General features: G+C 58.8%; 40 protein-coding genes and 8 pseudogenes. 24 read left to right on the top strand and 24 right to left on the bottom strand.

All coding sequences use genetic code 11. The annotated features are described in order from the left end of the window. From E2I15_RS38550 to E2I15_RS38535, 4 genes are all read left to right on the top strand, one after another. A partial coding sequence (locus E2I15_RS38550) for a LysR substrate-binding domain-containing protein (RefSeq protein WP_246729493.1) occupies positions 1-504 on the top strand: 504 nt, incomplete at its 5' end. A 167-nt stretch (positions 505-671) separates the two neighbouring features. Beyond that, the gene (locus E2I15_RS38545; RefSeq protein WP_137483025.1) at positions 672-1,019 is read left to right on the top strand and encodes a hypothetical protein; all 348 of its coding nucleotides are present in this window, start codon (positions 672-674) and stop codon (positions 1,017-1,019) included. 246 nt (positions 1,020-1,265) lie between these two features. Further along, positions 1,266-1,547 carry a helix-turn-helix domain-containing protein gene (locus E2I15_RS38540; RefSeq protein ID WP_137483026.1) on the top strand — a complete coding sequence of 94 codons (282 nt, stop codon included), beginning with the start codon at positions 1,266-1,268 and terminating at the stop codon, positions 1,545-1,547. Positions 1,548-2,343: 796 nt separating this feature from the next. After that, complete coding sequence (locus tag E2I15_RS38535) at positions 2,344-3,108, top strand: amidohydrolase family protein (protein WP_137483027.1); 765 nt, start codon at positions 2,344-2,346, stop codon at positions 3,106-3,108. Between the two features lie 276 nt (positions 3,109-3,384). Here E2I15_RS38535 and ltrA read toward each other — a convergent pair whose 3' ends face one another. Both ltrA and E2I15_RS38525 read right to left on the bottom strand, forming a co-directional pair. Next, entirely contained in the window at positions 3,385-4,794 is a 1,410-nt protein-coding gene (gene ltrA, locus E2I15_RS38530; protein ID WP_137483028.1) for a group II intron reverse transcriptase/maturase, read from the bottom strand. A 458-nt stretch (positions 4,795-5,252) separates the two neighbouring features. Then, entirely contained in the window at positions 5,253-6,452 is a 1,200-nt protein-coding gene (locus tag E2I15_RS38525) for an IS256 family transposase (protein WP_137483029.1), read from the bottom strand. A 744-nt stretch (positions 6,453-7,196) separates the two neighbouring features. Here E2I15_RS38525 and E2I15_RS38520 point away from each other — a divergent pair. The 3 genes from E2I15_RS38520 (at position 7,197) to E2I15_RS38510 (ending at position 10,075) form a co-directional block, all read left to right on the top strand. Beyond that, complete coding sequence (locus E2I15_RS38520) at positions 7,197-8,393, top strand: Gfo/Idh/MocA family protein (RefSeq protein ID WP_349629440.1); 1,197 nt, start codon at positions 7,197-7,199, stop codon at positions 8,391-8,393. 3 nt (positions 8,394-8,396) lie between these two features. Continuing rightward, on the top strand, positions 8,397-9,143 hold the full coding sequence (locus E2I15_RS38515) for an SDR family NAD(P)-dependent oxidoreductase (RefSeq protein ID WP_137483031.1): 747 nt from the start codon (positions 8,397-8,399) through the stop codon (positions 9,141-9,143). A 152-nt stretch (positions 9,144-9,295) separates the two neighbouring features. Continuing rightward, positions 9,296-10,075, top strand: coding sequence for an SDR family NAD(P)-dependent oxidoreductase (locus E2I15_RS38510; protein WP_137483032.1), 780 nt, complete (start codon positions 9,296-9,298; stop codon positions 10,073-10,075). On the opposite strand, the gene E2I15_RS38505 is transcribed toward E2I15_RS38510, so the two are convergent. Beyond that, on the bottom strand, positions 10,072-11,295 hold the full coding sequence (locus tag E2I15_RS38505; protein WP_137483033.1) for a transketolase C-terminal domain-containing protein: 1,224 nt from the start codon (positions 11,293-11,295) through the stop codon (positions 10,072-10,074). The genes E2I15_RS38510 and E2I15_RS38505 overlap by 4 nt on opposite strands. A gap of 312 nt (positions 11,296-11,607) precedes the next feature. Further along, positions 11,608-12,486 carry a transketolase gene (locus E2I15_RS38500; protein WP_170991765.1) on the bottom strand — a complete coding sequence of 293 codons (879 nt, stop codon included), beginning with the start codon at positions 12,484-12,486 and terminating at the stop codon, positions 11,608-11,610. Between the two features lie 804 nt (positions 12,487-13,290). On the opposite strand from E2I15_RS38500, the gene E2I15_RS38495 reads away from it, so the two are divergent. From E2I15_RS38495 to E2I15_RS38470, 6 genes are all read left to right on the top strand, one after another. Continuing rightward, the gene (locus E2I15_RS38495; RefSeq protein WP_155262804.1) at positions 13,291-13,443 is read left to right on the top strand and encodes a hypothetical protein; all 153 of its coding nucleotides are present in this window, start codon (positions 13,291-13,293) and stop codon (positions 13,441-13,443) included. 292 nt (positions 13,444-13,735) lie between these two features. After that, positions 13,736-13,903 carry a hypothetical protein gene (locus E2I15_RS38490; RefSeq protein WP_155262803.1) on the top strand — a complete coding sequence of 56 codons (168 nt, stop codon included), beginning with the start codon at positions 13,736-13,738 and terminating at the stop codon, positions 13,901-13,903. 39 nt (positions 13,904-13,942) lie between these two features. Beyond that, positions 13,943-14,779 carry a shikimate dehydrogenase family protein gene (locus E2I15_RS38485; protein WP_137483035.1) on the top strand — a complete coding sequence of 279 codons (837 nt, stop codon included), beginning with the start codon at positions 13,943-13,945 and terminating at the stop codon, positions 14,777-14,779. A gap of 591 nt (positions 14,780-15,370) precedes the next feature. Continuing rightward, positions 15,371-16,513 carry a metallophosphoesterase family protein gene (locus E2I15_RS38480; protein ID WP_210241910.1) on the top strand — a complete coding sequence of 381 codons (1,143 nt, stop codon included), beginning with the start codon at positions 15,371-15,373 and terminating at the stop codon, positions 16,511-16,513. After that, complete coding sequence (locus tag E2I15_RS38475; protein WP_137483036.1) at positions 16,510-19,218, top strand: AAA family ATPase; 2,709 nt, start codon at positions 16,510-16,512, stop codon at positions 19,216-19,218. The genes E2I15_RS38480 and E2I15_RS38475 overlap by 4 nt, the downstream gene beginning before the upstream one ends. Positions 19,219-19,242: 24 nt before the next feature. Beyond that, positions 19,243-21,195, top strand: coding sequence for an ATP-dependent nuclease (locus tag E2I15_RS38470; protein WP_137483037.1), 1,953 nt, complete (start codon positions 19,243-19,245; stop codon positions 21,193-21,195). 664 nt (positions 21,196-21,859) lie between these two features. On the opposite strand, the gene E2I15_RS39960 is transcribed toward E2I15_RS38470, so the two are convergent. The 5 genes from E2I15_RS39960 to rfbF form a co-directional block, all read right to left on the bottom strand. Further along, complete coding sequence (locus E2I15_RS39960; RefSeq protein WP_502707227.1) at positions 21,860-22,141, bottom strand: hypothetical protein; 282 nt, start codon at positions 22,139-22,141, stop codon at positions 21,860-21,862. Beyond that, a complete protein-coding gene (locus E2I15_RS39955) occupies positions 22,141-22,461 on the bottom strand; it encodes a glycosyltransferase (RefSeq protein WP_422109887.1) in 321 nt (106 codons plus the stop codon). Before E2I15_RS39955 ends, E2I15_RS39960 begins: the two co-directional genes overlap by 1 nt. A gap of 111 nt (positions 22,462-22,572) precedes the next feature. Next, positions 22,573-22,860 (bottom strand): CDP-glucose 4,6-dehydratase, encoded by a 288-nt coding sequence (locus E2I15_RS39480; RefSeq protein ID WP_246668378.1) that lies wholly within the window; start codon positions 22,858-22,860, stop codon positions 22,573-22,575. Next, on the bottom strand, positions 22,836-23,669 hold the full coding sequence (gene rfbG, locus E2I15_RS38460) for a CDP-glucose 4,6-dehydratase (RefSeq protein WP_246668379.1): 834 nt from the start codon (positions 23,667-23,669) through the stop codon (positions 22,836-22,838). Before rfbG ends, E2I15_RS39480 begins: the two co-directional genes overlap by 25 nt. Continuing rightward, positions 23,666-24,445, bottom strand: a complete 780-nt coding sequence (rfbF, locus tag E2I15_RS38455; protein WP_137483038.1) for a glucose-1-phosphate cytidylyltransferase — start codon at positions 24,443-24,445, stop codon at positions 23,666-23,668. Before rfbF ends, rfbG begins: the two co-directional genes overlap by 4 nt. A 610-nt stretch (positions 24,446-25,055) precedes the next feature. Here rfbF and E2I15_RS38450 point away from each other — a divergent pair. From E2I15_RS38450 to E2I15_RS38435, 4 genes and pseudogenes are all read left to right on the top strand, one after another. Beyond that, positions 25,056-25,430, top strand: a complete 375-nt coding sequence (locus tag E2I15_RS38450) for a hypothetical protein (RefSeq protein WP_155262802.1) — start codon at positions 25,056-25,058, stop codon at positions 25,428-25,430. Between the two features lie 922 nt (positions 25,431-26,352). Further along, entirely contained in the window at positions 26,353-27,498 is a 1,146-nt protein-coding gene (locus tag E2I15_RS38445; protein WP_137483039.1) for a pyridoxal phosphate-dependent aminotransferase, read from the top strand. An 11-nt stretch (positions 27,499-27,509) separates the two neighbouring features. Continuing rightward, a complete protein-coding gene (locus E2I15_RS38440) occupies positions 27,510-28,382 on the top strand; it encodes an isocitrate lyase/phosphoenolpyruvate mutase family protein (protein ID WP_246668380.1) in 873 nt (290 codons plus the stop codon). A gap of 389 nt (positions 28,383-28,771) precedes the next feature. Continuing rightward, a pseudogene (locus tag E2I15_RS38435) lies at positions 28,772-29,671 on the top strand (LysR family transcriptional regulator). A gap of 270 nt (positions 29,672-29,941) precedes the next feature. Here E2I15_RS38435 and E2I15_RS38430 read toward each other — a convergent pair. The 3 genes from E2I15_RS38430 to E2I15_RS38425 all read right to left on the bottom strand — a co-directional run bounded on the left by E2I15_RS38430 (position 29,942) and on the right by E2I15_RS38425 (position 31,180). Continuing rightward, a complete protein-coding gene (locus E2I15_RS38430; RefSeq protein ID WP_246668381.1) occupies positions 29,942-30,424 on the bottom strand; it encodes a DUF2285 domain-containing protein in 483 nt (160 codons plus the stop codon). 109 nt (positions 30,425-30,533) lie between these two features. Beyond that, the gene (locus E2I15_RS39950; protein ID WP_422109888.1) at positions 30,534-30,728 is read right to left on the bottom strand and encodes a transcriptional regulator domain-containing protein; all 195 of its coding nucleotides are present in this window, start codon (positions 30,726-30,728) and stop codon (positions 30,534-30,536) included. A gap of 173 nt (positions 30,729-30,901) precedes the next feature. Further along, positions 30,902-31,180 (bottom strand): DNA -binding domain-containing protein, encoded by a 279-nt coding sequence (locus E2I15_RS38425; RefSeq protein ID WP_137483041.1) that lies wholly within the window; start codon positions 31,178-31,180, stop codon positions 30,902-30,904. Positions 31,181-31,721: 541 nt separating this feature from the next. On the opposite strand from E2I15_RS38425, the gene E2I15_RS38420 reads away from it, so the two are divergent. Together E2I15_RS38420 and E2I15_RS38415 are read left to right on the top strand one after the other, a co-directional pair. Then, positions 31,722-32,003, top strand: coding sequence for a helix-turn-helix domain-containing protein (locus E2I15_RS38420; RefSeq protein ID WP_137483042.1), 282 nt, complete (start codon positions 31,722-31,724; stop codon positions 32,001-32,003). 928 nt (positions 32,004-32,931) lie between these two features. Beyond that, the gene (locus tag E2I15_RS38415; RefSeq protein ID WP_137483043.1) at positions 32,932-33,213 is read left to right on the top strand and encodes a helix-turn-helix domain-containing protein; all 282 of its coding nucleotides are present in this window, start codon (positions 32,932-32,934) and stop codon (positions 33,211-33,213) included. A 6-nt stretch (positions 33,214-33,219) separates the two neighbouring features. Here E2I15_RS38415 and tnpA (E2I15_RS38410) read toward each other — a convergent pair whose 3' ends face one another. Then, on the bottom strand, positions 33,220-33,933 hold the full coding sequence (gene tnpA / locus E2I15_RS38410; protein ID WP_246668382.1) for an IS66-like element accessory protein TnpA: 714 nt from the start codon (positions 33,931-33,933) through the stop codon (positions 33,220-33,222). Between the two features lie 943 nt (positions 33,934-34,876). On the opposite strand from tnpA (E2I15_RS38410), the pseudogene E2I15_RS38405 reads away from it, so the two are divergent. Beyond that, positions 34,877-36,560, top strand: a pseudogene (locus E2I15_RS38405) (MFS transporter). Between the two features lie 82 nt (positions 36,561-36,642). On the opposite strand, the gene E2I15_RS38400 reads toward E2I15_RS38405, so the two are convergent. Next, entirely contained in the window at positions 36,643-37,779 is a 1,137-nt protein-coding gene (locus E2I15_RS38400) for a M24 family metallopeptidase (RefSeq protein ID WP_137483044.1), read from the bottom strand. Between the two features lie 1,001 nt (positions 37,780-38,780). Here E2I15_RS38400 and E2I15_RS39945 point away from each other — a divergent pair. Beyond that, positions 38,781-39,092, top strand: a pseudogene (locus E2I15_RS39945) (ISNCY family transposase); the annotation flags it as partial. A 761-nt stretch (positions 39,093-39,853) separates the two neighbouring features. Here the strand turns inward: E2I15_RS39945 and tnpC are convergent. From tnpC to tnpA (E2I15_RS38385), 3 genes are read right to left on the bottom strand one after another with little or no spacing between them, the layout of a single operon-like run. Further along, a complete protein-coding gene (gene tnpC, locus E2I15_RS38395; protein WP_137483045.1) occupies positions 39,854-41,425 on the bottom strand; it encodes an IS66 family transposase in 1,572 nt (523 codons plus the stop codon). 52 nt (positions 41,426-41,477) lie between these two features. Continuing rightward, positions 41,478-41,831 (bottom strand): IS66 family insertion sequence element accessory protein TnpB, encoded by a 354-nt coding sequence (tnpB, locus tag E2I15_RS38390; protein ID WP_137483046.1) that lies wholly within the window; start codon positions 41,829-41,831, stop codon positions 41,478-41,480. Beyond that, on the bottom strand, positions 41,812-42,285 hold the full coding sequence (gene tnpA, locus E2I15_RS38385; protein WP_170991767.1) for an IS66-like element accessory protein TnpA: 474 nt from the start codon (positions 42,283-42,285) through the stop codon (positions 41,812-41,814). Before tnpA (E2I15_RS38385) ends, tnpB (E2I15_RS38390) begins: the two co-directional genes overlap by 20 nt. An 886-nt stretch (positions 42,286-43,171) precedes the next feature. Here tnpA (E2I15_RS38385) and E2I15_RS38380 point away from each other — a divergent pair. After that, the gene (locus E2I15_RS38380) at positions 43,172-44,014 is read left to right on the top strand and encodes a 2OG-Fe(II)-dependent halogenase WelO5 family protein (RefSeq protein ID WP_137483047.1); all 843 of its coding nucleotides are present in this window, start codon (positions 43,172-43,174) and stop codon (positions 44,012-44,014) included. Positions 44,015-44,134: 120 nt separating this feature from the next. On the opposite strand, the pseudogene E2I15_RS38375 reads toward E2I15_RS38380, so the two are convergent. The 6 genes and pseudogenes from E2I15_RS38375 to E2I15_RS38350 all read right to left on the bottom strand — a co-directional run. Further along, positions 44,135-44,516 (bottom strand): annotated as a pseudogene (locus tag E2I15_RS38375) (transposase domain-containing protein); the annotation flags it as partial. A 196-nt stretch (positions 44,517-44,712) separates the two neighbouring features. Further along, positions 44,713-44,871: pseudogene (tnpB, locus tag E2I15_RS39940) on the bottom strand (IS66 family insertion sequence element accessory protein TnpB); the annotation flags it as partial. Positions 44,872-45,226: 355 nt separating this feature from the next. Further along, a pseudogene (locus E2I15_RS38365) lies at positions 45,227-45,540 on the bottom strand (transposase); the annotation flags it as partial. Positions 45,541-45,835: 295 nt separating this feature from the next. Beyond that, positions 45,836-46,651: an IclR family transcriptional regulator gene (locus E2I15_RS38360; protein ID WP_137483050.1), complete on the bottom strand. Its 816-nt coding sequence runs from the start codon at positions 46,649-46,651 to the stop codon at positions 45,836-45,838. Positions 46,652-47,394: 743 nt separating this feature from the next. After that, complete coding sequence (locus E2I15_RS39640) at positions 47,395-47,529, bottom strand: hypothetical protein (protein WP_276487333.1); 135 nt, start codon at positions 47,527-47,529, stop codon at positions 47,395-47,397. Positions 47,530-48,350: 821 nt separating this feature from the next. Further along, positions 48,351-49,403 (bottom strand): KamA family radical SAM protein, encoded by a 1,053-nt coding sequence (locus E2I15_RS38350; RefSeq protein ID WP_137483067.1) that lies wholly within the window; start codon positions 49,401-49,403, stop codon positions 48,351-48,353. A gap of 606 nt (positions 49,404-50,009) precedes the next feature. Here E2I15_RS38350 and E2I15_RS39935 point away from each other — a divergent pair. Then, positions 50,010-50,403, top strand: a pseudogene (locus E2I15_RS39935) (transposase); the annotation flags it as partial. Positions 50,404-50,479: 76 nt separating this feature from the next. Here the strand turns inward: E2I15_RS39935 and E2I15_RS38345 are convergent. Then, positions 50,480-50,746 (bottom strand): annotated as a pseudogene (locus E2I15_RS38345) (transposase domain-containing protein); the annotation flags it as partial. A gap of 251 nt (positions 50,747-50,997) precedes the next feature. Between E2I15_RS38345 and E2I15_RS38340 the strand changes: the two are divergent. Continuing rightward, positions 50,998-52,172, top strand: a 1,175-nt coding sequence (locus E2I15_RS38340) for an IS110 family RNA-guided transposase (protein WP_155262806.1), incomplete at its 3' end; no start/stop codon positions are given.

The following is a 52,172-nucleotide window of genomic DNA, read 5'->3' as shown; positions in this document are numbered from 1 at the left end:
TTGTCTCCGCCGACGTCATCCGACAAATTCGACATTTTGATTACGCGTGATCTTACCGTCATTGAACCGGCCGACGATTGGGAGATCTACAACGAAACCCTTGTGTGTGTGGGTTCTCCGAACCACGTCGCAGGAAAGACGCTCTCAATTGTTCGTTCAATGCCAATTTTGAACATTACCTCCCGGCCCGACATATTGCCGACATGGCTGAGAGCAATGAACCTGACCGCAAACGATATGACATCGGGGGCCCGATACGACCACAATTACCTAGCCCTGCCGGCTGTCATGACAGGAAAATGCCTGCTGGTCGTGCCTGAAATCATTGTCAGCGATCTCGTGCGCGGGGGCGCACTGCACGTGATACCAGGATCGCGTACTCACAGCGGCATGCAATATCGGGCCTATGCGGTCGATCGCAGTGACAATCCCGAAATCGCTCGCGCCTTTTGCCGATGGGTCGCCAGGCTCTGTAAAAAGGCCGCGATTACGGAAGCCACCTGACAGCACGTTCGACAATATCGTAACGTCGATCAACGGCTAGGACGCCGTGGCTCAAGGTGGCAATCCCGCAAAATTGCCAAACCTAATTTAGGTGAAAGTAGCGTAGCCAGAGCCCCTTATAAGGAACCGATCCTCGCGGTCGACGAAAATTATTCTTCCTGCCGGACATGAAGTCGGCAGCGGGAAACCCGAACGAGGCACTTCCCTCCGTCGTCGCCATTCGCGAACGCCGGCTTTCGTCGGAGAACATTTATCCCCATCAATATCGCTTTGGGTGCATCCGGATTTCCAAACTGGTGCTCGTCGGCTTCGCTCCTTGCTTGCCAAAAGACACACCGCGTGTGATTGGGCCTGTAAATACGTGCCTGCTTGCTGGTCGATGTTCGGGCTGCGATGCGGAGAACCTTGTTCTCAATGACGAGATCCAGGTGATCGAATTGCTGTTTGGCGGTGTCGCCGTGAGCAAGGATAGCCGCGGCCGGCCATCTGTTTTGTGTGGGCCAAATCACCGTTGAGGCTTCGCGATCGCGCTTGGCTGTCCGCATCGACGGCAAGACCAAGCGGCTGCTTTTTCCGACGCCGTCGGTTTGCAATAGGAACTCGTCAGGATCGGTTCGTTTGCCGCGGCCTCAGGACCCATTGCCGGCTGTTTCGCTAAAGCTTGCGCGCAGAGACAGCCCATCTGCATTCCGGACAAACTTGCCCTGATAGGAGGGTTATAGCCAGTGGTTTGATAGGCGTTCAAATGGCTGCTTGAGCGCATGAAAGCTCGTGCGCTTGTGGCCTGGAATGTGGTCCGGATCCGCGTAGACCGCGGCATTCCGCAAGACCAACTGGCCTATGACGCCGGCGTCGATCGCTCCTATATGAACGGCATTGAGCTGCAAAAGAAGAACCCGACAATTGATGTCCTTGAACGTATTGCCCAAACGCTAGGTGTGCATTTGTCTGAATTCTTTGTTGAGCCTGCGGAAGGTGCGACGCCTCCCAAGACCTTGCCTAAAGGTCGAAAGCCGACGCGTTCAAATCGCAAGAACAAATAATACGCTTCGCATGAGAGCCACATTATGGCAGGCGGCCCGGAATGGTACTGGGCGACAGTTCTGCTTGAAATTGAACGTTACGAAGGTCGCAGAGCCATGAGCTTGCGGAGCTCGTTCGCGGGGGCGAGCACTCTCCAGCCCTCCGCGTGAGCTCAACAAGGTCATCACGATTTGGATCTGCGCATCCCACTGTGATGACAAGGTGGATCTGATCTGCTCGGACGGCAAGCTCGCTGGGTGTCACGTGGTTATTGTCCGATTACGACTGCCCATCAGCAGAACGGGTGCTACTCGAACATCTTGGCGTCAGAAACGGCATGTGTTGATCGCCGGTTTGCGAACCCGAGAGAAATTTTTTTCCGTATGCTTGGCGGGCTCTCGAGCTCCCGAATTCCGAGCCTTACGATCGTCTGTATCTGATCCACAGAACGCTCTCGTCACCTTCGTCCGAAACGTACAAACGATTTTACTCCTTTCGCCAGGCAGCATTGTCCCCATTTCCAGTTCGCGCTAAGGGGAAACAAGCTCGGGATGGAAATCCTGAGCGAATAGTGAAATGAGCATCTATAGTGAGCCGTCCTGCAATAGCGCGTGAGCATTCTATCCTAGGGGGCGGCCCTGTCGGCGAAACCTTGGCGGGGCGCCACGACCTTGACGCGCCGCTGCACGTTGCCCGCCGCACGCTTGAATTGAAGAGTGTCTACGGCCGCCGGCCGACCGTCGACGACCTGCGATTTCCAGTGAAAAATGGCCTGGCGCGCGCTGTGGCGGTTACGGGTTGGGGCGAGGACGCGCGATGAGGATCGACTGCGAAGTCCATGCCTTCCGCCAAGAGGCCCGCCTGACAGCACCGGTCATCGACGGCTCCCTGGAGAGATTGGAGAGCGCGGCGCATGGCTGTGCGATCACCGGGCTGGTCCTCGTCCAACCTGCTTTCCTGTGCGGCGACCCCACGGAACTCTTTGCCCAGGCGAGCCAGGCGCGAGTGCCGGTGAAGCTTGTTCCACCTCTTGTGGAGCCGCTCGCGCTCGAGGTCTTGCAGGGGTGGGCCCGATCAGACGCGGCGGGTTTGGCGCTGACACTCGACGCTCCTGATGCGCTGACCGAGGCCCTCGAGGCTGCCCTTCAACTTGGCTTCCACCTTGAGGTGTCCGGCGGGGTCGAAGGACGAGAGCGCCTCGCAGAACTGCTCCTGGCCGACGGTCATCGTCTGGTGTTCCGAGACTTCGGGCTCGCGGACAACGCCCGCGACCCGGCTTGGGACTCGCGCTTGGAGCGGCTACTGTCACTCGCTACAGGTGCTGAGGTGTGGGTAAAGCTGTCGGGAATCGGACGCGTCCCAGATAGTTGGGCCAAGGCAGCAGCGGATCGGCTACTGGAGAAGCTCGGGCCGGAACAGCTGCTCTGGGGATCGGAATGGCCGCATGTCACGGCCGCTCACGCCTATGCGCCATCCTATGCACAGACGTTGGACTGGCTTGAGAAGCTCATCCCAGACGAGGGCGCGAGAGGACGAATCCTCAGCGAGACTCCTGCTGCACTCTACGGCTTCCGCAACTAAGTCCCGCATATTATTTCACGCGTTGCGGTCCGGAATTCACGGCTCGCGCCCGCACGACATTCAACATAGATATCCTAAAGCGAGATCAAATTCGCCTGGATCGATTTAGGATTGATCGGACTCGGCCCTGCACGAGCAGACTTTGAGGCACCGCCCAATTCTCGTTCTAACGGCCCATTAAGATCGTGGTCGAGTAGCTCAGCCATTCGGCTTTCGCCCTCACAGATCCGGGCATGCGGCTTTCCCGCACCCGGCTCTTCCCGAGAGTAACCCGCGTCATATCCGCGCCTGCGCCCAAGTGCGAGTGATGCGTGGAACGGGCAGACGGAAGCGAGCCGTCAGGGTTTCGAACTCCGACCAACCCATGCGCCGACTTTTCTGACTGCGCCGTCTCAGACAGCGCAGCCAGGTCCGACGCACTTCCCGGTAGAAGCCGTTGAGCGCTGGGTAGTTGTGCGGTCTGCCATAATAGCCGTAGTGTCCACGCAGAACGGCGGTGAGCCATTCGTGTTGCATGGCCAGTGGCGCGTGCATGAACCGCCAGACCTCCTGGCGCAACGCCGTCAGCTTACGCGTCAGGCGCTTCCCTTCCGTCTTGTGCTTCACGATGAACCGGCCATCCCGAGTCCGCCCACAGTAGTGGGTGAAGCCGAGGAAGGCGAAGGTCTCGGGCCGCCGCTCGCCGCGCCGCTGACACGAGAGGGCCGCGAACCGGCCAAACTCGATCAGCCGCGTCTTGTCCTCATGAAGCGTCAGGCCGAAGCCGGCCAGTCGCGCTTTGAGGGCCAAGAGCATCTCGTCTGCGTCCGCCTTCTTCTCAAAGCCCATGACGAAGTCATCGGCGTAGCGCACGATCACAATGCGACCGCGTGCATGGCGACGACGCCATCGGTGGACCCAGAGATCGAGGATGTAGTGCAGGAAGATGTTGGCGAGGAGCGGGCTGATGCCCGCCCCTTGCGGAGCGCCTCTGTCCGTCTCTTGCAACTCGCCGCTCTCAAGAACGCCGGCTCGCATCCACAGCCCGATGAGCCGCAGAATGCGAGGATCGGCGATCCTGTGCGCCAGCATCCGCAACAGCCACTCGTGGTCGACCGAGTCGAAGAAGCTGCGTATGTCGGCATCGAGCACCCAGTTCACGCGCTGACTCATGATCGCTGTATGCAAAGCATCAAGCGCCATGTGCGGATTACGCCCCGGCCGGAAGCCGTAGGAGAACCCGAGGAAGTCGGCCTCGTAGACGGCGCTCAACACCTCGGCCACCGCGCTTTGGACGATCTTGTCCTCTAGCGCCGGCACACCGAGAGGTCGCTTACCGCCATCGGCTTTGGGAATGTAGACCCGCCGCACCGGCTGTGGCCGGTAGCGACCAGTGTGGACCCGTGCGCAGAGGTCGCGGAGGTTATCCGTCAGCTCCTCTTCGTACTTCGCCACTGTCACCCCATCGACCCCTGCGCTGGCCTGCCGCCTTTGTCGTCGGAACGCCCGAAGAAGAGCGTCTTCGTCGACATGGTGCAGCAGGGCCGTGAACCGGGTTTGGGCGGCCTGGCTGGCCGCCGCGTTCACCCGCTTGAGGTTCGGCGGCAAGGCGACCCGGCTCTGTGTCCGGACCCTGGCCTTCTCGCGCAGGCTCCCCCCGGGCTGGTCCCTTCCCTCCATGCGTCTCGTTACCTTCGACGACTTCACAGGTAGTATGGACCAGTCCGACTCCCGACCTCAGCTCGGACCGCGGCTCTGGCAGTGCCTTGCCGCTGTCCCCCACTGGAGACCAATCCAGCGGACCCGGTCGGGCCTCTCATGTTCCGATGATTGCCTTCCATGCGTGATCCGGCCATCGACCCCGACGGAGCGGCATCGTCTCGCATAACGACGATGCTCGTGTTGCCTTCGTGACTAGGGAACACACTCGGCCTCCGCGAACATCCACCTTTCGAGGCTCATTCCCGCACCCCGCATGGCTCCTGTCTACACTTCAGACCTCGCGTTGCCGCGACGCCCGCAAGACTCGATCCCGGCTCGCCTGCTACGGCTTTGGCCGGATGGGACTTGCACCCACAAGCACTCATCAGCTTGGCATGACGTACTCCCCGGGCGTGGTGTAGCTGGCGGCGGGTCACCGCGTTCACCGGCAAAAGCCGGGCAGGTCAGCTGGCGATCGCCGGAAGGCTGACGGTTGGATCATCGCTCAACGGCGCGATGGTTTCCAGCGTCATGTAGCGGGCGCGCTGGACGGCCCACTCGTCGTTCTGCTCGAGCAGGATCGCGCCGATGAGGCGAACGATGGCGTCCTCGTTGGGGAAGATGCCGACCACCTCGGTCCGCCGCTTGATCTCGCCGTTGAGGCGCTCGATCGGGTTGGTGGAATGCAGCTTGGTTCGATGCTGGGGCGGGAAGGTCATGTAGGCGAGCACATCGGTCTCGGCCTCGTCGAGGAAGCCAGCAAGTTTGGGCAACTTGGGGCGGAGCTGGTCGGCAACCTTTCGCCACTGCGCTCGTGCGGCCTCGGCGTCGTCCTGGGCAAACGCGGTGGCAATGAAGGCGGAGACGACGCGCCGCCCGCTCTTGCCGGCATGCGCCAGCGTGTTGCCCATGAAGTGGACGCGGCAACGCTGCCAAGTGGCGTTGAGCACCTTGGCCACCGTGGCCTTGATGCCCTCGTGGGCGTCGGAGACGACGAGCTTGACACCGCGGAGGCCGCGGCGAGCGAGCTTGCGCAGGAATGCCGTCCAGAAGGTCTCGGCTTCGGAGGGACCAATATCCATGCCGAGCACCTCGCGCCGGCCGTCACTGTTGACGCCGACCGCGACAATCACCGCCACCGACACGATGCGACCCTGCTGGCGCACCTTCACGTAGGTGGCGTCGATCCACAGATACGGCCAGTCGCCCTCGATCGGACGGGCGAGGAACGCCTTCACCTTGTCGTCGATCTCGCCGCACAGCCGACTCACCTGGCTTTTGGAGATGCCGCTCATGCCCATCGCCTGCACCAAATCGTCCACCGAGCGGGTCGAGACGCCCTGCACGTAGGCTTCCTGCACCACGGCGGTGAGCGCCTTCTCGGCCATCCGGCGCGGCTCCAGGAAGCCCGGGAAGTAGGAGCCCTTGCGCAGCTTGGGGATGCGCAGTTCGACCGCGCCGGCGCGGGTCTCCCAGATCCGGTCGCGGCAGCCGTTGCGCTGGGCCAGACGCTCGGGGTTCTTCTCGCCGTAGGCCGCCCCGGTCTGGCCTTCGACCTCAAGCTCCATCAGCCGCTGGGCGGCAAAGCCGATCATCTCGCGCAACAGATCGGCATCAGGGGTCTTCTCCACGAGCGTGCGCAGGTTCATCATATCGTCGGTCATCCGTGGTTCCTCGGTTGCGTTGGCGTGTCGCAACCCGATCCTACCGGCGAATCGCCGGTGACCACCGCAAAGCCGCCCGCTACGGCGCTATTTGAGGGGCGCGCGTGCGGGCGGCTTTGCTCTACCGAGCTACACCATCACTGGGGACACGACCGCCATTAAGCCGCAAGTCTCCGCTTGGGGCGCCTGCAACTTAGCTGCGATCCAGCGCTTCTCTGGCCCGCGTCTTGCGTGAGCTCAATGTCCATTGGGACAATGTTGGTAGCCGTGATCTGCTGCCTTCACTTGTCCTGTGCGGGCAACTCGTTGCTCAAGATCTCACCGAGAGGTTTTCAATTGCGCCATGCACCATGTGGAGCGCCGTCTCCCTACCACCGACGGATTCAAAATAACGTATTCGGCGTAGGGCGTTTTCCGGCAACTCTGCGCTGATGTTCCTCGCACCGAGCAGGCGGACAGATCAAATGACTGGAACAAACGCCGGACTGAACGGAATTTTGGCACGATCACCGACGGATGGTTCGGCCCCGGCCGATACCGTGACGTCGGAAATGCGACGTGCTGTGCGAGATCAAACGACATTGTCGGCGAGACTTCAAACAGCAAAGACTGCTCGCAAAGCCATCAGGAAAACTCGTGAACTTGGATAGCTCGTTGTGCCTCGGTAATCCAGATCAACGTTGCCCACGAGCGAGATCAAGCAGGAACTACATCGGATGCGCAAACGATGAAAAGCATGGTGCGATGTCGGTAAGCGCGGCACTCGGAGACGAGCGAAGAACGCTGGCTAAGCCCAAATGCAACGGGATGCTGCGGATTGGGATTGTCGGTCTGGGTCATGGATTGACCATGGCGCAACAAGTCCTGGCGACCGGAAACGCATCGCTGGCAGGGTTCTGCGTTAAGGATCCATCCAAGAACGCTCAAAAAGCCCAATCCTTTGGGGCGCCAGTTTACGATTGTATCGATGCTCTCCTTGATGAGGCGCGCCCGGATGGAGTCATCGTGGCGACTTCGACTGACTATCTGGCTCAAACAGCAGAAAGATGCATTGACCAGGGCATCCCCGTTCTTCTCGAGAAGCCGGCGGCTCGCGACGTGACTGAGATCAGACGCTTACAATCGGTCGCCAAATTGCGTGGAACACCGGTGCTTGTCGGATACCACCGCAGGTTCTCCAGCCAAATTGGATGGTTGAAGAGTGCCATTGACAGGAAGGTCGTCGGATCAATCGGCCGCGCCATTGCGCTATGGCTGGTTCAGAAACCAGACGACTATTTTGTCTCCTGGCGCGTTCAACCCTCCGCAGGCGGCGGCATGATGATGATCAACATTGTGCACGAGATAGACACGTTTCAGCATCTTCTTGGTCCGATCCGCGAGGTTAGCGCTGTCGGACAGGAACCCAGGCTTGCGGAAAATGAAGTAGGTCATTCGTGTACGATAACGGCCAAAATCGAGAATAGGACGGGGGGCGCCTGTTACGTCACCTTTGTCCACTCCGACCTCACTCCCTCACCGTTCAGCTATGAGAACAACGCTGGGGAGAACAGCATCTTTCACCGATACCCCAAGGACTGCTATCTTCTGTTTGGCGAAGACGGAACGATTTGCTTTCCATCAGGAGAGATCTGGTCGACCAGCGGATCTCGAAAGGGATGGACAGAGCGGCTTGAAAGCTCGATTTGCGCGGACGTGGCCGGCAATGTTGTCCACAATCCTCTTTTACGAGAAGTGGAGCACTTTCTTTCCGTGATTGAAGGAAAGTGCGACCCGCTCGTTACTTTGGACGACGCAGCGTCGACGCTGTCTATCGTGCAGGCAATCAGAGATTCGATCTCGGCCGATCGACCGGTGGTGCCGATGGCGAACCTCGGGTTGGCCAGGAAGCACGCGCACGGAGGCGGTACGGCCGGGAGTGGCACCGGCAAGGGAGGTTAAGACATGCAATCCACGCTTGAGGGCAAGACCGCGGTTGTGACCGGAGGGACCCAGGGCATAGGGGGTGCCATCACATCGCTTTTTCTGGAACATGGCGCCAATGTCTGCGCCTTCTATCATCGTGACGAAATGGCGGCCAAGCAGCTGCACGACAGTGTTGGAGCGAGCCGGGATCGGCTACAGACGCTTCGCGTGGATGTTTCTGACTACCACGCCGTAAGCTCCGCGTTCGACACGCTGCGGGCACGTTGGGGAGCCGCGAATATTCTGGTCAACAATGCGGCGGTTCATTGCCCCATAACTGCTTTCGAACGCCAAGACAATCGGACGTGGAGCGAGGTCTTCTCCATCAATGTACTTGGGGTTGTGTTTGCGACCAAGCTCGCCATTCCGCCCATGAAAGAAGCCCGGTGGGGACGGATCATCAATATTTCCTCGATGGCCGCGACTGATGGCTTGCCCAACGGTAGTCCCTATGCAGCGAGCAAGGCCAGCCTGCTCGGACTTACCCGCAGCCTGGCAAAGGAAGTCGCGCCATACGCAATAACGGTGAATGCGCTGTTGCCGGGCATGACCGAAACGCGAATGGCAAATGTATTGCCGCGCGACGCCTACGACCGGCTCCTGTCAACGATTCCCATCGGCCGAATTGCCGATTCGAAGGAAGTCGCCTCGCTGGTCGCTTTTCTCGCTGGCGGGTCTGCAAGCTACATCTCCGGCTCACTCATCCCTGTGTCGGGCGGGCGGTAGTCCCTATCCGTTGCCAGCGACGATTCAGGCTGCAGTGCTGGGCACACTCTCAGGCATGTCGCTGTGGAGATATTCAGCCAAGAGGATGCAACGGCATGTCCGGGCCGCAATCGGTTCGATCGTCATGCAACCAATCACGGAGACTCTAGAAGATGCTCGCCAACCGAAAGGTCGCCATTGTCACGGGTGGCTCCGGCAACATTGGACATAATATTGCGACCGCCTTGTTGAACGAAGGCTATCGTACCGCAATTTTTGATCAACTTCCCCCGTCGGAACAATGGGGCCGTTTGTCCGAGGAGGTGATCTTCTTGCCGGGAGACGTCTGCAGAGAAGACCAAGTGGAACGGGCATTCGCGGAATTGTTTGAGAACGAGGGCCGACTGGATCTGTTGGTCAATGCCGCAGGAATCTCGCCGAAGCGCGATGGTTCAACGAAAGTGCGCATTTGTGAGATGAGTTTCGATGAGTGGACGAATGTGATCAGCGTCAATCTGAACGGTGTCTTCTTGACCAGCAAGACCGCAGCTAGGTATTTCCTTCAGCAGCGCTCCGGCAGTATCGTAAATATTGGTTCAGTGATGGGTTTCATTGGCGCAACGAGTGAGAGCTCGGATAGGTTTCCGTACAGCAATTCTGGCGCCCACTATTGCGCGTCCAAAGCGGCAGTCCACAACCTCACCAAATCACTGGCGCGCGAGCTTGCGGCATTCAACATCCGGGTCAATTGCATAGCGCCCGGCGGAGTAGAAGGAGGGATGCTTCTCTTGCATGAGGACCAGAAACAGTCGCTCCTGCGCCAGGTGCCGTTAGGCAGCTTCTGTCAGGCTGGGGATATCGCGGAGGCTGTACTTTTCCTTGCCTCCGACACGACCAGTCGCATGATTACAGGGCAGACAATATCCGTGGATGGCGGCTGGCACATGCGCTAGTCGGCCCGCGCGCCAGGTCCAGCGATCAACCGCGCAACGGCACTCGATATTTTGTCCCCGGTCAATCCAAAGCGATCAAGGGCGTCCTGGTACGTAAGATTGCTCGGATATTTCGAGGATCCCGTGAATGGCAGATGTCTGACGTTATCGATGCCATGGTGAACAAGTATCTCCGAAACGATACTGGCTAGTCCACCTATCCTTCCGTGCTCTTCCACCGTGACGAGTATATCCGTTGTCTTGAGCGCAGCAAGAAGGGTCACCTCATCAAACGGCCACAGACGAATTGCATTTAGAACGCCGCAGCTGATTCCTTTGTCATTGAGCAAATCGGCGGCTTCGATAGCGACGAAAAGACTACGGCCAGTGCTCACGATCGTTACGCGGCGCCCTCTCCTTGCCACCTGCAGCCGGCCGAGGTCGGAGCTCTCTCCGCCATGCGCTCTCCAGCTTGCCGACAAGAACGGGTTCTCCACACGCACGTAAGAAAATCCGCGCTCTGCAAATAGACGATCGACGATATTGTGCATGTCCAGGTAGCTGCTCGGGCAGTAAATGGACACATTGTCCAACGTACGCATGATCGAAATATCTTCGTGAGGAACATGGGTGTGTCCCTGGAACGTGTAGTAGAGACCAGACCACAAGCCTACGACTTTGACGTCGTAGTTCCCGTGTGACAGGACCGTGCGGATCTGCTCATAGGCTCTCATCGTGACGAAGGATGCTATGCCCACAACAAAGACTTTGTGCCCGCAACTGGCAAGTCCGGCGGCTACGCCAGCCGCACACTGCTCCATCACCCCGAGGTTTAGAAAATAGGCCGGATAATCCGTTTCTATTTGCTCCACGTGCGATGACGTCTTCGAATCGACGGAAATCAGGGTGAAGGCATCCCCGGCCTTCGCTTTTGTCATGAGCGCGGCTGTGAACGCGGAACGGAGATCAAGAGATTGGCTCGACACGGTATGCGCTGCTCCTGACTGAACCCGAAACGACCTCACCACCGGCCACCACACATTGTGGTCGATGCTGCAGGCGGCGATGTGATCGGCTCTCCGCAAATCAGAACCGTGGCAAGCCCTGCCACGCTCTCTGGCAAGCTGACCTAAGGCTGCGTGCTGCTCCGCCAAACGACGAATCAGGTTGCTTTCTATGCGGCGGCCGAACAACCGCACCAAAACTAGTTTGGCCGAACTGGTTGCTACGATCGAATGCACCTCAATTCGCCGCGATGCATCTGACGCTTGCCGGGATACTTGCCGCCCAATCGGATGTTACCGCGACATCGGCGTCCCCTTTATCGGATCCTGCACGAAACGACTGCTGTGCAGGCAGCGGCGAGTTGCGGCAGGCGCCAATCCAATACAGCGTTCCCATTGCCTAGCCGAACAGGCCGGCCATGCGATTTCGTTCCCAGGCCCAGCTTGCATGTCTGACCATTTCGCAGGGACGCTGCGATCACGCCTGTCACTCCTGGCATTCAACCCCCTCTCACTTCGGCTCACCTGGCCTGCCGTGTGTCGACCTTGTTATAGGCCCTCAGCGAACCGGACCGCCTCCAGCTCTTTGAGAGCTACGCGGTATTCCGCCTCCGTGGGCACGCGGTAGTGCCAGTCCAGCGAATTCTCCATAAAGGAGATGCCGCGTCCCTTGATCGTATGCGCGATCAGAAGTTGCGGAGATGCGGACGTTTCAACGTTCGATCTGGCGACGTTGAGCGCGTGTACGATCTTAGATATCGAATGCCCGTCTGCTTCCTGCACATTCCAACCAAACGACTTCCACTTTTCAGCCACAGGCTCAAGCGCCATGACTGATTCAGTTGGGCCGTCGATCTGGAGCCTATTTCGGTTAACGATGACAAGTAGATTGCTCAACTTGAGATGACTGCCGGCCAAGGCTGCTTCCCAGACGGATCCTTCATTCATTTCTCCGTCGCCAATGAGCGCGACGGTCAAATAGGATTGACCAGACCGTTTCGCGGACAGTGCTGTTCCGATTCCGAACGGGATACCGTGTCCAAGCGATCCGCCGGTTATCTCAACGCCGGATATGCTGGTTGTCGGAAACATTGTGAGTTCAGAACCACGCCCGAGAAATCGTTCCAGCGAAAATGGCGGCAAGAACCCGCGGTGCTCCATGACTGCAAAGAGCGCCACGGCACCCTGGCAAGAACTTAAGATGAAGCGGTCTCTATCAGGGTTGTCTGGCTTCAGCGGATCGACACGTAGAAACCGAAAAAACAAGCAATAGAGGATTTCGATTAGCGAAAGGCAGGAACCAATGTGTCCACCCGCAGCGTTTCGAATTGCGCTTAGGGTGCGAACACGAAGCGAGTTGCAGAGCAATTCGTCCTCACTGTGCATGTTCGTGGCTGAGGAGCGTTTCGCTACGTTTTTGGCGGGCACACTCTGCTCCATACGCTCAGCGCCTCACAGGGGTGATACAGGGCAACTATACGCGTCTCACATGCACGGACTGGTACGGTGACGTTGTCCGAGCTTAGCGAGCAAAACAGCACTTTTCCGGCCATTCTTTGCTCAATGCACGCCCGTGCTGTATCAGTGACTGCCACGATGATGGTGTATAAAGATCTCATTCACAGCAAGAAGGACGGCAGCCGCATGACGTCGCCGCCAGGCCCTTACGGTTCGGGCATCGGACTGCAATGAGTTCACTGACGATCCCCATCCAGCGCCGGTGGCGAGGCCGACTTGTTCAGTCCTCCGCGAAGCAGACGCCCTTCCGGATGTGAGAGGTCTTGCCACTACCCTCAACAACCAACGTCTCTGCTGTACAAACAACGGCCCCACTCGGGTTCGACCCGGCAATGCTGCGATCGACACGGCCCTCAACAGGGCGATGTCTGCGGCAATGATTTGTATCGCTCGAACAAGTTCCATCAGTAAGCCTCGGGCCGATCACTGCGACAAGCATTATGGTCGCAACGGTTTACGTCAGTATGTTCCCAGCAATCGGCGTGCCGCAAACAAGGTAGCAGCAGCCTGCGTGAGGCGGGCGGCAGCACGCGCTTTGCGCCAGAACTGTTGGCTCTTTTGTCGGATTGCGGACATGACGTCTTCAAGCGGACGCCGTTGAACAAGACAATACGCATCGCCAGACGACGAAGGTCGCCCTTCGCGCCGAACCCAAGCGTTCGCGATGACAATCTCCCATTGTTGCTCTCACAACAGAGCGCTCGATATCGCAGCATGACCTTGCGTCATTCGATTTCCGGAGCGGGACAGATTCCAAAGATGTTAGATTTCCATGCGTTCCAAATTGTCTCCGCAGTGCCATCAAATGCGGCAACCTGGATCGCGGATTTCTGGTCGGAAGGTTTGGCGCTCGACACCGAATTCTGATCATGCGAGACTGGTTGAAAACGTTCGCCCAGCACCGCCCACACCTGCCAAGCGAAGGGTTTACCTCGCGTGTTCATCGAGACGTCGCCTATCGCACCGTTCGTAGCCTCGACCGTTCGCTATACCAAAATCTGTCAACGGATCGGCGAATACAGCGATCTCGTCATCCTCGGTTCCATCGAAACCAACAAATCCCCGGCCCCCTCGCGCTCGGCAGCCAAGCCTGCAGCGAGAGCATTTCGAGCGCATCTGCTGCGCACAGTTTGGCGTCGCCGCTTCCGATAAGACCCACATGAAAACACCCGCAAGCGAGTTGAGCGCCAGCACTTGCGAAGAGCTGGACGCTGTCGTGGTGGCGAGGCCGGACCGGCCTGAGCTTACGGCGGCCTTTTCTGCCAATCTCGTTTTGCCCAAGGACGACGCGGTGAAGGCTGTAGCTCAGCTTTTCAGCGAGCTGTGACCTCACTACTCGCCGGCTCAGTGCCGAGGAGATCGCCTGATGCACAAGATCGTTGATGGCTCGACGCAGATTCTTGGCATTGTTGGGGATCCGATCCAGCAGGTTCGCGCACCAGAAGTCTGGAGTGCCCTGTTTCGTGCAAATGGCTTTAACGCCGTTTGCGTCCCTCTGCATGTCAGGCCCGCTGAATTAGAGGTCTTCCTGACGGGCTTGCGAACAATCCAAAACCTGGCGGGCCTGATCGTCACCATCCCGCACAAGCTCGCGGCGGTGCATTTTGCGGACATTCTTACGGAACGGGCACGTCGCGTGCAGTCCGTGAACGTCATGCGGCGTGACAATGATGGCCGCTGGTGTGGCGACATTCTCGACGGCATCGGTTTCGTCAATGGATTGCTGGGCGGAGGTCAACGCGTTGAAGGACGTCGCGCGCTCGTCGTTGGTTCGGGAGGAGCCGGCACGGCGATCGCGTTCGCCATCGCTGAGGCAAAGGCCGCCTGTGTCCATGTCTCTGACATCGCGGCAGATCGCGCGAGCGCTCTCGCGAGCCGATTAAGGGGGGCGGGAATATCCTCCGGAATCTCGGCTGCTTCGGCGCGTGGATACGACCTCGTTGTGAATGCAAGTCCGATTGGGATGAAACCCGATGATCCGATATCGATCGATTGCACCGATCTGGCACATCACGCATTGGTCGCAGACGTCGTCGTTCATCCCCCGATGACCCCACTATTGGCGACGGCACGCGCGCGCGGCTGCCATGTGCAACCGGGCACGGTGATGATGGACAACCAGTTGACCGCGATGCGTGAATTCCTTGGTTTTCCTGAGGGTGACTACAGTCCGGCAGCCGTCGCACGCGTGTCGATCGACTGAAATCACCGTCTCGTTAGCTCATTCTGCTTCAATGCGGCTCCATCCGAATCGGCCGCGTTCGTAGAGGCCGTTCGCACTGCGACCGGACCGGCTTGGCGACAGTCGCCCGCAAAGTGCGCGGTCCTCAGCTAAACACTGGTTTGCAGCAGCCGTCGGGAAAATCGATAGCAAGCCCGAAGTCATGTCGGGCCCAACGAGCGCTGTCGATGCAATCTCGAGGAGACATTCGGCCACAAGCAGTCGTCGAGCAACTTGACACGTCGGTTGGCGCGCTCTTGCCTATTCCCAGGCTCATCAGCGCGCTCACCGACTACACGAATTGAAAGCGTAATCAGAGCTCGAGAAAGGAGACAGATGCGTACGTATCGTACAGCGCGCGTCTTTAGATCACTTGTGGCTGCGATGCTTCACTCATCGTCCGGAACGTACCGAGATTAATCGGCTTGTTCGGCGGCATTGTCCAAATTGTTTGGTATGGGCGATTATATACTTGACAGAAACGTCAATATCTAAGATTGCACACGTCTTTCATTTCTACTCTTGGGAATCGCATGGCTCGACTGCAAGTCGGCGTGCGATGAGGGGCTGGTAGTGAGTATCAAGCTGATCCACACCTCGGACTGGCAAATCGGAATGGTTTTCCGATTTCTGGACAGCACCAATATGGGGCTGCTCCAGGAGGCCCGACTGCGGGCGATCAGTCGTCTCGGCGAATTGGCCGATATTCATGGGGCGCGGCATGTGCTGGTGGCTGGCGACGTCTATGACATGGAAGCGCTATCGCCGCGCTCGATCTACCAGCCTATCGAGCGCATGCGCGCCTTTCATCATGTTCACTGGCATCTTTTGCCGGGAAACCACGATCCGCATCGTCCGAACGGTCTCTGGGATCGGCTCCTTCACAGGGGCCTACCTGACAATGTCCATATTCACGCCGTGTCAAAACCTGCTGTGCTGCAGGGAGATGCAGCGATCCTCCTTCCAGCACCACTGCAGCACCGGCGGGCCGTCGGCGATCCCACGAGCTATATGGACGGCGCTAGCGCCGCGGATGGGCTGATTCGAGTTGGGCTCGCCCATGGCACCGTTGCCCGGTTCGGCTCGGATATCCGTGAGGTACCCAATTACATTGCACCGGACCGCCCGGAAAAAGCCGGGCTCTCATATCTCGCGCTTGGCGACTGGCACGGCCAGAAGAAGATCAATGACCGGTGCTGGTACAGCGGAACGCCAGAGCCCGACGCCTTCGGCGTGATCGATGGCGGACGTGCGTTGCTTGTCGAAATCGAGGGACCGAGGGCTCCGCCCACGGTCACACCGATCGCCACAAGCCACTATACCTGGCTCAAGATGTCCCAGCATCTTAACGTCCGAGAGGATATTGACCTGCTTGCCAGCAAGCTGCGGGCCGTTTCCGACGATCTGAACAGGGTGCTAGTGCATCTTGCCGTTGAAGGCGCCTTGTCGCTGCAAGATCGACGCTACTTCGAAGAGCGAATCATCGAAGGCGTTTCGGCTGCGCTGTGTTTCCTCAGAATCGATGACCTGCGCCTTTTTCCGCGTCCGACTGCCGAGGACCTCGATCAGATCGACCGCGGCGGGTTCGTGCGGAGAGCAGCAGAAGAGTTGAAGCGGCAATCGGAAGAGCTGGACGACGAAACGCGCAGCATCGCAGCGCAAGCGCTACAGCGGCTCTACGTCGAGCACATGAAACTTCAGGCAGATCAGAAATGAAGCTCCGATCGGTCGCCGTCAATCAATTCAAGAAGTTTACCAGCCCCATTCGGCTCGACGGCATCGGCGATGGTCTGAATGTGGTTGTTGGCCCAAATGAGATGGGCAAATCAACATTACTCGATGCACTCCGCGCGGCGCTCTTCGAGAAATACAGCTCCCGAGCGCAGCCTATCACCGCCTTGCAGAACGACCGCAACCAAGCCGCGCCCGTGGTCGAACTCGCTTTCGAGCTTGCTGATGGTCCGTATAGCATCACCAAGCGCTTCATTAAGAAACCTTACGCGCGCCTGTCCTGCCCGGACGGACGAACCCTGGAAGGCGATGCAGCAGAGGACACACTGCGCAGCCTGCTAGGTTTTGATGAACCCGGCAAGACGGGTGCCAAGGCGGAAACGCTGGGCATGTGGAACGTTCTCTGGGTGCAGCAGGGACAATCCTTCGGCGCGCTTGATATTCCGAGCACCGCCCGGTCGAATCTCCACACCGCCCTGGAATCGGAAGTTGGTAAGGTTCTGGGCGGCCGGCGCGGCAGGGCCTTGCCACAGAATGTCGAGGCGCAACTTGGCATATTGGTGACAAGCAGCGGCAAGCCGCGCGGCAGCTACAAGGAACTGATCGACCGCGTCGATGCTCTCCGGGACGACTGGGACGACCTGAAAAGACGATGCCAGGAACTAGCGCAGACCTTCGAAGACCTCGAAGCCGCGGAAGAGAGCCTCACCCGGCTGACTGCCGCTGAGCGCGACGAGGCGGACCAAAGTGAACTTGCTGAGGCGCGGCAGCGTCATAGTCGCCTCGCAGAGCTTGAGGCCCGTATAAGTGCAGCTGGCGCAGAATTGGAGCTGACAAGACGAAACCTTGCGCAGGCCGAGAAGGCGGTCGCGGACCGGCAACATCTCAAGCAGGAGATCAAGGCCGAACAGGCTGCGCTTGAAGAGTCCGGTCGGCGGTCTTGTGTCGCGCGGGACCAGGAGAAGGAGGCCCGATCGCAGCTTGACGCGCGGCGGGCGGACGTGCGGGCGTTTGAAGCAGCGGTTGCGACAGCCGACGAGGCTGTTTCCCGCGCGCAACGCGTGGCCGGCGCGGTGGAGCGGGAAGCTCGCATTCGCGAGCTAGAGGGCCGACTGACAAAGGCCGAGGCTGCTGAAGATCGCCAGCGAGAGGTTCAGCAGAAGGCTGCTGCCATTTTGGTGACAGACAAATCGCTTGCGGCGATCCGCAAGGCCGAAAAGGATTTGGAAGCGATTGGCAGCCGGCTTACCGCTGCCGCCACGATTGTCTCGTTCGACATTGCGGCGGGGCAAAGGGCTGACATAGAAGTCGACGGGCAGCCTCTCGAGACTGGGCAATCAACCGTTCAGGCGGTTGAACCGATCACCATTGTCATACCTGATCGCGGGCGGATCACAGTCGAGCCCGCGATCAAAGACAGGGACACATTGGTCCGCCAACAGAGGGATGCAGCGGCCAAATATCGGGACGTCCTTGCGGCGGTAGGCGTCGCCGCGGCGAGCGAGGCCGAAGAGCAATACAATACACGGCAGCGTTTTTTGCGGGAGGCCGAGCTCGCCCGGCAGGAAGTGGAACTGCACGCTCCGGCAACAGAAGATCATCACCAAGGCGCTCAGGCCCTCGCCGACTGTATCGGGGGCATGCGCAAAATCCTGGAATGGGAGAAGACAGAACTTCAGCTCGAGCGGCTGCCAGCACGATCCGAAGCCGAGACAGCGTTAAGGATGGCCCAGGATCAGGCAGCGGAGGCGCGCGACTCGCTGCGAAGAGCCCGCGCTGCCCTCACGGGTCCGGAAGAAGCGTTTGCCCGCCTTCAAGCCGAACTTGCGACCGCGAATGCGGGGCACGAGGAGGCCAAAAAGCGCGCCGGAAAACTCCGGTGTCAGCTCACGAAAGCTGAGGCTGCGCATGCTGACGATCAGCTCATAGCGGGTATTGCCGCAGCCGCGAGCGCTCTGTCCCAACAGGAGCGGATCATTGCAGGTCTCGAAGGCCAGCGGAGCGATGAAACGCTGCCACAGTTGGAAGCCCGGATCCACCGCCTCGAAACAGTGCTCCAGGATCGCCGCGACAAGCGTGCCACCCTTAAGGAGTCGATTGCGGCCTTGCGATCGCGTGTCGAGGCAGCGGAAGCGGCGGGCCTTGATGAGGCGATCGCACAAAAGGGCCGCGAACTGGCGCTGCACGAGGAAGAGCGCCAGCGCGTTGAGCGGGAGGTCAGGGTTCTCGACCTTTTGCTGACGACCCTGCGAAACGCCGAGCATGAGGCCAAGGAGCGATACTTGTCACCGGTGCTCCGGCGCGTCCGTCCCTATTTGCAGCTTCTGTTTCCCGGCGCCGATATCCGGATCGACGAGAACCTTCAGATTACGGGCATTGTCCGCGAGGCCGGTTACGAGGAAGCCTTCAATCACCTCAGCATGGGAACGCAAGAGCAGATTGCGGTTCTGATCCGGCTCGCTTTCGCAGAAATGCTGGTCGAGCAAGGCCATCCGGCGACGGTCATTCTCGATGATGCGCTTGTGTTCTCCGACGACCGCCGCATGCAACGCATGTTCGACATTCTCAATATGGCGGCGCGCAACGTGCAGGTGCTTGTCCTCACCTGCCGCGAGCAGCTCTTCGAAGAGCTTGGGGGACGGCTCTTGTCGCTGACGACCGGAAGCAGCGAAGAACTTTTGTCGGCTTGATACGACCAGGAAAGGTAATCGACGGTGAGGATAGCGTCTGTCAGGGTTGAGAATTTCAGGTCGTTTGCGGACGCCACGATTCCTTTCAATGATTATGTCTGCCTGGTCGGTCCAAATGGCGCGGGAAAATCCACCGTGCTTACCGCCCTTAACGTGTTCTTCCGCGATTCCGAAAACCTGCCGACTGACCTCGGCCAACTCGCCGAAGAGGATTTTCACTGCAAGAAAACCGGCACGCCGATCCGGATCACCCTCACCTTTTGCAATCTCAGTGAGGAAGCGAAAGAGGATTTCGCCGACTATGTGCGCCACGACCAACTTGTCGTCTCGGCCGTTGCCACATTCGATCCCAGCGCAGGGATGGCCCAGGTCAAGCAGTACGGGCAGCGGTTTGCCATGCGCGCGTTCGCACGCTTCTTTGAAGCCTCCGACGCCGGCAAGAAGGTCGCAGAACTGAAAGAGATTTATTCCAATCTGCGCCAGACCTATGCTGAATTGCCGGCGCCCGGCACCAAGGATGCCATGGCCCAAGCCCTGCGCGATTACGAAGCGGCTCGGCCGGATCAAGGCGAGCTCATTCCGAGCGAAGATCAATTCTATGGCTTCTCCAAAGGCGCGAACCGGCTCGCAAAACACATTCAGTGGGTGTACGTGCCGGCAGTGAAGGACGCGACCTCCGAGCAGGTCGAAGCGAGGAACTCGGCGCTTGGCAAGCTTCTCGCCCGCACTGTCCGCTCGAAGACAAGCTTCGATGAAAGGGTGAAAACACTTCGCTCCGATATGCAGCAGCAATATCAGGCGCTTCTCGATGAAAACCAGAACGCTCTGGATGATATATCGACGGCCCTTCAGACCCGGCTTTCCGAATGGGCGCATCCGGATGCGCGTCTGCGCTTGCAATGGAAGCAGGACCCGGACAAGTCCGTCCGCGTCGAAGAGCCGTGGGCGCACATTCTCGCAGGCGAAGGCACGTTCGAAGGCGAGCTGGCACGCTTTGGCCACGGCCTTCAGCGCTCATATCTCCTTGCACTGTTGCAAGAACTGGCCGGCACCGATGCCGAAGACGACCCTACCCTGATCCTCGCCTGTGAAGAGCCCGAGCTGTACCAGCATCCACCGCAAGCGCGTCATTTGGCTTCCGTCCTTCACAAGCTTAGCCGCCGCAACTCGCAGGTCATCGTATGCACCCATAATCCGCAATTCGTGTCGGGCGAGGGTTTCGAGGACGTCCGGATGGTGAGGAAAGAAGAGGGCAACCCGTGTTCCAGCATCTCGTCCATGACTTACGCGGAGATCGCCACCGCAGTTGCCGGCGTCACGGGTGAGCCGCCGACCAAGCCGGCCGGGGCTCTTGCCAAGATACACCAGGCTCTGCAACCGGGTCTGAACGAAATGTTCTTCGCCCGTCGGCTGGTTCTGGTCGAGGGGTTGGAGGATGTGGCCTACATATTGGCTTATCTCAATCTTCTCGAGCGGTCGGACGATTATCGGCGCCTCGGCTGCCATATCGTGCCGGCCAACGGGAAGAGCGAGCTGCTGCAGCCTCTCGTCATCGCCAGGCAAATGCGTATTCCGACATACCTTGTTTTTGATTCGGATGCCGACAAACCCGACCGGAACGGTAGCAAGGCGAAGCACGAGAGGGACAACAGAGCCCTTTTGAGACTCGCCAGTGATCCAGACGGAGATCCTAATCCGGCTGCGACGGTGCGGCGAACGGGCTTTACGATGTGGCACTCCGATATCGGAGCGGTCGTTGAGTCTGAAATCGGAGCGACCAGTTGGGCCGCATATCGCGCCGAAGCCGACAAGCGTTACGGTCATGCCGGAGGACTGCGGAAGAATTCGCTGCACATCGGGGCAAGTCTTGCGTTTGCTTGGGATGCGGGACAGCGCTCAGTGAGCCTCGAGCAATTATGTGCCGACCTTGTTGACGCCGCTAACTCCCTGCCATTTGTGGGAGCAGGCTGGCCCTGAATTCGATCCGGCAGATCACGCGATAACCGCTCGAACTTCAGGTATGAGGGAGCGGATCCAAGCCGGGAAGATCCGAGTGGGTCGATCGCGATCGGTCCAGCAGGTCTTGGCTGCCATTTGATTTTTGCTTTGCCGCAAAATTGACGGCCGCCGGCGTGCAGCTGCGAGCTTTGTAGATTGCCGGACGCCGAGAACCATGTCGCCGGCTGCCACGCGCAGAGAACACGCAATGGAAGCCCAGGACGACTTACCGAATGTTCCGCGATCGTCGCAGAAGAAGCCGGATTTGTTGCCCCATGGGCTTCCGGCTTTGAACTGCCGGCACGATACTCCGAGCGATCATCGGACGCACGACACTGCCATCGTCGGCCCACAGGCGAATGGTCCGACTGCGCAGTTCGTTGCGTTTTCCAGTCTCGATCGGGAATGCGAAGCGCGCCAAACAGACCTTGCGCGAGTTTGCAATAACTTTCGTCCCCACTTGGCGACGCGCTCAACGCCCTGCTTTACTTCGCCGCGGAGCAACCAACAATTATCCGGGCTGCGCCGGCGGCGTCGTCTGCCTTGCCTCGTGGACATGCCGCCAGTCCCATCTCTCCAACGCGCGGTCAATTCTGCCGCTGATAAACGTATAAATATCGAGTGAATTAGAGCCACCCGTCAATCAGGTGAACAAGCTGGGACCCTGCTCTGTAGAGGGCCTCGCGGGCGGCACCAAAGCGTCGCTCTTCGAGTGGCTCGGACGGAAGCGGCAAATCCTTTTCCTTAACCTGGCCGAGGACATAAGACGCCAACACTTGGCCAAAAACGGTGCCGGGCGCAATACCGCGGCGCCTTCCGCTCGCCGACTGCGAATGCCGTATACGACCCTGTGGCCCGATCGCCACAAGTCAAAGAACTCGGCAAGGAGCTCGGGCGGATCCTGGAGGTCGGCATCGATCTGCATCACGGCGTCGCCGCGCGCGTGCATATAGTTGGCGAGGATCGAGCGTTATACCCGACGTTCTTTCTGAACCGAATGGCCCTTACGCGAGAATCCTTGCTCGCCAGTTGCGAGAGCTTTGTCAAAGTCAGATCACTTGAATGATTATCGCTGAACACAAATTCAAGTGTGCAGCGCTCCGCCATCGTTTCGCTCCTGCAAAGTCGCTCGTATAAAGCATCGAGATTGCCGGCCTCATTGAGGACAGGGATGGTAATCGTGATCAACGGGAGGGACGCTTGTCGATTATAGCGAGGGGTGGATTGAAGTCCCTGGACAAGCATCGGGTACCTTTCTAGCTCGTCGGACAGATTGATCGATCCGAAGTCATGCCCAGTCCGGGCGACCTAGAGCGAAGTAGGTGCCGACGGTGAGCGCCAACGGCACGAAATGCTTCAGCCAGGGAGGCGCAAGGCAGTTGCTATCTGCGTGCCAGTGAAATCGACAATGTCTGCAAGCGTGTGCGCTGCCATATCGTCGCCAGCCAGCCAAGCCTTGTGCCAGGATACGGTACGCGTCAGCGCGGTAAATAAATCCCAGCGCGCATACCAACCCAGCTTCTGGGCTGCTTTTGCGCAATCGAGCCGCAGATAGTGGGCCTCGGGCGGTTGTGGCGCATCGGCGACCGTCCAGTGGGCCTCTGGCGACCACATGCCGGTCAGACGATCGGCAATCCAAGCCACCGAGCGGGCGTCGGCTCGGCTGGCCCGAAATTCCAGGCATCAGAAAAGGCCGAACCATCAGTGAAAAGGCGCTCAGCTAGCGCAAGATATCCCGAAAGGGGCTCAAGCACATGTTGCCACGGACGAATCGCGGTCGGCGAGCGGATTTCCATTGCCTTTCCCGCTGGAATGGCGCGCAGGATATCGGGGATCAAGCGATCCTGGGCCCAATCACCACCGCCGATCACATTGCCGGCACGGGCCGTGGCCAGCGCTACCACGTCGCCCGCATGGCTACCCCGCTGAAAAAAAGAGTCACGGAAGGCCGAGCACACAAGTTCGGCACAGGCTTTGCTGCTGCCATAGGGATCATGTCCACCGAGCCGATCATCTTCACGATAGCCCCAGACCCATTCACGATTCTCGTAGCACTTGTCGGAGGTGATGTTGAGCACCGTGCGGACCGAGTTCACCTGGCGAACGGCCTGCATCAAGTGCACCGTTCTCATGACATTGACGCGATAGGTCTCTTCTGGATGAGCATATGAATAGCGCGCCAATGGCTGTGCGGCCATGTGGATAACTATATCGGGCGAAGCGCTACGAAGTGTTCTAACCAAGTGATCGTAGTTGGTCACGTCACCAAGAATCGACTCCATGCCAGCCCCAACACGGGCGATCTCAAAGAGGCTGGGCGTCGCGGGCGGCGCCGAGAGCGCGTAGCCGGTCACCCGTGCGCCGAGATGTTGCAGCCAAAGCGCGAGCCACGAGCCCTTGAAGCCCGTGTGCCCGGTGAGAAAGACGCGCTTGCCCGCCCAGAACGCGCTCATTCCTCCCACACCTTCCATGGAGCCTTGCCGTCGATCCAGAGCGCTTCGAGGAACGTCCTGTCGCGCAGAGTATCCATGGGTTGCCAGAAGCCGTGGTGCTGGTAGGCCGAGAGCTGCTGCTGCTCAGCCAAAGTCGCGAGCGGCTCGCGCTCCCAAACAGTGGAGTCATCCACCAGCAGGTCAATTACTTTTGGCGAAAGCACAAAGAAGCCACCATTGATCATCCCCCCATCGCCCCAGGGTTTCTCCTTGAAAATGGCGACACGGTCACCAGCGCGAATTTCGAGGGCGCCGAAACGGCCGGGCAGATAGGTGGCGGTTAGAGTGGCGAGTGTACCCTGGCGACGATGGAAGGCGATCAATGCGGTTATGTCTATGTCTCCCACACCATCGCCATAGGTCAAACAGAAGGCGTCGTCATCGGTCAGGTAATTGGCAACTCGCTTGAGCCGACCACCAGTCATGGTCGTCTCGCCGGTATCGACCAGCGTCACCTTCCAAGGTTCGGCATGGTGCTGGTGAACCTCCATGCGGTTCCTTGTCATGTCGAAGGTGACATCCGACACGTGCAGGAAGTAATTGGCGACATATTCCTTGATCAGATAGCCCTTATAGCCACAGCAGATCACGAAATCGTTGATGCCATGGTGCGAGTAGATTTTGAGGATGTGCCACAGAATCGGCTTGCCGCCGATCTCGATCATGGGCTTGGGCCGCCGGTCGGTTTCCTCGGAGATACCGGTTCCAAGGCCACCCGCCAGAATCACAGCTTTCACTGCTGCACTTCCGGCTAGCCGGCCGTTGTTCCATGGATTCACGGAGTGATTGCTCAAGCGCAGCGCTGTGTACGGGCTTGAACAAAAACTGCCTGGTATTCGGAAGCGCCCTGTCATTGACGGACGCTTCGAACGCAGCGGCGGCGACGTCGCCTGCCGAGGAGGCCATGACACTGGCTTGGTCACGATGCCGCTCGTCGTCCGGCTCGATGAGGGCCCGCGTCTTGGCCAGATCGGCGCAGTTCTTGAGTCCGGGCGTTTCCACCGCGACCGCGTCACTGCCGCGGTAGCTTTCGTTCAGCGATGGTTGAGCAAACCCCCGTCTCCCGCGCACATACAATGGGCCCGGCGGGCGGCCAGGGAGGTCGACCACGGGGGTAGCGACGTCAAGACCGGCCGCACGAGCTTGAGCTCGGGCTACGGCCAGATAGTCGTAAGAGGATTGCGAGCGCGCCAGTTTCGTGCCACCAGGCAGGGGAGTCGCAGCGGTATAGCTGCGCAGATCTTTGATCTGAAGTAGCCGCTCGAGGACAGCCATCGACGACAGATGCAGTGAGCAACTGTGCCGCCACACTATCAGTGGCAGTCGTGCGGCGACGCGGCGCCCTCGTTGCAGAAGATGGCTGAGGAAGGCAACGACTGCGACCATCCGGACCAGCGCCAAGATAAGCGCCATCGTGAGCGCGACGTTCGGCATGCGCAGCACTGCGATACTGCCAGCCGCCCGCTGACATGGGCAATGATAGACGAATCCCAAAAAGGTCGACGCAACAGTGAGTGCATAGCCGAAGGATTCTTCCCCTATGGGGCCGACGTAGCGACCTTCGTCATCGAGATCGAGATCGCAACAGCTGTAGCATGGCCGCCAAACAAAAGGGATGGTTGTGGTTACAGCGGACAGAGCCAGCAAAGTCCCGTCCAGCAAGATTTGATAACGTCCTTCCGTTGGCAACGTGGTTACCTCTGGCATACGCCCCCCTCCTGACCGTAGGGAAGCCCATTCCAATGGATTCAGCCTCGAGTAGCCTTTAACTGACCTGAGCCCCGCGATCTCCTCCCAAACCTGGTAGGACCTGTCACGTCAAGCCGTTGGGACATGAGGGCGAGCCGGCTTTCGGAAGTGCCGATCAGCGCGTCATTTCAGGAGCAGAAACCCGCCGACGTGCGCTGCAAACGGGAGATCACAGCGCGACTTTGAAGGCCAACTGGCCAGCTCAGGGAAGCGTTCGACGGTGTCGCGGAGCTTCTGCTCTGGCTGGCCTCCACGCGTTAGGTGGCACGCGAGATCGATCCGCTTGGGATATGGATGGACCTGCGCCTTTCATTGACAAAGCCGAGAACCGCCTTCCCTTCGAAGCAGCCAATGACAGGGGTGAACCGTAAAAGAGCGCCATGATCGAGAACTCCCGGAGACTTGAAGGTTGACGAGGGTCTCGCAGGTGCGCCCTCGTAACTTACTCTGTGAGATAGGATCGCTGAGGCTTTCGCTCAGCCCTGCCGTCGACAAAATGCGAACCGAAACCCAGCTGCCTCCGATGTCCGAGGCCGGATATCTTACTGCTTTGAACTCCGTCCAAAACGCTGTCTCGGGACGAACCTCGATTCGGGATTGAGTGGCCATCGATCACAATTGGTCGCGAATCCTGGATTCTCAATAAGACACAGGATCGAGATCTGGACGCGGGACTGCCGGGGCGATGGCCCGCCGCAGCTCGGCGGATGCTCTATGAAGCCAAATCATCGCAATCTTAGATCATTGCATCCAATAAATACGATAGCTGGATTGGTTAGCTCGCCTAAGAGCGAGTAGGCATTCCCCAAAAATTCATTTCCAACGTCGCAGGTACTTTATCTTGTCTCTTGTCGCTGATCGGCTCAACGTCGTCCGCCCCTCTGAAACCAAAGCCATGACAACTCGTGCCGCCGAGCTCCGCGATCAAGGCGTCGACGTGATCACGCTCAGTCAGGGTGAACCGGATTTCAAAACGCCGTCCGCGATCTGCGATGCCGGCATCCGGGCGATCCTCTATGGACGGACGAAGTACACGGCTGTCGCCGGGATCAAGCCGCTGCGCGAAGCGATCCGCAAAGTCTTTAGCCGCGACCACGGGCTCGATTACGGTGTCGATCAGATCACGATGGGCTGTGGCGCCAAGCAGGTCGTCTTCAACGCGCTCTTCGCCAGTCTCGATCCGGGCGACGAAGTGGTGATTCCGACGCCGTGCTGGGTCTCCTACCTCGACATGGTGGCGCTCGCCGGCGGCAGGCCGGTTCTGGTCCCTTGCGAGGAGTTCCATGGTTTCAAGCTGCGTCCCGAGGCGTTGCAAGCAGCGATCACGCAGCGCACCAAATGGCTGATGCTGAACTCGCCGTGCAATCCGACCGGTGCGGTCTACAGCCATGGCGACTTGCGTGCGCTCGCCACGGTGCTTCGCCGCCATCCCCATGTCCATGTGCTGTCCGACGACATCTATGAGAAGCTCACCTATGACGCGGCCTTCGCGACCATGGCCGCGGTCGCGCCGGACCTCTACGCGCGCACGCTGACGGTCAACGGCGTGTCCAAGGCCGACGCGATGACCGGCTGGCGCGTCGGCTATGGCGCGGGGCCTCTAGCCCTGATCAAGGCCATGAACCTCGTCCAGGGCCAGACGTCGTCACATACCAGCTCGATTTCGCAATATGCCGCCATCGAGGCACTGTCGGGCGGGCGGACCCATATCGAGGAATTCGCCAATGCCTTTCTCGAGCGCCGCGACCTTGTCGTCGGTAAGCTGAACCAGGCCGATGGACTTTCGTGCCGGGTGCCGGAGGGGGCTTTCTACGTGTTCCCCTCCTGCGCCGGCGTCATCGGCAAGCGCACGCAGGATGGCAAGGTGATCGAAACCGACACCGATTTCGCCATGTATCTGCTCGATGCTTTCGCCGTGGCCGTCGTTCCCGGCAGCGGCTTCATGGCATCGCCTTATGTCCGTATTTCCTATTCCTCGTCGCTTGACGACCTCACCCGCGCCTGCGACCGCATCATCGCCGCCTGTGCGGCCCTGTCCTGAAAGACCTTGCGATGTCCCCTGCCAAACGTCTCCGCGCCTGCATGGCCGAGGCTGGTCTCGTTCACATCATGGCCGCCCATAGCCCACTTTCTGCGATCCTCGCAGAAGAAGCCGGATTTGATGGCCTATGGGCCTCCGGCTTCGAACTGTCAGCGCTGTACGGCCTGCCGGACATGAGCCTGATCTCGATGACCCAGCATCTCGACATGCTGCGGGCGGTCGCCGGACGCACGAGGCTGCCGATCGTCGCCGACATCGATACGGGCTATGGCAATGCGATCAATGTCGTCCATGCCATTGGCGAATACGAGCGGGCCGGCGCCAGCGCCGTTGTCATTGAAGACAAGACCTTTCCGAAGGTAACGAGCCTTGTAGCCGATGGGCGTCAGGAGCTGCTGCGCATTGAGGAGTTCCAGGGGAAGATCGAGGCTGCCATCACGACAAAACGGAATCCGGATTTTCTCGTCATCGCCCGCACCGAATCCTTGATCTCAGGTCCTCGGCGAAGCGGAAGCCCTGCGTCGGGCGAAAGCCTATGTGGAGTCCGGCGCGGATATGATCCTGATCCACTCGAAAAGAAGGACCCTTGCGAGATCGAAAGCTTTTCGCGCGCCTGGACCGGATCGGTGCCGCTGGTGATCGTGCCGAACGCCTACCCGGCCCTCGATGCCGAGCGAGTCAAGGCGCTCGGCAACATCCGGATGATGATCTATGGCAATTACGGCATTCGCGCTGCCGCCACCGCCATGCACGAGACCTTCCGCCGGATCATCGCTGACGGCGGCGTCCAGAACGTCCACAAGGACATTCTGCCGGTGGAGGAGATTTTCAGGCTTCAGAGGATGCACGAGGTTAAGGCGGCTGAAGCTCGCTTCCTTCGCTGAGTGCTGCGTTTAGTACCCTCGGAAGCTTTCGAATATCTTGAGACGATATTCAGCCCCGAGCTCCGCTCGGGCACCATCCTGACGCTGTCGGGAAAACTTGGGTAAGCGGCTTTGTCTCCAGAAGTCGCAAGCTGTCGGATACGCGAACGGTGATCGCGCTGACCGCGCCACGGAGCGCTTAAAGATGTGCCTCTGAAGAGAGCCGCCGACAATCAATTGAAGTCGAGCCCGATCGTACGAAGCGTACCAATGAAGCCGATTTATGCGCGAGATATCCCTGATAAGCAGTAATCCAGCTATACATATCGAATAATGTGATCAAGCATTTATACTTGCCAATGGCCTGGCCGTGGCAACTCGCGGACATTCCAGAACTACCGGAACAGAAGATGGCTGCCGAACACGATGAAGTGCCCCTCAATGCAATCCGGGTGTTTGTGACCATTGCGCGAGAAGGAAGCGTAACGCGTGCAGCTAGCACATTGGGAACGACACAGAGCTCGGTGAGCCGCTACCTGGCGGTGTTACAGGACTACTTCGGTACAGACCTCGTGGAACGGCGAGGTCGGGGGAGCGAATTGACGGAATTCGGAAGGCTTTTCGCGAACACCGTTGCCGAATCACTTGATACAGTGTGCTTCACCGCCAAGAGAATGCGAAGGCGGAACCGAGCGGACACCAATCGGATTGTGGTCCGGACGTCACTCTCAACCTTCGCTTACTGTTTTCTGATTCCGAATCTCCAGGCGTTCTCTGCTGAGATGGGTGGGCGTTATCGTGGACGTGATCAGTTCATTGTCTCCGCCGACCTCCTCCGACAATTTCGACATCCTTATCACTCGCGATCTTTCCGTCGTTGAACCGGCCGACGATTGGGAAATCTACAACGAGACGCTCGTATGCGTCGGCTCGCCAAATCACGTAGCGGGAAAAACGCTCTCAATTGCTCGTTCAATGCCATCACATCGCGGCCCGACATACTGCCCACATGGCTGAGGGCGATCAACCTGACCGTAAATGGCATCAAGTCGGGGGCGCGATACGATCACAATTACCTGGCTTTGCCGGCCGCGATAACGGGAAAATGCCTGCTTGTGGCACCAGAAATCATTGTCAGCGATCTCGTGCGGGAGGGCGCGCTGCATGTGATACCAGGATCGCGTACTGCAAGCGGCATGCAGTATCGAGCCTATGCGGTGGACCGCAGTGACAATCCCGAAATCGCTCGTGCCTTTTGCCGATGGGTCGCTCGGCTCTGTAAAAAGGCCGCAATTCCGGAAGCCGCCTAACGCGTATCCTGCGATATCAAGAATCCGATCGATGGATTGGATCAGATCCAATAACTCAACGTGGCAGGACGCTCGTCCGCCCGAGTGGCGAGACGAATGCTGCAGGCCAGTCTGTACCTTTCACATTTGATGAAACGCTTCCTCGCCGTCGCGAAGACCGGGCCGAAGTATGCCCAGAGGATGCCGCGCACAATCATGCCATCGCTCGCTAAGTCGCGAAGCGTCGTTTGCGGAAGGACCAGTGTGCAGCTAGCCGATCGGCCAAAGAGCTCAAGACGTGTCGTCCTTGCCTTTGTATTTGCGACGGAGCAAGTCACGATATCGGCCTCGCATGAGGCGCAACCCCATCTGGACCAGGCGAATGGTCCGGCTGCGCAGATCGTGAGTTTTCCAGCCTCGATCGGGAATGCGATGCGCGCCAAACAGACCTTGCGCAATTTTGCGATAGCTGTTTCCTTCCAGCCACCCATCCACTGCTCGCATAGCGAGAATGAGCCGATGCTGGGTCGGGATCGATAGAGCAAGAGGGGCCGGTCCGGGGGGACGCTGTTCGAGCGCTAACCAAAATCGATGTGCCGCGCTCAAACGAACGTCGAAATTGCGGTCGAGCGGCAGGTCGACGGCAATCAATGAGCCGCTCGGCAGAAGCTCTCTTAGCCACAGGCGATGCTTCACTCCTCCGAGCGGCACGATGGCATGCCATCCATCTGGCGCATGACGAAGCTCACTGCTAGCGAGTTTGGAAAAATCCAAGTCGCACCGTTTAGACGCCGCCGAGGAGATAGCCGCGCGGACGGGGAGCACGGTGGACAGCGCCTCAGGCGCCCAGAAGATGGTTTGCTCGTCGAACGTCTTTTGAGGGTCAGCTGCGAAACGAAAGCCCCCACTCCCGACGGAACTGCTCCGCCTTAGCGCTGGACCGTTCGCCGCTGACCAGAGCCTTATAGTCTCTTTGGTACCCGTGATCCCTGCGGAGCCACTCCCAGGCTATGTCGACAGTTTCTGCTTTCTTGACGTCAGGATATGCTTCCTGTGATCTCCAATCGGCAACCAACATCGTACTGCTTCCCCGTATGTTCTTGACGCACACGCAAGGGAATTGCAGCCCGCTAAATGTGACGATTTCTGGTTGCGCTAATGCAGTTATTCGCCGTTGACGCACTTACTCGATGGAACGGTCTCCTTTTTCGATTGGACGTCAACAAGAAGCTTCGTCCGTTCCAAAGGCATTCATTGCTCACTGTTCGGCCAACCGCGACGCAGGAGATGACGATAGCCGTGACGCGCCGCCCACTTGGCGCGAGCCAGATGACTCTCGAAAGCACGGCGAGCGCGATCCGGCTCAAGGACGGGGTCAATACAAAGCACAATGCGCGCAACGTCGCGCCAATCGGCGCCGTCGGCTTCCGCATCGAGGAGACGCAAGTAGGTGACGGCGTGTTGCTCGTCGTACGGCGTGAGCTGGGGCACGTCCGGCGCTAAATCTGCGACCTCGGGATCGGGCGGCACCGCCTGAAACTCCTACGAATTGAAAAGCCACGTCTAGACGAAGGTAGCGGTATTCCAAGCATCTTCGTAGGTGATCGATTGTCGCGGCCTGCAGGAATGCTTTTGCCGAATTCAATCAATGGCCGGCCGCGAGCGCTGCGACCCCCGTCGTTCACCTTCATTTCGTTTGCTGCGACTTGCAGAGTACATTTGATCAGAGCCCATATCGCCCGGAGCGCGATCAGCAGACTTGGCGGCCTGCATGCGTTAGCTTCGATCCTCGCTTGCCAGGCGGGATCGCTGCGTGCAGTCTGGCGGGCAAACACATGTCTGCTCGCCAGTCGATATTTTGGCTGCGCGATCCACCTAGGTGGAAGGAACTCTGTTCTCAATTGCGAACTCCACGTGACGGATTTTGCTATCTGGTTGCGCGGCCCCGAAGCGACCCGCAGTAACCATGGTCGGCCATCCATTTTGCGCGCGCCTAAGAAGCCGCGAACGTACCGCAATAGTACGTCTATAGCCAGTGGTTTGATGGCCAGCCGAGTGGCTGCTTTGGCGCATGAAAGCTCGTGCGCTCGTGGCCTGGAATGTGCGGCGGATCCGCGTAAGCCGCGGTATTCCGCAAGAGCAGCTCGCTTACGATGCCGGGATTGACCGCTCCTATATGGGCGGTCTTGAGCGGCAATCGGAGAACCCGACTATTGATCTTCTCGACCGTATCGCCAAAACGCTGGATGTTCCCGTATCCGAGTTTTTTGTTCGCCCGCCCAAAGGTGCGACGACGCCCAAGACCTTGCCCAAAGGTCGCAAGCCGGCATATCCGCGTCCCAAGAAGAAATAGCACCCTCGCATGGTAGCCACTTTATGGCACCCGAACCTCATAGCGGCACTGGGCGACAGTTCTCCTTGAGTCGAACGTCACGATAATTGTAGAGGCTTTCCAAGCTACCGAAATGGACCATTCATGCAGAGTGCTTTCCGAGTCCTCGGCTTCTCGGCACGCCGTGTCTGCCACAGCTGGGTCAGCTCGACTCGATCTAGGGGAATCTGCCACTGAAGTTTTGAGCGTCGCCGAACAATAGCGTCGACCATTTTTTGGTCAGTCCGCCTCCCCTCTTCAACCGGATTAGCCTTACCGTCCGCGGTGATCAGGTGCGCGTGCGTAACGGATCGGCATCCAATATCGGCGCAAGGCCTCGACGGAAGATATCGGCGTAAGCGCTCCGCATAAGTCTCCGGTCTCGCAGGATGCCGATTGACGCGGGCCTGCCGCGATTGCACGAGCTCTTCAAGCGGTATCGCGGCGGCCGCCATCGATAACCAAGGCTCATGGCGACGCACCTTAGATCGCAACCTGTGGCAATGCGCTCGCGGGCCGCCTCCCAATTCCAGGCAAGCAACTTATGCGGCTGATGGCTCTTGGCTCGCCCCGAAACGATATGTTCAACCACGCCGGCCAAGTAGCTCTTTAAGTCGGGCTCGAGGATTTACCGTGTTTGACGCGAGTACCGCCCAGCTTCGGGCCCCCCGCCTTCGCCGCCGCTGAACACCGAGTCGCATTTTCCCATCGCAATCGGGGGAATGGATCGACCGTATTGCTGTCGACCTCGACACGAAAGTCGCGGAGCAATAGCGTCCGCCCTTCCCGGTGATTGAGCGCATAGCAGATGGCCTCCGCCAGCTTCGGCTAGGAGAAGAGTCGGCTGCCCATCGTAATAGGATGGATATAGGCAGTGTTTTGATTGTCATCAGAATGGCTGCTTTAGCGCATGAAATCTCGTGCGCTTGTGGCCTGGAATGTGCGCCGGATCCGCGTAGATCGCGGTATTCCGACAGACCAACTGGCTTACGATACCGGGATTGACCGCTCCTATATGGGCCGTATTGAGAAGCAAAAGGAGAACCCGACAATTGATCTTCTGGACCGTATCGCCGGAACGCTAGGTGTTCATGTGTCTGAATTCTTTGTTCAGCCGCCCGAAGGTGCGACGCCTCCCAAGACCTTGCCTAAAGGTCGCAAGCCGGCGCATCCACGTCGCAAGAAGAAATAGCACGCCTCACGTGAGAGCCGCACTATGGCAGGCGGGCCTGTGACGGCACTGGGGGACAATTCTGCCTGAGTTGAAGGTGGCCCAAGTTGCGGAGTCATGAGCCTGCCAAGCTGCAGGAGCAGAACGTTTCAGGTAGAACGGACTCTCCTGTGCCCTCGGCTTTACTGCGCTATCAGCAATTTGGATAGTGGTCGGCGTACCCCCGCTGTCAACGTGCTTGAGCGTGGCTACTGGAACAATCGTAAGCGCTGTTCCGAACACACGGTTCCGAGACGTTAGCTGATCTCTATGTGTTTCGCTTGTGGAGGGCTGCGAGCCGTTTCGCCTCAGCTTCGCCTTCAGCGCCTGGACGATCGACGCAATCATCGTCGGATCCGAACCACGACCGGCCCGGATCGTAATGCCGTCAACTTCGATCTCGATGATCCCGGAATCCGCCTTTGCCTTGCAGCGTACCGCTTTGCGCTCACGGCGGAGAGCGGACGCCGGCACCACGGCATCCACCACCGCCGGCACAAACTTTACTTCTTCGGTTTCAGAAAGACCGCCCGCTGCTCCACGCAACTGACGTCGCCAGCCAAACAACTGCTGCGGAGACAATCCATGCTGTCGGGCTACCGAACAGACCGAGTCGCCGCTCGCAACGATCTCAGCAACAATCCGCGCCTTGTCCTGGTCGCTCCACTTCCGTCGACTGACCGGCTCCGGTGAAGACCTCAAGCCGCCGCACTGGCTCCGTGATAGAAGTATGCACTGTGTCCATTCTAAGCCTAACGGTTCAAACAAACCGCAGACTCGCAGATGACTCCGTCATCCGGTAGGTGGTCCTTGAACAGCGCTACGAACAATCCACGCTTCTGCACCGCAGGCACGCTCCAGAGGGCAATGCAGGCCTTGTCCCGCTTAGTTCGCGATAATACGACCGGTGCGCACTTTCAACTCATGCAGTCGGTGCCGTTACCTCGCCGAGATCAACGCTCGGGGCGGACTGCACACCACCTTTCGTGGAACCAGCGTCAGATAATGCTACACACGATAGCCCTCAAAGGCCGCCGTCGCGCCCTCATCGTAGTGAACCGGACAAGAGACATCGACCGCACGTTTCGGCATCGATAGCCGGCGCCATGCGATAAGGATAGATAATCTCCGATCACCTCAAGTTGCTTCACGGTCGTGTCAAAGAGTCGCCCAGGATAGGCCGTCGTGTGCTTTTCCAGATGACGGTATGCTGGGTCAAGCGGCGAGTCTGTATTGCATCTTTCGTATGCATATTCCGCCCGAAACAGCCCAGATCTCTGCGCCGCAACAATGCTGACCCACACTCGAAAAATCGGCTCCGATCTGTTACACGATCTCGCGTTCCCCCGTCCGCGGCCCGCGACCGGATAGACCAGCGCAGGACACTGACACGAAATAATCGACAGATGACAATGATGTGCGCCAGTCACCGCTCGACGGCGTGAGATATCGATGAATCCTGTAACCGAAACCTTCTTTTTTTTAACACGGCGCGAACCATACCGCGCTTGTGGAGCAAGTTTGTCCATTTCGTACAAAGTATGCACCTGGAAGCGACCGCAATCTAACGTGATCGCGAGCCGCGCTGCGCGGGAACTTGTGATCCGCATCAGAGTCAAATCATGCTAAATCAGCATCGCCGGATATGACCGATTCAGCCAAAGTCGAGACGCATGGGCACGACACCATCACGGCGCCACTGCGGCACGCAACGTTCCTGCGCATCTGGCTGGCAAGCCTCCTCTCCAATATCGGTATCTTGATTCAAGGGGTTGGTGCAGCCTGGGTAATGACGCAGATGACATCTTCAGCTGATAAAGTCGCGTTGGTGCAGACCGCGTTGCTGCTGCCGGTGATGCTGATTTCGGTGCCAGCCGGCGCGATCGCCGATATGTATGACCGGCGCATCGTAGCGCTGGTCTCGCTCGGCATAGCCCTCGCCGGCGCGATCGGCCTCACGGTGGTCGCTTGGCTTGGCCTGATCACACCGACATCTTGCTCATGCTGTGCTTCGTTGTCGGCAGCGGTATGGCGTTGATGGGACCGGCTTGGCAATCGTCGGTTAGCGAACAAGTTCCGTTGGAAGCGCAGCTGCCTGCCGCTGTCGCGCTGAACGGCGTCAACTACAATATCGCGCGGAGCGTCGGTCCAGCGATCGGCGGTGCCGTGGTAGCGACCGTGGGTGCCGTGGCCGCATTCGCTCTCAACACTTTGCTCTATTTGCCTCTGATGGTCGCGTTGTTTCTTTGGAAGCGCAACAGTGTGCCCTCGCGTCTGCCGCCAGAACGATTGAGCCGCGCAATGGTTTCCGGCGTGCGCTATATCAGCAATTCGCCGTCGATCAAGATTGTGCTAACCCGTACTCTGGTAACCGGCGTCGTTGGCGGCGCAATCACTGCGCTGATGCCACTGGTGGCGCGAGATCTCTTGCGCGGCGACGCCCAAACCTACGGCATCATGCTCGGCGCCTTTGGCGTGGGTGCGGTGGTTGGCGCACTGAACATCACCGAACTGCGCAAAAAGATGAGCGGCGAGGCCGCCATCCGCACCTGTGCGCTGTGCATGGCCATGGCGATGGCCGCCGTCGCGCTTAGCCACGAGCCGGTACTGACTGCGGTAGCACTTGTCCTCGCGGGCGCCGTGTGGATGATGGCCTGGACGATATTCAACATTGGCGTGCAGCTGTCGTCGCCCCGTTGGGTGGCCGGGCGCTCACTTGCCGCATATCAGGCGGCAGGCTCAGGCGGGGTTGCCTTCGGCAGCTGGGGTTCGGGTTATCTGACCGACGCGGCCGGAGTCCAAACCGCGCTCTTAGTGGCGGCCGCCCTGATGCTCGCCTCACCCTCATTGGCCGTTGGCTCCCCATGCCCCGCGTCGGCGCGAGAGGTGAGAAGGAGGCTGAGCTGCTGGCCGATCCCGAGGTGCGACTTGCTTTGACCGGACGCAGCGGGCCGCTCGTCGTCGAAATCGAATATCGCGTTGCACCGGAGAATGCTCGGTCGTTTCACAATATCATGCAGGACGTGCAATTGTTTCGCCAGCGCAATGGTGCCTATGGCTGGTCGATCGCGCGCGACGTTGCTGATCCGGAATTGTGGACCGAGCGCTATCATTGCCCGACGTGGTTCGATTACTTGCGATGGCGGAACCGCTCCACCCAGTCGGAACGTGCGCTGGAGCAGCGGGCAGTTCACTTCCACATTGGCCCGGCGCCGATACGCGTCCGTCGCATGCTGGAGAGGCCGTTCGGCTCAGTACGGTCGGACGACGAGACGCCCGAACACGAGGCCAGAGAAATGCGGTCGGAGATTGCAACTCCGCAAAGGTAACGAGAAGCCGTTCGCTCCGGCCGGTCAAGTGACCCAGCTTGTGCCGCTTGCCAATATCACTCCTCTTGCCGAGTGCCGTCCTTCAGGTAACCACGCAAAGCTCACGCTGATTGGAATGGGTTAGTCTTTCGATGCCCGAGGGTGTCACGGCGACCGTCTCGCTGATACCGAACCCGCATGCGAACGCGAGCATATGGAAGACCATTCCTTCCTTGATCACCCAATCTTCCTGCTCATTGAAATCTAGCACGTCCCATTCCGCCGTACGCGGCGGAAAGCCAATGCCGGTCGAGTAGCCAGTACGGTTGTAATATTCCGGCTTAATCTTGCGCACTGGTCTTCGTACCAGAGCATCGATCTCACGCGCCGACGCGCCCGGCCGCATGGCGGCAAGCGCTGCATCCTGCGCTTCGATGACGATGTCGGCCGCACGCCGCACTTCATCGGAGACCGGACCAACGGAGATCGTCCGCATCTGGGTCGCGTGGTAGCGCTCGACACACCCATAAAGTTCGAGCAGCGTGAGCTCGCCACGCACAATCGGCTTCGGGAGCCAGTTGGCGTGGCCGATGTCATAGCGGTAGCCGGACATGACGTGATGCGGCAGACCGGTATATTCGCAGCCCGCCTTGACGCCGACGTTGAAGACGGCGGCCGCAACCTGTGTCTCGAGCACTCCGTCGCGCATTGCGGCGAGGGCCGCTCGCTGCTCGATTTCAGCGATTTCGCTTGCCCGCCGCAGATAACGGATCTCCGCTTCGGACTTGATGAGACGTACCTGTGGGACCACTCGGCTCCCATCCACCACGCGGGCGCCGGCGAAACCGGCCGATAGCGCCTCCGACATTGCCGCCGTCAGGAACCAGCTTTGTTTCTCCAGGCCGACGGTCTTATGTGAACCCAACGATTGCGCACAGCGTAGCGTCGACTCGATCAGGTTATCGCCTTCCCGCCATGTCTCTGCGCGATCGAGCCAGGAATATTCATTGACGTTGCCGCGCTCAAGGAAGCGCACGAGCAGTTCGGGATCACGGCCGCGCGCGACCAGGGCCACTTGATAGGCGAAGTAACCGGAAGTTTGATAGCCGGTCAGGTAGTAGATATTCTCTGGCGCGTGGATCAGCAGCAGGTCGATGTCCTGCCTCTCCATCTCCGCATGCACCCGACGCACGCGGACGCGAAACTCCTCGGTGGAAAAGGCCTGCCGATTTCCAGCCATGTTGCCGACGCCTCCTTGCGTCCGATTTTCTTGCCCAGATTTGCCCGATCCGCTCCGACAACCCTAGCTCGAAGCTCAAAGCCCGACACTCCGCGCAACTTCCGCCCAAAAGCTACTTTTTCGAAAACGGAGAGATGGGAAAACAGCACGTAAATACCACGCCGATGTTGCGCCTGTTCACTGGCAGCCCTGTTGCGGGTCGGGGACCGGACTGGCCGGTGGTTGGTGTTGCAAACCCGGTCACCATCATTAAGGCCCTCGCTTTGCCGGGCCCGCTTGGCCCGAGCAACGAGACAAACTCGCAAGCCTCGGCACAAGCCACCTAAACGCCGCAATTTACAAGGCCGCTCTAAAGCGCGGGTTCAGTGCCGGACATCCATGCTCCCAGAAGCTGCAACAATGCAACAACGCGGTACAATTTGATGGATGGATGAACACCTGTCAAGCAGAGCTCAAGGAGCCCATCGGTGAGTTCTAGCAGATATCCCGCAAGCGATCGCGATTGAGCCGACGAGGTTACGACGCGCATTGAATTTGCTGAAGGTTGTCGGTGAGCGAAAAGCCGATCGGTGTAAACGAGATCGCGCGCCAGCTAGGAAAACACGTAGGCCCGGTTTCGAGACTGTGGCGACTCTCGAAAACAACGGATTCGTCGAGCGGACGAAGAAACGGGACGGTGAACTAGATATGCTCCGGGTGGACCGCCCCCTACCTCGAGGCACTTGCAAATAGCACGAGAGAAACGACCTCGATCATTCTTTGGAATATGACCGAGCGCCAAGCAAGAGGAGGCAAGATATGCTCGCGATCGCAGGCGCGATCCAGGCCGGCCGCCGTTCACGCATCTCGAAACGAGCTAGACAGTGATTGACACCAGCAATCGCATTGCGTCGCCGGAAATTCTCTGAATGCTAAGGCGTCGCCTCACGTAGATTGCTCGCCAATGGCAAGCGAGCGCAGGGGCAACGATGAGGCGATAGAGCACGGCGGCGCGCAAGGAACTGAACTCTGCTTTGGCGCGGCGCTATAGGATGCCTGGCCGTGTCGAAAAGGGCCGCATCCTCGACGAGTTCGTCGCGATCACGGGTTTCCATCGAAAACTGCGGTGCGGTCGCTGCGCTGCAATTTTGAGGGCCAGACAGCGGGGCGCAGCAATCGTCCGCGTATCTACCAAGACGCGGAGAGAAACGCGCTGATACTGCTTTCGGAGGTTGCAGACCGGGTGTGCGGCAAGCGTTTGAAGCCTCTGCTCCCGATCTTGATCGAATCGATGGAGCCGCACAGCCATATCGACCTGGCATCTTGGATTCGGGCCGAATATTGTCGATGGGCGCGGCCGATGCGTTCGTTGAACAAAGCGGTCGAGGCGCGTCGCTCTGTAACAAGTGCTCTGCGACGCAGCATTCCTAATCGGACTTCAGCGGATTGGGGGATCCCGCCCCCGAGTTCTCGGTCGCCCTCCCGGATGCTTCGAGTATCGCTTTGACCATCTGTCGAATGCCATCGCATGCTTTGGCAGACGATAACCGTCGATCACGCGCCCCGCTATGAAGATATCGCTTTGACCGCCGCCGCCATATTTGTCTATGTAGGTGCACTTCATGGGCTACTTCAGTTGTTCCTGCAAAGGGCGGAAACGCGGCCGCTTAGTCGTACCGCTGTCGGCGAGAAAGCGCATTCACCAAACTCACGCGACGACCTCGTCATGGTGATCGTCAGCGGCCGGCGAGATCACGGGTGCAAGCACCGACGTCAATTTCTTTAGGTTGCGTTGGAGTTTGGCCGAAAATCGCTCCAGCCGTCTAGCTCTGCCCGCAATATTCTCGCACAGTTTGTCGTCGACCAATCATTAGACGCCGCTCGGAACGTGAATGCCCAATCGGTACGCCAACCATACGGTCAGTAACGCCGCTCTGTCGTAGCAGGCATTCGCTTCTCTTCGCTTGGCGTGCTTTGCGGTTGCCTTGACCTAAGTCCCGAGCCGAAGTTCGTTGGAGCGTAAGCGCGATTTTCCCCGCACGTTGACGCCGGCGGTTTTGATGGATTGCGCTAGTATCGGGCGATACCGGGCCGTTCAGGCAGTGGCGGCTTTGTGGAAGTTGAAGGGCAGCAGGTCGGTAATATCGGCGTCGCCGGCGCGCTGAGGCGATTCGGTGAGGACGTGGCGCAACCACGCTAACGGCTCGACACGTGAGGCGCGGCAGGTCAGCATCAGGCTGTAGACGACGGCACTGGCCTTGGCTCCGTCCACGGTATCGCTGAACAACCAACTCTTCCTACCAGTTGCAAAAACCCTGATGTCGCGCTCCAGAAGATTGTTGTCGATCGGCATGCTGCCGTCCCCGGTGTAGCGCGTCAGATATTCCCATTGGTTTCGGGTGTAGGATACGGCGTCGCCGAGCTTGCTGTCAGGCAAGACCTTCGGGGCCATGTCATCGAGCCATACCTTGAGAGCGTTGAGGATGGGGACACTATGTTGCTGGCGGAAGCGGCGAATGCAGTCGGCCTGTGTTTCACCCTTCTCCGGTATTCCGTCCCGCGCCTGCCTTTCAACCCGGTAGAGCTGGTCGAAGAACCGCAGCGCCTGCTCGGGCGGACCGCCGCCCTTCTTCCTCGCCCTGAGGGCATCGACAAAGCGCCGCCGGGAGTGGGCCATGCAGCCGATGTGGGTGGCCCGTTCCAGCGTGCGCCATGCGGTATAGCCGTCACTCATCACGATGCCGCGGTAATCGCCGAGGAAGGCCTGCGGGTGGATTTGGCCGCGGCCCGGCTGATAATCCAGAAGAACGATGGGCTCGTGACTGCCCTTGCCGCTGCGATAAGCCCACATATACGATGTGCTGGTGGCCTTTTTGTCCTTCTCCTTGAGGACCTGAACCGTCGTCTCGTCGCCATGAATGAGAGGCTGCGATCTGAGCCGCAGCTTCAGGGCGTCATAGATGCGGGAGAGATGTTTCTCGCTCGAGCCGATCACCCAGCGCCCCAAAGCGCCGCGGCTGACCGGAACGCCGGCGCGTTCGAAGGCCTGCGCCAGGCGGTAGAGCGGCGTGCCATCGACATATTTATGAACCAGCGCGAACGCCAGCGTTGAGGCCGTGGCAACGCTGCCCGGCAGCGGCTGCGTCGGCATCGGCGCAGTCACGACAGGGGCGTTGATCCCGGTGTGATCGCAATGGCGGCACGCATATTTGAAGCGTACGTTCTGTAAAACCTTCGCCTTCACCTCGATATGAAGTTGCTCGGTGACAGCCTCGCCCATGCGATGCATCTGGCCACGGCAGCAAGGACACGCCTTCTGATCGTCGGGCAGGTCATACTCGACGCGCTCACGCGGCAGGTTCGCCGGCAGCGGCCTGCGGCCGCGCTTCTGTCCCGTTGTGTTTTCGAGGGGTGGCAAGCCCGTGTCCGGAAGTTCGGCGATATTGTTCGTTTCACTGCCGGCGTCATCCTCATCGGCGGCCTGCTCGGCTTCATTGAAGAGACGATCGACGTACTTTTCGCTGCGTGGCGCAAAACGATGCAGGCGTGCCAGCGCCAGTTCTTCCTCGAGTTTGACGACGCGGTCGGCGAGTTGATGGTTCTCCGCCTGCAGCGCGGCAATGCGCGCCAACAGCTCTTCAACACTCGGATCGCCGGTTCGATTCATCGGATTCTTGAATCTGAACCGTACCGACGCGTCAACCGCTCAACTCGAGAGCTCAGCCGGCAACCTGATATTGCCGCACCGGATGGCGGACCATCGCATCGATATCGATGCCGTCAAGGATCCAGTGCAATTGCTCGGTCGTCAGCGTGACGACCGCCTCCTGGCGGCGCGGCCATCGGAACTTGTCCTCGGTCAGCCGCTTCAGGACCAGCACAAAGCCGGACCGGTCGAAGAACAGCAACTTCATCCGGTCGCAGCGGCGATTGCAGAACGCAAAAACCGCCGGAGTGAATGGATCGAGCGCCATCGTCTCCTGGACAAGGACCGCAAGGCTGTTGATGCCAGCCCGGAAGTCGATCGGCTCACGGTGCAGATAGACCTGCAGGTCACCGCCCAGTCTGAACATGGCCCAGTGCTCCGATGATCGCCGTCAATGCATCCACATCGCCGCATTCCAGCGCGAGCTTCACGCCGTTCGGCAGCGACACGCTCACTTTGGCCGGAGAACAAAAAGCCGGAGTCCCTTTGGGTTCCGAACCACGCACTTCATCGCAAGTCGCCGGCAAATCCACCGTCGCCACGCTGTCCCGCCGCGACAGGGCTCGATCGGCGGACCCCTCAAGCTGAACCGGGATGAACGCCGGGCGTGAGGACGGCGGCAGCGACCTGGTGGCGGTGTGCTTCTTGATCCACTTCCGAAGGAGGTTCGCGTTGACCCCATGTTCGAGTGCAAGCCTCGATACCGAAACCCCAGGCTCAAGGCAGGCCGTGACAAGACGCTCTTTCGATGCCGCCTCGTAGCGCCGGCGACCGTTCCGGCCAACAAGCCTGACCCGCAGTTTCTGATCATCCGCTGCCATCACAAGGTGTCCACCTATTTTGGTGGACACCTCATGCATCAGATCACTCAAAAGCAAAAGGTGCGGAGAAATTCGCGCTTACGTTGGAGCGGCGTTCGTATCCACAGCTAGCCGCCTGCTCAACAATTCGATCGCACTTCTCCATTCTGTCGAGATAGGCTGTCCTGAGCTCTGCCATGCACCGAAGGACTGAAAGGCGCTCGATTTCCGAAATCGACGATATGCGTCTACATGACAGGATGCGAACCAACTCTGAATTACAGAATACTACCAGCGTTGGTAGGCTCGTTGCTGGCTTTTCTCAGCTAAGAAACTGGCGTTATTGCGGGAGACACGAGTCAAGCAACGTAAGTTTAGGCCATCTGTATTTATCTACACCTCGCGCAACTGAGAGAAGCCTGCTCGGTCAATGAGCCACTTCCTTGGATGGAGTGATCGGGAGCCACGCAATTTGCCTATCGTCGAAAGGCTAGAAAAAGAAGTCCGCTTATGACGATCTCTATTGCAACTCGGGTCTGTACCCATCTGCCATCTCCTCAGCGGACATCTACCCTCCCAAGCTGGGCCGCTGAAACGCAGATTCGACGACATCGATCACGCTGCCGACAGGATACTGAGCGACGCGAACACTTCTTTTCTAGATTGCGGTTTCGTGAGGCACGATACGTGCTGACGGCATGTCGCTTCACTCCCTGGCGGTGTCTGGCTCGGCATCGGCAAGGAAGGAGGACGGCGTTGCTCACCACGATGTCATCCGTGCGCCTTACGACGGTATCAGAACCGAGCTTTCGATCGCGACGTCATCAAAACTCCTCCCCGCTGATAACCATCACCGATGAACGATTGTTGCATCGCCATGCTCAATCCGCACTGCAGGAGCAAGCCAATGGAAACTATTCAAGCATCTCGAGCGCCCGCCATCTCGCCTCTTAAAATCACGGAACGAACCGGCTCGATCAGCATTCCGGAGATCATCTTAGTCCTGAAAGGTGACATCACTGGTCTGCACATCAGGCAAGCGTTCAGTATCGAACTAGCCGAGCAGATCACCACAAATTTTACCCGCAATCCAGGTCTTAAGGAGCGCAAAGATGGCGTTCCGGGACAATATGTCGGCGCATCTCATTATAGAAAGGATGCAGCTACCTATTTCGCGGAGTCGGAGAATGCGCGCCCCTTCGTCGATGCCCTTTTTGGCAATTTGGTCGATCCGGTCCGCGGATTATTCGACGCATTGAAGCGCGAGCTTCACAATCAGGGTATTACATTGCGGCTGGCCAGCTCGGTGCACGGTCAGGCGAATGTTTGTTGCGCTCTCTGTTGGTCTGGTGCTGCCACGTATGCCTTGGAGCCTCACGACGACGTCGCTCAAGTCCTATGTGCCGGAGCCGATTACGAGCTTCCTGCGGCGGGGAAAAACACCGTCGTTGCACTCAACTTGTATACCAGCATGGCTGAGGAAGGGGGCAATCTGCGGATATGGAGCCATAAGCCGACGGTCGCAGACCGAAAGTCGCAGGGGGTGGAGAAGACGGGCTATCCCTATTCGGCAGCTTATCTCGAGGCTATTCCTTGTCGCGACTTCCAGCTGAAGGCTGGGGATATCACCCTGATCGACGGCGGTTTCATTCACGGAGTCACCCGACAATCAGGCAACGGAAAGCGTCGCCTTCTGCTGCACAGCTTTCTTGGGTTTGCGCGACCAGATCTTGTTCTCTGGTGGACTTAAATTTGGACATTGCAATGTCCAGTCGTGCCGCAGGCCAGCCATTGACGAGCTTCCCCAGCAATCGCTACTGAGCTTACAGGTCTCGATTAACGAAGCTAGGACTGCCCTCTCGGCGCCCTCATAACAGGCGCGGCAGGTCAGTTTTGGCCAGCGGGTCGCAATCACACTGTGTTGCACCGGAACGATGTCGAGCCTTTGACTCTCATCGCGGCCAATCTCAACGAGATCGCCTTTGCAGGACGAGCAACAGGTGTCAGCCGGCAGAACGGTTCGACGATGCGCGGCAAATGCTCCGGTAGTTTGCCACGGTCAGCCCTTGCGCTTGACAGTTCTCTTCTCACAGGTTCTGGGATTAGCGTGATCCTCGGCCGCTCCGAGAGCCGCGACGGCCTTTTCGATGTTCCCCAAACAAGCTTAAGCTGGTCAGCGTCCAACTTTTCGACGATCGACCGAACTGCAGCTCGGCTGGATCGCTCGGCAACTCATCAGGCAAGTCACTCACTGGCCCGAGTCTGCCATGCTTCAGCTCCCCAATGCAGCGAAGATTCTATATCTTTACGCAAACGATTTCGGCTGCGGGATTCGGGGGTGCATGCATGGGCTCGAATCCATGCCGGCCGGAGCGTCCACTGCTCGGCATTCATCCGCATCGCGCCGGCCACGGCGGGAGCCATTTGAAGCCGCCACCATCGAGCCGCTTAACGTACATCACAAGGCCGGCTCCATCCCGGATGATAAATCTTCACCCGACCGGCGCGCTTTGCACGGAAGATCGCCGCCCCCTTCATCGGGTCGTGGCCCAGCGTCTCCTTCGCCATGAGTGTCAAGCCATCCGCACCCTTCCGGAAGTCCACAGGTTGGGTCGCGACCTAAATCGTGAGGCTCGCGGGCAGCGTCAGCATGAACGTATCCGTCGGAGTGCCATGAATACATCGCTCAACACATAAAAGCCAGCCATGCACCTCCACTCGTGGCCCCCGAAACCCGACCGTAAAAACGCTGCTACCCGCGATCCCGCGGACTCCGCGACCGCTAGTGGCACCGATTCCGATACCTAAAGGTACGAACAATAATATATCTGACACGCGACGACACAGTCGTCTTATCTGTCAGAATGGTCGTCCGTTGTGAGCGCCCTTGTCGAAAATGGCTCTTCTAACGGCGTTCTCAAGTCTGCGCACAAACAATCTGAAGGGCCACGGCGCCACACTTACGATCGAACACTAGCCGGTGCTGGAAAAGCTTCTCGCGCAGAGGAACTGGTAACAGGGGTTCTCCAGCCACCGCCCATGCAACGCCGCGTCGGAGAGGTCGTAGGTGTGCTTGAGGATGGCAACTCCTGTCATCAGCCGCGTCGACAGCAACGGCCGGCCTGGCTTGTCCTCGTAGTACGCCGGACCGCTCCTCGAGGAACTGTCGATCGTCCGCGAAAGCTTCACCAGAGCATGGTTCATGTCGATGATCGCGACAAGCCGCGAGCGGAGAAGATCGGCTTGTCCGCTGTCCCGTCGTTCCTTGGGTCGCATCGTCCCCTCCAATGCGATCACGGAATCACGACCCGCGATTCGAGGGAATCGCGAAAATGAAATTGCAAACTTTCGGACCTTCAAACCCAAAAAGCTCGCAACATCAAACGTCGTTCCGCTTCGAAAACCGAGTCCCGCTCAATGGCTTGGGAGGTTCTTCACGGTCGACGATTTCGCTGAAGCCTGGCAGCTTAATCAGAGCCGCAGCCTCAATGACGCTGTCTGTCGTCCTTCACGCTCGAGATCTCGATTTGGAATCCTGCGTCGGTCGGCGTTTGTAGTAGCATGCGACGAATCACGTGGGCAGAGTACCGCGATATCCAAGGCGCCTGGAGATAGTCGCCGCCGCATCTACAATGAGAGGCGCGAATTTTTGTCCTCTTTCTTGAGTAAAATGAAAAACGGGCATGGTGACGGAAATCGCCGCGGTAGCCCTTCCCTTCCTATCATGGATGACGGCCGCGATGGTGGCGGTCTCGGCAGCGAACTCCCCTACATTCAGCGCGTAACCTCGCTCTCGAATCTGACGCAGCTCGCGCTCAAGTGCCTTCGCCGTGGTGATCGTCCGGTCCGTATACGATTCAAGGCCGAGCGCCACGATCTCTTGCACGGTTGAGCCAGGCATCTGCGATAATATCGCTTTTCCAGTGGCTGTGCAGTGCGCTGGGTTGCGGCGCCCTGGTGCCGCGATATGCTTGATAGGTCCGGGGCCAAGTACTGTCTCGACGTTGATAGCCTCGGTCTTTTTCCAAAGACTGATTGAGGCCGTTTCTCTCGTGCGATCGGCAAGTTTCTCGAGATAAGGTCTCGCCACGCGCACCACATCAAGCTCAGTAAGAAGTCTGCTCGCCAGCGCGATAAGCTCCAGTCCGAGCATAAACCGTCCATTTTCTGCGTCCCGCTCGACGAATCCGTTGCGCTCCAGCGTCGCCAGGGTCCTCGAAACCGAGCTTACATGCTTTCCTAGCCGTCGCGCAATCTCGTTTACGCCGATAGGCCTTTCACTCGCACCGACAATCTTCAGCAGATCTAATGCGCGCTGCACCGTCGTAACCTCGCCGCTGGCTCTATCGCGGGTGGTCGGGGCCGCAGAATGTTTTCCAGAACTCATTGACGATACCTCCGCTTCCCTTCATAGGCCCCAATTCCCTTAAACGCGGCAACGCAATCCGGCTCGTTTACCTCGCTGGGAGGCGCGCTCTTGCCCTTATTGATTAGTCTCAACAACAGCCCGGACGACGTCACGACCGCCAATGTGGTGCACCATTTGATAGCCGCCGCTCATCTTCTTCGGCTACAGAGCGAAACTCTTGCGGCAATTGCCTAGCGAGAATGATCTAGTAGCCCATTCTATTGTTCGATCGCTCGCTGCTAAATCGACTTGTTCCCCCGCGAGCGGCAGAGTGACAGCCCAGCAGTCCGCAATGCGTAGCAGTTGGTCGCAATTCGACGCATGTTTAGCCTTAGGGACGCAAATCCCGAAATACCGCGTATGGGCTACATCGAGAACGCGATTGATCAAGCTTGAGAAGTTGTATCCGGCCGTCGTCGCGGCCTGAAGATCAGCGCCGAACAACCCTGCTTGTGAGTTGATCTCCAGTGACAAATGGCTGGCCTCAGCGCTAAATGCTCGTTGCGGTCTCACGTCGTAAGATGTACTTCGCGAGCGCCGAAGTCTTGCTGCACCAGAGGCAACACCTCGCCCCCTTCGTTTCCAGGCCGGCCGCCTCGGATTTCTCGCCCCTCTATATATTCTTCCACGAGTGCTTCCTGCGCATGTTAGACGATCAATTCTACGGCCTCCCTCATTCGGGTCGGAGCTCACGCGGAGTTGCAATCCTACATTCTTTGACTCTAACGCCACTTCACTACCAGTGGAATGCGCAGGTCGCCCGCGCTCTCAATGCCGCGACGCATCACGCGAAAGTTCGGAATCGGCACGTCGCGATCGCGCATCAGCGTCTTGGCGATCAGCTTGTCGAGTGCCATTCCATTCCCGAGGTTGCCGCACGCTCGCCGGTGTAGGGCACTCCGGCCAAATCGAGCATCGCCGGAACGGGGGCCAACGGCGCTCGCCCTGCATTCCAGTCGCCGAATTGAAAACGATTGCGGGATGGCTCGTGTGGCATAAACAGCTGTGGCGATAATATTCATTGCCTTGGCAGAGCAGCGTTTCGTGTCCGGTCTCTTGGAGTGCCGCTACTATCCGTTCGACCACATCGAAGTCATATTCCTCCCGACAAGATTGACCGAACAGGTTAATCACGACCGTGCAATCATCATTCCGCACGGCGACTGCTCGCATGAGCTACTCCTGGATGATTGGCCGCTCACGTTCATGCCCTCGGACTTTTAATCAAGCCAACAGCTCATCTTCACCTCGAACGCCTTCATTTCCATGCAATCTGCGCGCCACTAAAGAGACGGTGAGCAAAACGGAGAAAGATGTCGCGCCAACGATGTACGTTTACCCTCAGTGTGTCAGCTATCTCCAAAAGCAAGATGGAAGACCTCATGTTGTGCCGGGCGAAGACGACTGCAGGCGCATGGGATTGTCCATCAATGGACCGCGTTTGACCGTCGATGGACGAACGAGCAATATGGTTGTAGCGCAGCTCGATGTATTGGGCTCATGGGCGCAAAGTATCCAAGCCGCGGTTCTCGCCGGGTCAAGCGAGCATTTTCGCCACCGGCTCGGCGCTAGTGCGATTGGAAGACGTCACCACGTCCTCAAACCACTATCGCATGGAAAGCCGGCCCTCCCGCTCCATGCGCTTGGGTCGGTTGGCTCCGTCGCGCCCATTTCGATCTCATCCCTCGGGCAACTCATCCAACCAGCAGGCGCCCTCGACGTACGGCCGCGAAAATATCTTTCCGATGTTCTCAGGAGTCTTGTTTTGGTGATAGCGCATATACACGCGCCCGTCGGCTCCGAGATCTAGGATCTCGATCTTGCCTGTGTAATGAGACATAATGTATTTGAATGTCTTTTGAGGGCCGGCGAGACGTTGGCTGGCACATCGCGCGATCTCTAATCCGCGACGCAGTGGAACCTGAAAATGCGATGCCCCTTTTACTGGTCTGCCCTGAAAGAGATAATAGGGGCGAACACCTATCTGGTGACACTTGTCGAAGGTTGCCGCCAAGATTTCGGGATCATCGTTGACTTTCGCGAGAAGCACGGACTGGTTGAGGAATTGCACGCCCTGTGCGTACAAGAAGCGAATGTTGCGCTCCGCATCGACCGAAATTTCACCGATGTGATCGAAATGTGTGACTATCACTCCGGTCTTGCCTGCTTCACGGATCCGTTCGAATAACGCGGGCAGAGCTGGATCCTCGAATCGCCTGGGGTGAAAGGCGACTATCTTTGTACCGAATCGAATTGACTGCAAATGTCGGATCGGTAGCAGATGATCAAGAATATTATCCAGTTTGGCGGTGCTGAGCACGAACGGGTCGCCTCCCGATAGCAGCACGTTCGTCATCTCAGGATGGCCGCTAATATATTGTGCCAGCCGGGCGAAATCAGGTGCGATTTCATTGGAGTCCTTGCCTACCAGGCGTTTGCGAAAGCAAAAGCGGCAATATGAGGCACAACGGTCCGTGACCAGCAACAACCCGGTCTGGGCGTACTTGTGCTGAAGTCCGGGCAGCACCGTATTGTCGTGCTCGCCGCTCGTATCCAGACTGCCGGGACTTTCGAACTCCTCTAACGAGGGTTCTACAATGTGCTTAAGTTGCTCATAATGACCACCGTTGCTGATGTGTTCACGATAGAAATCCGTGACATGATGACGCGTTATGCTGTTGGCTTGTAGCTCGCCCTCGGTAAGGACTCTGGTTCCCTCGATGAATTTCACGACCACACTTTGCAACCGCGGGACCGCACCTGCAGGCTCTCTCGCATTGATTTCGATCGTCCGAGCACGTTTCATATGAACACCTCGTCCGGAGGAGGCCCCTACGGCCAATACGAACTCTTCGGGATGTCCCAGCAATCGGCGTGCCACGAGACTTTTGCGAGCGTTGCTTGAAAAAGGCAAAGACATTCTCGCGTCGCGCGGCGTAATAATCTCAGTGCGTCGCGTTTCGGACCTCACCGTTTTCAACCGAACACGACAACCCGAACGGTCGAACGACCACAGTTGCCGAATACCTAACTCGGAACATCGGCTGGCGATCTTACTAAGAACGCGCTTGGCATCGGAACATCAACTAGCGCGATGCCATTTGCCCATTTGAAGTGAGGATCTAATGGAACGGCATTCGCCAAGCATGCCGGCGCTATAATTGGCGTGGGTTGACTTAGTGTGGTTGGGAGTCTTGAAGACCACGACATATATATGAAGTCACGATCGGCATCGCCTCTTCGAATGATCTTCGTGAAGAGGAGAATGTCCTTCACGCTAGGACGACGGCACGGATACCGCTACGGGCGATCTTTTGTGGGCCGATCTCATCCATTTCCGCTCGATGTCGTGCTGATCGACGCGGGTTATGGCAACAACCACGGGTTGACCTATGTGGCGGGTCATTCGAGCACAACGGTATGGGGGCTCGGCACGGCCCCTTGCCGCCGAAGCCGTGGTCGGGGCCGCGGCTGTCCATCAAAACTGATGCGCCGCAAACGTCAGCATCAGCCAGGCGCTCGCGATCGGCCTGCGGGCCAAAGCTTGGCGCACCATCACCTGGCGGCAAGGAACGAATGAAAAGCCGAACTCGTGGTTTGCCAGCGCGCGCGTTCGCGCCGCGCATGGTGAATGGTTGCTGATCGAATGGCCGAAGGGCGAGGACAAGCCCGCCAAATACCGGCTCTCGACATTGTTGGAGGATGTGGCATTTCGGACGCTCGTTGGAACGTACGCATGCGACGAAGGCCGCCAGATTGACGCATGCGCGCGGGCACGGCGAGCTCTATGATGGCGTTGAGTGAGGGTCAGGCGGCCTGCTCGGTAGGCTTATCGGTTTGGCGCAGGAGCTTCCATTCCCAGGGCAGCAGTTCGTGCAGCCGCGACGTGGGAAGATCGGCGATCCGGGCGAGGACGTCGGCGAGCCAGGCCTTGGGATCGACGTCGTTGAGGCGACAGGTCGTGATCATCGTCAGCATGATGGCGGCACGGTCGGCACCACGCTGACTGCCGGCGAAGGTCCAGTTGCGCCTTCCCAAGGCGATGCCTCTCAATGCGCGCTCAGCGCAATTGTTAAAGGGCATGATGTTTTCAGCGCTCAAACCCGGTGGAGAGGACCGGTCGTCCGGATTAGTCTGTGCAAGCCGGGATAGGGGCGCTGGAGCACGAAACGGTGGCAGGCCGCCATGACCATGAGCTGTGAGCTCGCTTTGTTACTTGGCCGCCCCTACGACTTGCCCGGCTGCGCTGCGAGCGCGGATCCGTAGATGTCGTGCAAGCCACTGGCTCCTGAGACAAAGGAGAACCAAGCATGCAAATCGTCGGCATGGACATCCACCGATCGTTCGCCCAGGTGGCGATCCTGGAGGACGGAACAATAATCCGACAGCTGCGCGTTGATCTCGTCCACGATCGGCTTGTCGCCTTTGCCAAGACACTCAGCCTCGAGGATGAGGTGGTCATCGAGGTGACGGGCAACAGCGCGGCGGTCGAACGTATTCTGCGCCCGCACGTTAAGCGCGTCGCGGTCGCCAATCCGAGGCTCGTTCGGGCGATCGCTTATGCGCGAGTCAAAACCGACAAGGTCGATGCTGGGACGCTGGCAAAGTTGCATGCTGCCGGCTTCTTGCCGGAGGTCTGGGTTGCTGACGAGGACACCTACAGCCGACGGCGACAGATGGCCGAGCGCGCTGGCGTCTTGGCGCAGATCATCCAGATTAAAGGACGCATGAAGGCTATCCTGCATGCCAACCTCATCCCACCCTACAAAGGCTATCTCTTCGGCAAGCGCGGACAGCATTGGCTGGACAGTCTGCCTCTTCCATCGGAGGAGCGTGCAATGCTCCGGCGTCTGATCGCGGAACTCGAACGCGTGACGAAGCAACTGTCGGAGATCGACAAAGTCGTGGCCCAGCAGGCTCTGGACGATCCACGGGCTCTCAAGCTGATGACGATCCCCGGCGTGAGTTCGGTCGTCGCATCGACTGTGCTGGCCTCGATCGGCGACATCGCGCGCTTCCAGTCACCGGATAACCTCAGCAGCTACTTCGGTTTGACCCCTCGAGTTCGGCAATCGGGAGAGCATCCGGCAAGGCATGGTCGTATCTCGAAACAGGGCAATCGTGACGCCCGCAAGATGCTGGTTGAAGCGGCCTGGTCGGCCAAGACGGCGCCGGGGCCTCTGCGAGCCTTCTTCAACCGCATGCAGAAGAAGCATGGGCCTGGAGTCGCGGCCGTCGCGACGGCACGTAAGCTCGCAGTGATGATCTGGCACGTCCTGACGACCGGGAAAGATTATGCTTACGCACGACCGGCGTTCACAGCGATGAAACTCCGAAAGGTGGCACTCAAGGCTGGAGCGCCTCGTGCCTATGGCAAGGCTGGCCCGGGTCGGGACTACTGGATCAAGGAACTGCGTGAGCGGGAAGCTGGCTACGTCGCACGCGTCGAGCAGGCGTACGAGCGGATGGTGGCGGCCTGGAAGGAGAAGCCAAAAAAAGT

The sequence above is a fragment of the Bradyrhizobium sp. BR2003 genome (assembly GCF_009720285.1).
GTDB lineage: Bacteria > Pseudomonadota > Alphaproteobacteria > Rhizobiales > Xanthobacteraceae > Bradyrhizobium > Bradyrhizobium elkanii.
This window is presented reverse-complemented; position numbering and strand designations above follow the sequence as displayed.

Excerpts from the sequence above, each read along its gene's own strand:
- E2I15_RS38545 (WP_137483025.1), top strand. The coding sequence starts at position 672 with ATGAAGTCGGCAGCGGGAAACCCGAACGAGGCACTTCCCTCCGTCGTC.
- E2I15_RS38540 (WP_137483026.1), top strand. The coding sequence starts at position 1,266 with ATGAAAGCTCGTGCGCTTGTGGCCTGGAATGTGGTCCGGATCCGCGTA.
- E2I15_RS38535 (WP_137483027.1), top strand. The coding sequence starts at position 2,344 with ATGAGGATCGACTGCGAAGTCCATGCCTTCCGCCAAGAGGCCCGCCTG.
- E2I15_RS38525 (WP_137483029.1), bottom strand. The coding sequence starts at position 6,452 with ATGACCGACGATATGATGAACCTGCGCACGCTCGTGGAGAAGACCCCT.
- E2I15_RS38520 (WP_349629440.1), top strand. The coding sequence starts at position 7,197 with ATGTCGGTAAGCGCGGCACTCGGAGACGAGCGAAGAACGCTGGCTAAG.
- E2I15_RS38515 (WP_137483031.1), top strand. The coding sequence starts at position 8,397 with ATGCAATCCACGCTTGAGGGCAAGACCGCGGTTGTGACCGGAGGGACC.
- E2I15_RS38510 (WP_137483032.1), top strand. The coding sequence starts at position 9,296 with ATGCTCGCCAACCGAAAGGTCGCCATTGTCACGGGTGGCTCCGGCAAC.
- E2I15_RS38495 (WP_155262804.1), top strand. The coding sequence starts at position 13,291 with ATGACCTTGCGTCATTCGATTTCCGGAGCGGGACAGATTCCAAAGATG.
- E2I15_RS38490 (WP_155262803.1), top strand. The coding sequence starts at position 13,736 with ATGAAAACACCCGCAAGCGAGTTGAGCGCCAGCACTTGCGAAGAGCTG.
- E2I15_RS38485 (WP_137483035.1), top strand. The coding sequence starts at position 13,943 with ATGCACAAGATCGTTGATGGCTCGACGCAGATTCTTGGCATTGTTGGG.
- E2I15_RS38475 (WP_137483036.1), top strand. The coding sequence starts at position 16,510 with ATGAAGCTCCGATCGGTCGCCGTCAATCAATTCAAGAAGTTTACCAGC.
- E2I15_RS39960 (WP_502707227.1), bottom strand. The coding sequence starts at position 22,141 with ATGCAGATCGATGCCGACCTCCAGGATCCGCCCGAGCTCCTTGCCGAG.
- E2I15_RS39955 (WP_422109887.1), bottom strand. The coding sequence starts at position 22,461 with ATGCTTGTCCAGGGACTTCAATCCACCCCTCGCTATAATCGACAAGCG.
- rfbG (WP_246668379.1), bottom strand. The coding sequence starts at position 23,669 with ATGAGCGCGTTCTGGGCGGGCAAGCGCGTCTTTCTCACCGGGCACACG.
- E2I15_RS38445 (WP_137483039.1), top strand. The coding sequence starts at position 26,353 with ATGACAACTCGTGCCGCCGAGCTCCGCGATCAAGGCGTCGACGTGATC.
- E2I15_RS38440 (WP_246668380.1), top strand. The coding sequence starts at position 27,510 with ATGTCCCCTGCCAAACGTCTCCGCGCCTGCATGGCCGAGGCTGGTCTC.
- E2I15_RS39950 (WP_422109888.1), bottom strand. The coding sequence starts at position 30,728 with ATGTTGGTTGCCGATTGGAGATCACAGGAAGCATATCCTGACGTCAAG.
- E2I15_RS38420 (WP_137483042.1), top strand. The coding sequence starts at position 31,722 with ATGAAAGCTCGTGCGCTCGTGGCCTGGAATGTGCGGCGGATCCGCGTA.
- E2I15_RS38415 (WP_137483043.1), top strand. The coding sequence starts at position 32,932 with ATGAAATCTCGTGCGCTTGTGGCCTGGAATGTGCGCCGGATCCGCGTA.
- E2I15_RS38400 (WP_137483044.1), bottom strand. The coding sequence starts at position 37,779 with ATGGCTGGAAATCGGCAGGCCTTTTCCACCGAGGAGTTTCGCGTCCGC.
- tnpC (WP_137483045.1), bottom strand. The coding sequence starts at position 41,425 with ATGAATCGAACCGGCGATCCGAGTGTTGAAGAGCTGTTGGCGCGCATT.
- tnpB (WP_137483046.1), bottom strand. The coding sequence starts at position 41,831 with ATGTTCAGACTGGGCGGTGACCTGCAGGTCTATCTGCACCGTGAGCCG.
- tnpA (WP_170991767.1), bottom strand. The coding sequence starts at position 42,285 with ATGGCAGCGGATGATCAGAAACTGCGGGTCAGGCTTGTTGGCCGGAAC.
- E2I15_RS38380 (WP_137483047.1), top strand. The coding sequence starts at position 43,172 with ATGGAAACTATTCAAGCATCTCGAGCGCCCGCCATCTCGCCTCTTAAA.
- E2I15_RS38360 (WP_137483050.1), bottom strand. The coding sequence starts at position 46,651 with ATGAGTTCTGGAAAACATTCTGCGGCCCCGACCACCCGCGATAGAGCC.
- E2I15_RS39640 (WP_276487333.1), bottom strand. The coding sequence starts at position 47,529 with ATGGCACTCGACAAGCTGATCGCCAAGACGCTGATGCGCGATCGCGAC.